This is a genomic window from Shewanella sp. DAU305 (assembly GCF_026802235.1).
Lineage (GTDB): Bacteria > Pseudomonadota > Gammaproteobacteria > Enterobacterales > Shewanellaceae > Shewanella > Shewanella baltica.
This window is the reverse complement of record NZ_CP113808.1, coordinates 980,415-1,038,085: the sequence shown is the minus strand read 5'-3', so window position 1 is coordinate 1,038,085 and position 57,671 is coordinate 980,415. Positions and strand designations below refer to the sequence as shown.

Annotated in this window: 51 protein-coding genes, 1 tRNA gene and 3 rRNA genes (2 of these 55 cut by a window edge); 34 read left to right on the top strand and 21 right to left on the bottom strand. The window is 47.4% G+C overall.

Annotated elements, in window-relative coordinates; all coding sequences use genetic code 11:
- From OX890_RS04600 to OX890_RS04590, 3 genes are all read left to right on the top strand, one after another.
- Positions 1–1,281 carry the 3' portion of a DUF3373 domain-containing protein gene (locus OX890_RS04600; protein WP_259522112.1) on the top strand. 444 nt of this gene lie to the left of the window's left edge, so 1,281 of the gene's 1,725 nt are visible here — the last part of the coding sequence; its start codon lies beyond the left edge, outside the window; it ends in the stop codon at positions 1,279–1,281.
- 55 nt (positions 1,282–1,336) lie between these two features.
- The gene (locus OX890_RS04595; protein ID WP_107946426.1) at positions 1,337–2,725 is read left to right on the top strand and encodes a tetrathionate reductase family octaheme c-type cytochrome; all 1,389 of its coding nucleotides are present in this window, start codon (positions 1,337–1,339) and stop codon (positions 2,723–2,725) included.
- A gap of 239 nt (positions 2,726–2,964) precedes the next feature.
- Entirely contained in the window at positions 2,965–4,125 is a 1,161-nt protein-coding gene (locus OX890_RS04590) for a putative sulfate/molybdate transporter (protein WP_268650154.1), read from the top strand.
- A gap of 119 nt (positions 4,126–4,244) precedes the next feature.
- Here the strand turns inward: OX890_RS04590 and OX890_RS04585 are convergent, their stop codons facing one another.
- The 3 genes from OX890_RS04585 to OX890_RS04575 are packed head-to-tail and all read right to left on the bottom strand — an operon-like array spanning position 4,245 to position 7,008.
- Positions 4,245–5,237 carry a polysaccharide deacetylase family protein gene (locus OX890_RS04585; protein WP_006087074.1) on the bottom strand — a complete coding sequence of 331 codons (993 nt, stop codon included), beginning with the start codon at positions 5,235–5,237 and terminating at the stop codon, positions 4,245–4,247.
- Positions 5,234–5,872 carry an ester cyclase gene (locus tag OX890_RS04580; protein WP_268650153.1) on the bottom strand — a complete coding sequence of 213 codons (639 nt, stop codon included), beginning with the start codon at positions 5,870–5,872 and terminating at the stop codon, positions 5,234–5,236. The genes OX890_RS04585 and OX890_RS04580 overlap by 4 nt, the downstream gene beginning before the upstream one ends.
- Positions 5,872–7,008 (bottom strand): alkene reductase, encoded by a 1,137-nt coding sequence (locus OX890_RS04575; RefSeq protein WP_268650152.1) that lies wholly within the window; start codon positions 7,006–7,008, stop codon positions 5,872–5,874. The genes OX890_RS04580 and OX890_RS04575 overlap by 1 nt, the downstream gene beginning before the upstream one ends.
- Positions 7,009–7,119: 111 nt before the next feature.
- On the opposite strand from OX890_RS04575, the gene OX890_RS04570 reads away from it, so the two are divergent.
- From OX890_RS04570 to OX890_RS04560, 3 genes are all read left to right on the top strand, one after another.
- Complete coding sequence (locus OX890_RS04570) at positions 7,120–8,031, top strand: LysR family transcriptional regulator (protein ID WP_006087077.1); 912 nt, start codon at positions 7,120–7,122, stop codon at positions 8,029–8,031.
- Between the two features lie 408 nt (positions 8,032–8,439).
- Positions 8,440–9,267, top strand: a complete 828-nt coding sequence (locus OX890_RS04565) for a hypothetical protein (RefSeq protein ID WP_006087078.1) — start codon at positions 8,440–8,442, stop codon at positions 9,265–9,267.
- 96 nt (positions 9,268–9,363) lie between these two features.
- Positions 9,364–9,690 carry a DUF7716 domain-containing protein gene (locus tag OX890_RS04560; protein ID WP_006087079.1) on the top strand — a complete coding sequence of 109 codons (327 nt, stop codon included), beginning with the start codon at positions 9,364–9,366 and terminating at the stop codon, positions 9,688–9,690.
- Between the two features lie 64 nt (positions 9,691–9,754).
- Here OX890_RS04560 and OX890_RS04555 read toward each other — a convergent pair whose 3' ends face one another.
- Complete coding sequence (locus OX890_RS04555; RefSeq protein ID WP_268650591.1) at positions 9,755–11,566, bottom strand: sensor histidine kinase; 1,812 nt, start codon at positions 11,564–11,566, stop codon at positions 9,755–9,757.
- Positions 11,567–11,772: 206 nt separating this feature from the next.
- On the opposite strand from OX890_RS04555, the gene OX890_RS04550 reads away from it, so the two are divergent.
- The 7 genes from OX890_RS04550 to OX890_RS04520 all read left to right on the top strand — a co-directional run bounded on the left by OX890_RS04550 (position 11,773) and on the right by OX890_RS04520 (position 17,010).
- On the top strand, positions 11,773–12,375 hold the full coding sequence (locus OX890_RS04550) for a response regulator transcription factor (protein ID WP_268650151.1): 603 nt from the start codon (positions 11,773–11,775) through the stop codon (positions 12,373–12,375).
- A 414-nt stretch (positions 12,376–12,789) separates the two neighbouring features.
- Positions 12,790–13,065, top strand: coding sequence for a hypothetical protein (locus tag OX890_RS04545; RefSeq protein WP_259541889.1), 276 nt, complete (start codon positions 12,790–12,792; stop codon positions 13,063–13,065).
- Between the two features lie 15 nt (positions 13,066–13,080).
- The gene (locus OX890_RS04540) at positions 13,081–13,632 is read left to right on the top strand and encodes a dihydrofolate reductase family protein (RefSeq protein WP_268650150.1); all 552 of its coding nucleotides are present in this window, start codon (positions 13,081–13,083) and stop codon (positions 13,630–13,632) included.
- A 192-nt stretch (positions 13,633–13,824) separates the two neighbouring features.
- Positions 13,825–14,400, top strand: a complete 576-nt coding sequence (locus OX890_RS04535; protein WP_126491051.1) for a type II secretion system protein — start codon at positions 13,825–13,827, stop codon at positions 14,398–14,400.
- A gap of 144 nt (positions 14,401–14,544) precedes the next feature.
- Entirely contained in the window at positions 14,545–15,069 is a 525-nt protein-coding gene (gene hslV, locus OX890_RS04530) for an ATP-dependent protease subunit HslV (RefSeq protein WP_006083300.1), read from the top strand.
- 19 nt (positions 15,070–15,088) lie between these two features.
- On the top strand, positions 15,089–16,417 hold the full coding sequence (hslU, locus tag OX890_RS04525) for an ATP-dependent protease ATPase subunit HslU (protein WP_006083301.1): 1,329 nt from the start codon (positions 15,089–15,091) through the stop codon (positions 16,415–16,417).
- Between the two features lie 206 nt (positions 16,418–16,623).
- Entirely contained in the window at positions 16,624–17,010 is a 387-nt protein-coding gene (locus OX890_RS04520) for a gamma-butyrobetaine hydroxylase-like domain-containing protein (RefSeq protein ID WP_006087085.1), read from the top strand.
- A gap of 365 nt (positions 17,011–17,375) precedes the next feature.
- Here the strand turns inward: OX890_RS04520 and OX890_RS04515 are convergent, their stop codons facing one another.
- Positions 17,376–18,161 carry a hypothetical protein gene (locus OX890_RS04515; RefSeq protein ID WP_126491050.1) on the bottom strand — a complete coding sequence of 262 codons (786 nt, stop codon included), beginning with the start codon at positions 18,159–18,161 and terminating at the stop codon, positions 17,376–17,378.
- A 555-nt stretch (positions 18,162–18,716) separates the two neighbouring features.
- On the opposite strand from OX890_RS04515, the gene OX890_RS04510 reads away from it, so the two are divergent.
- The 3 genes from OX890_RS04510 to OX890_RS04500 all read left to right on the top strand — a co-directional run bounded on the left by OX890_RS04510 (position 18,717) and on the right by OX890_RS04500 (position 24,085).
- Positions 18,717–20,294 (top strand): cryptochrome/photolyase family protein, encoded by a 1,578-nt coding sequence (locus OX890_RS04510; RefSeq protein WP_268650149.1) that lies wholly within the window; start codon positions 18,717–18,719, stop codon positions 20,292–20,294.
- Positions 20,295–20,427: 133 nt separating this feature from the next.
- Positions 20,428–21,135 carry an SDR family oxidoreductase gene (locus OX890_RS04505; RefSeq protein ID WP_259483818.1) on the top strand — a complete coding sequence of 236 codons (708 nt, stop codon included), beginning with the start codon at positions 20,428–20,430 and terminating at the stop codon, positions 21,133–21,135.
- A 613-nt stretch (positions 21,136–21,748) separates the two neighbouring features.
- Positions 21,749–24,085 (top strand): M4 family metallopeptidase, encoded by a 2,337-nt coding sequence (locus OX890_RS04500; RefSeq protein ID WP_063883303.1) that lies wholly within the window; start codon positions 21,749–21,751, stop codon positions 24,083–24,085.
- Positions 24,086–24,295: 210 nt separating this feature from the next.
- On the opposite strand, the gene OX890_RS04495 is transcribed toward OX890_RS04500, so the two are convergent.
- The 3 genes from OX890_RS04495 to OX890_RS04485 are packed head-to-tail and all read right to left on the bottom strand — an operon-like array spanning position 24,296 to position 27,077.
- Complete coding sequence (locus tag OX890_RS04495) at positions 24,296–24,847, bottom strand: response regulator transcription factor (RefSeq protein ID WP_006087091.1); 552 nt, start codon at positions 24,845–24,847, stop codon at positions 24,296–24,298.
- Complete coding sequence (locus tag OX890_RS04490) at positions 24,844–26,154, bottom strand: sensor histidine kinase (protein ID WP_259586678.1); 1,311 nt, start codon at positions 26,152–26,154, stop codon at positions 24,844–24,846. Before OX890_RS04490 ends, OX890_RS04495 begins: the two co-directional genes overlap by 4 nt.
- Before the next feature lie 8 nt (positions 26,155–26,162).
- On the bottom strand, positions 26,163–27,077 hold the full coding sequence (locus OX890_RS04485; protein WP_126491045.1) for a dTDP-4-dehydrorhamnose reductase family protein: 915 nt from the start codon (positions 27,075–27,077) through the stop codon (positions 26,163–26,165).
- 178 nt (positions 27,078–27,255) lie between these two features.
- Here OX890_RS04485 and OX890_RS04480 point away from each other — a divergent pair, with 178 nt between their 5' ends.
- Positions 27,256–29,106, top strand: coding sequence for an alkaline phosphatase D family protein (locus tag OX890_RS04480; RefSeq protein ID WP_107946409.1), 1,851 nt, complete (start codon positions 27,256–27,258; stop codon positions 29,104–29,106).
- A 4-nt stretch (positions 29,107–29,110) separates the two neighbouring features.
- Here the strand turns inward: OX890_RS04480 and OX890_RS04475 are convergent, their stop codons facing one another.
- The 4 genes from OX890_RS04475 to OX890_RS04460 form a co-directional block, all read right to left on the bottom strand.
- Complete coding sequence (locus OX890_RS04475) at positions 29,111–29,500, bottom strand: hypothetical protein (RefSeq protein WP_107946408.1); 390 nt, start codon at positions 29,498–29,500, stop codon at positions 29,111–29,113.
- Between the two features lie 147 nt (positions 29,501–29,647).
- Complete coding sequence (locus OX890_RS04470) at positions 29,648–30,565, bottom strand: pseudouridine synthase (protein ID WP_107946407.1); 918 nt, start codon at positions 30,563–30,565, stop codon at positions 29,648–29,650.
- Between the two features lie 53 nt (positions 30,566–30,618).
- Positions 30,619–31,194 (bottom strand): LON peptidase substrate-binding domain-containing protein, encoded by a 576-nt coding sequence (locus OX890_RS04465; protein ID WP_006083313.1) that lies wholly within the window; start codon positions 31,192–31,194, stop codon positions 30,619–30,621.
- A gap of 201 nt (positions 31,195–31,395) precedes the next feature.
- The gene (locus OX890_RS04460; protein WP_107946406.1) at positions 31,396–32,451 is read right to left on the bottom strand and encodes an alpha/beta hydrolase; all 1,056 of its coding nucleotides are present in this window, start codon (positions 32,449–32,451) and stop codon (positions 31,396–31,398) included.
- A gap of 351 nt (positions 32,452–32,802) precedes the next feature.
- Here OX890_RS04460 and OX890_RS04455 point away from each other — a divergent pair, with 351 nt between their 5' ends.
- The 4 genes from OX890_RS04455 to OX890_RS04440 all read left to right on the top strand — a co-directional run bounded on the left by OX890_RS04455 (position 32,803) and on the right by OX890_RS04440 (position 37,697).
- Entirely contained in the window at positions 32,803–35,196 is a 2,394-nt protein-coding gene (locus OX890_RS04455; RefSeq protein ID WP_107946405.1) for a TonB-dependent receptor plug domain-containing protein, read from the top strand.
- A gap of 148 nt (positions 35,197–35,344) precedes the next feature.
- Complete coding sequence (locus tag OX890_RS04450; protein WP_107946404.1) at positions 35,345–35,806, top strand: YhcH/YjgK/YiaL family protein; 462 nt, start codon at positions 35,345–35,347, stop codon at positions 35,804–35,806.
- A 143-nt stretch (positions 35,807–35,949) separates the two neighbouring features.
- Entirely contained in the window at positions 35,950–36,870 is a 921-nt protein-coding gene (locus OX890_RS04445) for a manganese-dependent inorganic pyrophosphatase (RefSeq protein ID WP_006087103.1), read from the top strand.
- Positions 36,871–37,082: 212 nt separating this feature from the next.
- Positions 37,083–37,697, top strand: a complete 615-nt coding sequence (locus OX890_RS04440) for a DedA family protein (protein WP_107946403.1) — start codon at positions 37,083–37,085, stop codon at positions 37,695–37,697.
- A 12-nt stretch (positions 37,698–37,709) separates the two neighbouring features.
- Here OX890_RS04440 and OX890_RS04435 read toward each other — a convergent pair whose 3' ends face one another.
- The 5 genes from OX890_RS04435 to OX890_RS04415 all read right to left on the bottom strand — a co-directional run bounded on the left by OX890_RS04435 (position 37,710) and on the right by OX890_RS04415 (position 42,009).
- Complete coding sequence (locus OX890_RS04435) at positions 37,710–37,934, bottom strand: DUF6500 family protein (protein ID WP_063884284.1); 225 nt, start codon at positions 37,932–37,934, stop codon at positions 37,710–37,712.
- Between the two features lie 175 nt (positions 37,935–38,109).
- Positions 38,110–39,576, bottom strand: coding sequence for a thioesterase (locus OX890_RS04430; protein WP_126491040.1), 1,467 nt, complete (start codon positions 39,574–39,576; stop codon positions 38,110–38,112).
- Positions 39,577–39,718: 142 nt separating this feature from the next.
- Complete coding sequence (locus OX890_RS04425; RefSeq protein ID WP_006083321.1) at positions 39,719–40,759, bottom strand: MJ1255/VC2487 family glycosyltransferase; 1,041 nt, start codon at positions 40,757–40,759, stop codon at positions 39,719–39,721.
- Between the two features lie 75 nt (positions 40,760–40,834).
- Entirely contained in the window at positions 40,835–41,347 is a 513-nt protein-coding gene (locus OX890_RS04420; RefSeq protein ID WP_107946400.1) for a phosphatase PAP2 family protein, read from the bottom strand.
- 413 nt (positions 41,348–41,760) lie between these two features.
- Entirely contained in the window at positions 41,761–42,009 is a 249-nt protein-coding gene (locus tag OX890_RS04415; protein ID WP_006083323.1) for a YgjV family protein, read from the bottom strand.
- Between the two features lie 324 nt (positions 42,010–42,333).
- Here OX890_RS04415 and rraA point away from each other — a divergent pair, with 324 nt between their 5' ends.
- From rraA to OX890_RS04350, 13 genes are all read left to right on the top strand, one after another.
- Positions 42,334–42,819, top strand: a complete 486-nt coding sequence (gene rraA, locus OX890_RS04410) for a ribonuclease E activity regulator RraA (RefSeq protein WP_006083324.1) — start codon at positions 42,334–42,336, stop codon at positions 42,817–42,819.
- Between the two features lie 129 nt (positions 42,820–42,948).
- On the top strand, positions 42,949–44,013 hold the full coding sequence (locus tag OX890_RS04405; RefSeq protein ID WP_126491039.1) for a formimidoylglutamase: 1,065 nt from the start codon (positions 42,949–42,951) through the stop codon (positions 44,011–44,013).
- Between the two features lie 245 nt (positions 44,014–44,258).
- Positions 44,259–45,014 (top strand): bifunctional demethylmenaquinone methyltransferase/2-methoxy-6-polyprenyl-1,4-benzoquinol methylase UbiE, encoded by a 756-nt coding sequence (ubiE, locus tag OX890_RS04400; protein ID WP_126491038.1) that lies wholly within the window; start codon positions 44,259–44,261, stop codon positions 45,012–45,014.
- Positions 45,014–45,634, top strand: coding sequence for a ubiquinone biosynthesis accessory factor UbiJ (locus OX890_RS04395; protein ID WP_126491037.1), 621 nt, complete (start codon positions 45,014–45,016; stop codon positions 45,632–45,634). Before ubiE ends, OX890_RS04395 begins: the two co-directional genes overlap by 1 nt.
- Positions 45,631–47,280, top strand: a complete 1,650-nt coding sequence (ubiB, locus tag OX890_RS04390) for a ubiquinone biosynthesis regulatory protein kinase UbiB (protein WP_107946399.1) — start codon at positions 45,631–45,633, stop codon at positions 47,278–47,280. Before OX890_RS04395 ends, ubiB begins: the two co-directional genes overlap by 4 nt.
- A gap of 59 nt (positions 47,281–47,339) precedes the next feature.
- Entirely contained in the window at positions 47,340–47,579 is a 240-nt protein-coding gene (tatA, locus tag OX890_RS04385; protein WP_006083329.1) for a Sec-independent protein translocase subunit TatA, read from the top strand.
- A 6-nt stretch (positions 47,580–47,585) separates the two neighbouring features.
- Complete coding sequence (gene tatB / locus OX890_RS04380; RefSeq protein WP_268650148.1) at positions 47,586–48,086, top strand: Sec-independent protein translocase protein TatB; 501 nt, start codon at positions 47,586–47,588, stop codon at positions 48,084–48,086.
- Positions 48,087–48,089: 3 nt separating this feature from the next.
- On the top strand, positions 48,090–48,845 hold the full coding sequence (gene tatC / locus OX890_RS04375) for a twin-arginine translocase subunit TatC (RefSeq protein ID WP_006083331.1): 756 nt from the start codon (positions 48,090–48,092) through the stop codon (positions 48,843–48,845).
- A gap of 45 nt (positions 48,846–48,890) precedes the next feature.
- On the top strand, positions 48,891–49,418 hold the full coding sequence (locus OX890_RS04370; protein ID WP_259590218.1) for a hypothetical protein: 528 nt from the start codon (positions 48,891–48,893) through the stop codon (positions 49,416–49,418).
- Entirely contained in the window at positions 49,418–50,221 is an 804-nt protein-coding gene (locus OX890_RS04365) for a TatD family hydrolase (RefSeq protein ID WP_268650147.1), read from the top strand. Before OX890_RS04370 ends, OX890_RS04365 begins: the two co-directional genes overlap by 1 nt.
- A complete protein-coding gene (locus OX890_RS04360) occupies positions 50,214–52,100 on the top strand; it encodes a sensor domain-containing diguanylate cyclase (RefSeq protein WP_268650146.1) in 1,887 nt (628 codons plus the stop codon). The genes OX890_RS04365 and OX890_RS04360 overlap by 8 nt, the downstream gene beginning before the upstream one ends.
- A gap of 9 nt (positions 52,101–52,109) precedes the next feature.
- Positions 52,110–53,117 (top strand): porphobilinogen synthase, encoded by a 1,008-nt coding sequence (hemB, locus tag OX890_RS04355; protein WP_006087116.1) that lies wholly within the window; start codon positions 52,110–52,112, stop codon positions 53,115–53,117.
- A gap of 131 nt (positions 53,118–53,248) precedes the next feature.
- Positions 53,249–54,571, top strand: coding sequence for an IS4-like element ISSba6 family transposase (locus tag OX890_RS04350; protein ID WP_126491032.1), 1,323 nt, complete (start codon positions 53,249–53,251; stop codon positions 54,569–54,571).
- A gap of 209 nt (positions 54,572–54,780) precedes the next feature.
- On the opposite strand, the gene rrf (OX890_RS04345) is transcribed toward OX890_RS04350, so the two are convergent.
- The 4 genes from rrf (OX890_RS04345) to OX890_RS04330 form a co-directional block, all read right to left on the bottom strand.
- Positions 54,781–54,896 (bottom strand): 5S ribosomal RNA (rrf, locus tag OX890_RS04345).
- 37 nt (positions 54,897–54,933) lie between these two features.
- Positions 54,934–55,009: transfer RNA gene (locus OX890_RS04340), tRNA-Thr, on the bottom strand.
- 38 nt (positions 55,010–55,047) lie between these two features.
- Positions 55,048–55,163: ribosomal RNA gene (gene rrf, locus OX890_RS04335) — 5S ribosomal RNA — on the bottom strand.
- Between the two features lie 136 nt (positions 55,164–55,299).
- A 23S ribosomal RNA gene (locus OX890_RS04330) occupies positions 55,300–57,671 on the bottom strand; it runs 533 nt beyond the window's last position.

Sequence of the window (57,671 nt, the reverse complement as noted above, 5' to 3'; positions counted from 1 at the left end):
CAGGACATAGATAACGACATCTACTACACCACTCGTTTGCGCCTCAACCTCAAGGCAAAAGTATGGGATAACGTCAGCTTTGCTGGCCGTCTCAGTATGTTCAAAAACTGGGGCGACTCAACAGGAGTGCAAGTATTTGACTCTTGGCGGTCTTTCACTATGGATGGCACCAGCAGCGGCAATACCAGTGGCGACTGGCTGCGGGTCGAACGCGCCTATTTTGACTGGAAAAAAATCAACGGCTCCGAGTTTTATCTCTCCATTGGCCGTCGCCCTTCAACCTATGGCCCACCAAGCCACTACCGTGAAAACGAGCTACGCGGCGGCACGCCTTCAGGCCATTTAGTTAACTTCAACTTCGATGGCGCGACCTTAGGTTATAACCTAGGGGAAATCACCGGAATAGAAGGCCAAGTCGTCCGCTTCTGCTACGGCCAAGGCTTTGAATCACAATGGGGCAATGGCGAAATGTTCGGTGACATAGTCACTAAAGATACTCACCTCGGCGGTTTTAATATCGATGCCATCAACGATGGAACTAACTTCCTGCAATTCACCCTGTTTGGCGCGAAAAACGTAAATGACGGCTTTAAAGGCACTATGGCCTTTCCAACCCAACTGGCGGGAATTTTTGCTCCGACCATGTACCAAGATATGCAAAAGTTCGACAACTTTAACTTTGTTACCCGAGTACAACCCAGCGGTGTGATTGGTGACATGTACTTAGGCGGGATTGGCTTTGCACGGGAAGAAGCAAACGATATCAAATGGTTTGCCTCACTCGGCTGGACTCGCGCCGAGCCCAATGGCAACGCAGGTATGTTTGGTGGCATGTTATCCGATGCTATCTTCGAGGCTGAGTTAAATAGCACTGGTACTGAGATCATTATGGTGCCTAAAACCAGTGACGATAGTGATACCAAAGACGGTTACGGCATCTATGTCGGCGTACAAATTCCTGCACCCTACGGTAAGTTTGGTCTGGAATATAACTATGGTTCTAAATATTGGACACCCTTCACCCAAGCCCAAGACGACCCTATCGGTAGCAAACTTGCCACCCGTGGTCATGTGGCCGAAGCCTATTACATCTTTGATATCAATCCCAAAATGTTTATCAAACTGGCCGGGCTTTACTACGACTATGAATACACAGGTAGCGGCACACCTGTGGGTGCTCCGCAAAAAATTGATGATGTATTAGCCGGTACGGCTTATTCCATGTTGCCTGTGGTTGATACCGCCTTCGACGTGAACGCCTCACTCACAATTAACTTCTAATCCGTCATAGATAACAGCCATTAGCCCTCGGTCAAGCCGAGGGCGGGAGTACAAAATGAAAAGACTCTTACTCATTGCCTTGGCGGGTATGACATTAAATACCTATGCCGCCAATCCACATAAAGAAGTGCTCGAGGGCCCCTTTGCGACGGGTACGCAAGTCACGGCACAATGTTTAGTGTGCCATGAAGACCAAGCCACAGACGTAATGAAAACCTCCCACTGGACTTGGGAGTTAGAACAAAAGCTGCCAGACAGAACCGTACTTAGGGGCAAAAAGAACAGTATCAATAACTTCTGCACCTCAATTTCAGGCAACGAACCTCGCTGTACCAGCTGCCATGCGGGCTACGGCTGGAAAGATAACGATTTTGATTTTAAAGATAAAACTAAAGTCGATTGCCTTGTCTGCCACGATACGACTGGAACTTATGTAAAAGATCCTGCAGGCGCGGGCGAGCCAATGGCAAAACTCGACTTAGCTAAAATCGCCCAAAATGTCGGTAAGCCCGTTCGCGACAACTGCGGCAGTTGCCACTTCTATGGCGGAGGTGGCGATGCGGTGAAACATGGCGATCTTGACTCTTCCATGTCTTACCCAGACAAAGCGACCGATGTGCACATGGATAGCGACGGTAATGACTTTCAATGTCAGAACTGCCACACCACTGAAAAACATCAGATATCGGGCAATGCGATGGGCGTATCTCCCGGTGGTATAGACCATATTGGTTGTGAAAACTGCCACGACAGCGCACCGCACAGCAATAAGAAGCTCAACACTCATACGGCAACGGTTGCCTGTCAAACCTGCCATATCCCTTACTTTGCTAAGAATGAACCCACCAAAATGCGTTGGGATTGGTCAACCGCAGGCGAGGATAAACCAGAAGCCGTTGACCAATACGGCAAACACACCTACCAGAAGAAAAAAGGCAATTTTGTCTGGGAGAAAATGGTTAAACCCCAATACGCTTGGTATAACGGTACAGCCAATGCGTACATGACAGGCGATAAAATGGACCCGAATGCCATCACAAAACTCACCTACCCCATAGGCGATATCAATGATGCAAAAGCGAAAATTTATCCCTTTAAAGTTCACACTGGTAAGCAGATTTACGACAAAAAACTCAATATCTTTGTGACCGCTAAAGTCTATGGCAAAGGCGGTTACTGGAGCGATTTCGATTGGAGCTTAGCTGCCAAACTCGGAATGGAAGCCAACCCGACTATGGTAGAAAAAGGCCTGAAATACAGTGGCGAATATGGCTTTGCTGAAACAGAAATGTGGTGGCGTATCAACCATATGGTGTCACCTAAAGCACAGGCCTTAAATTGCAACGACTGCCATAACAAAGGCTCAAGACTCGATTGGCAAGCCCTAGGTTATCAAGGTGACCCAATGAAGAATAAACAAGGACCAAAACATAAACAGCCTTAATTAAGCCATTCCCTGCAATACCCTTTGAGATCTTAGTGCTTCACTAAGATCTCTTTTTTATGATGTTGCCACTCTGGCACAAACGCAGACATTTAGACTCAGCCAGTCTTCTACCTTGCCCCAGTTTGTCTCACTGGGTGACGATTCACGGTAGTTTGACTCTGTCTATCCGCCAAATCATCTGATTTTTATGGCATTTATTTTGCGTAGTCATAGCGTGTTCAATTACGGCAATCAGTATGACCTCGGGCAAAATATCCCAAACAGTATCCCATCTTTCATTCAACCGTTTACTCGGTGAAACCAGTGGTGCCTTTGCCGACTTAGGCACTTTTTTGCCTTTGGTGTTGGGGCTGATTGCCCTCAATCAATTTTCACCCCAAGGAATTTTCCTAGGCTTTGGGCTATTCGCTATCTTAAGCGCGCTGTTTTACCGTCACCCGATTCCCGTGCAACCGATGAAGGTCATCGCTGCACTAGTCATAGCCCAAGGCTTAACGCCAGGAATGCTCCAAGCCAGTGCCATGTTGATGGGCGTAATCCTGCTAATATTGGCCTTTAGCGGCGCCATTACTTGGTTAGCAAAACAGTTATCCCAAGCAGTAAGTGTTGGCATTCAACTCGCCATAGGTCTGCAACTGATGTGGATGGGCACTAAGATGATGAGTGAGTTTTGGCTGCTTGGCGTGGGAGCTTTTGTCCTGTTATTTATCAGTAAATTTTTGCCGCTGCGCTACCTTGCCATGCCCTTAGTCATAGCGGCGGGGATGATTTGGCAAGCCAGTACACAAACTAGTTTAGCCACTAACCTTGATATTCAAGCAATGACAGCGCCATTTCAATTAGCGTGGCCGACATCTATTGAGTGGACCTCTGCCGCCCTTTTGTTGGTTTTGCCACAACTGGCTCTCACCTTAACCAATGCAGTGATTGCTACATCTGTAATGGCACAGGAGAAATACCCTGAAGATGCCGCCAAACTCACACCCAAAAACTTCGCCATTAGCTCAGGTCTTGCCAACTTATTGCTCGCGCCCTTTGGTGCCTCGGCCATGTGCCACGGTGCGGGCGGACTTGCGGTGCAATACCATTTTGGTGCTCGCACTTATCTGGCGCCGTTAATTTTTGGCAGTACGTGCTTAATGATAGCCCTGTGTTGGGGTACTAATATCGCTTGGCTATTAAGCCTTATTCCTATGGCAATCCTCGGCAGTTTACTGACCACTGCGGGGCTACAATTAGCATGGTCGAAACGCTTAATCGATGGTAAGCCCTTCTGTATCTTTGTGATTTTATCAACCGCTGTGACTTGCCTCGCTATCAACGCCGCTGCGGGACTTGCCGTGGGGATCATTCTGGAGCAAGGTCGCCGCACTTGGGCCATGTTCGCCACGCGTTAATCGCTTCCGACCCGCAGTAATAAGGTTCCCAAAATCAAACAGCGCGTTAAACAACGCGCTTTTTGTTAACCATTACACCTCTTCCAACTGCCATCAACGAGAACGAGAGTTATAGCAGGCTAAAAGGTTCTTGCAGGATTGGTCGGCGTGTCCTTTTGCGCCAGCGCCCATTTAGCAATGGCATCTTTACGCATAAAGCCTACGTTAGTGTGACCTTTAGCGTACTGAATAAACTTATCTAAAGCGGTCACCAATCCAGGAGCGCCACCAATACGGTCATGCACACTGATCGACATCATCCGTCGCTGCGTCGAACCTTCTTGATAGAGCATATCGAACTCATCCTTTAGTTCCTGCAAAAAGGCCGCGGCAGTCATAGCAGTATTGCCACCAAAACGGCCGATATCATTGTTACGTAAAGTGTAAGGCACAACTGCAAAGGGCTTATTTCCTACAGGGATAATTGAAGGTTCGTCCCGCGATAGATCATCGATATGATAAATAAAACCTAAGTCCTGCAAAATATTGAGGGTTTGAGTGCTATGGCGCATCCAAAAGGCATTAAAACCTAAGGGGCGCTGACCTGTGATCCTTTGCAGCGTCTCAATACTCGCCACATAGGAGGCGCGTTCCTCTGCTGGCGACATGCTGTATTGTGGCGTCCACGTTTGTCCGTGACCCGAAATCTCATGCCCCTCATCTGCAACTTGTTTGGCAAGTTGAGGATGTAGCTCGGCGGCGCGCCCAACCATGTGAGAAGTCACCTTGATATTGTGCTTACGCCACAAGCGCAGCAGCCTTGGAATGCCTTCGTTCATACCGTAATCGTACCAAGTCGGGGTGATGGTATCTGGGTAGCCCTTTTCCATCGGCGGAAACGGCCCTTCGGCATTTTTATCTTGAGCACCTGCTTCAAACTGCATTGAGATTGAAATCACTAACTGCTCACCACTTGGCCAAAATATTTTGTTCATACCACTGCCACCTGAACTTTTGGAGTCATTTTCTAAGGTATCTAATGAGGGTAAACCAATAGCAAGCGCCGTTTGGCTTAGGCCGAACCCAGCAGCGATGGCACCACCTGCCATTAAAAATCGTCGACGTTGATTCATGATTGAGTCCCTGTAGCTAATTGAGAAAATAGCGTTTGATAATCTTCGAGGTGCCAGTTATCTGTGATGAAACCATCCCGTACTCGATACATGTCAACAGCACGAAAATCGATTTTCTGCCCTTGGCCTTTTTGCTCACCAAAGACACCAGTGAAGCGGCCATTAAAACGCAGTCGTACCACTGCACGATCGCCAACTATTAGCAAATGCTCAACTGAAACAGAGAGATCGGGGACCGCTGCCCTAAATGCCTTTGAGGCTTCGAGTGAACCCGTGATTCCCTGTGCGCGGCCAGCGGGCAGAGTACGGTCGATAAAACCAGTCGCCAATGCGCCGTGGGCAAAACTTGCATCGCCCGTGTGCCAAAAACTGGCATATAACAAAGCGGCGCGGGCGATAGCCAGTGCCTGCGGTGATTCATCAGAAATCGTTTCCATTGCCGCCACTTTTGGCACTAATGTCGCTCGCACTTTAGCACTATCCTGTGTTGTTGCCCCTTGAGCGGCTAACGCATCCATGCTCAGACTTGCTAAGCTAAAACCCACAATAGCGATACCTATAAAGCCTGAAAACCATAGACTTAAACTAAGCCAAGCGGGTAAGCGCTGAACATACAAAGTGTTAACCCGATCCATTATGCCACCTCATCGTCAGCGGATCGGATGACGGCTCTCAATGCTTCGTTGTGTGTAGGATAATCTGTATAACCCGCCGCACTACCGCCAAACAAGGGCCCTTTGTCGAATGCAGATAAAGGCAATTGATGCATTAAACGGTAAGGCAAATCAGGATTCGCAATAAAAGGTCGACCGAAGGCAACTAAGTCCGCATAACCGTTATCAATCACTTCATTGGCACGCGCCACATCATAGCGACCCGCAACAATAATGCTGCCCTTAAAGACTTTGCGCAGCTCGACTCTAAAGGATTCTGGCACCTGCGGCGCATCATCCCAATCCGCCTCTGAAAGATGTAAATATGCCACGCCCAATGCCGATAAATGCTTAGCCGCTAACAGAATAGTGTCTACAATTTCAGGACACGCCATATCTTTAAACGTCACGTAAGGGGCGAGGCGAACCCCGACTTTATCGGCACCAATTTTCGCACTCACGGCTTGGACAATTTCGAGTAAAAAACGAATGCGATTTTCCTGAGAACCGCCGTAGGCATCAGTTCTGTGGTTTGAATTGGTGCGTAAAAACTGGTCAATCAGATAACCATTGCCGCCGTGAATTTCGATGCCATCAAAACCCGCCGCAACCGCATTCACTCCCGCCTGTGCAAAATCGGCCACAACGCGGTCGATATCGGCTTGCACCATAGCCCTAGGTTCTGGGCAATCCACCATTTGCCCTTCAGGATGCGCTTCATCCACAATCCATACTTTAGTGCCAACGGGCGCAATAGCTGATGGCGCAATCGGGGCATTACCCTGCTGAAAAATCGGGTGCGATACACGGCCAACATGCCAAATTTGATTGAAGATTTTACCACCAGCCTGATGCACTGCCGCTGTGACTTTTTTCCAGCCCTCAATTTGCTCAGCGGTATACACGCCCGGCGTAAATGAATAACCTTGGCTGTCATCGGAGATTTGTGTCGCTTCTGTGATGATTAACCCCGCCGAGGCGCGCTGGGCATAATATTGCGCCATCAGATCATTCGGAATATTGCCTGGCTGCGTAGTACGCGCCCGAGTCATAGGGGCCATCACAATGCGATTGTTTAATGCCAGTGACGCTAATTTATAAGACATGAAAAGACTCATACACACTCCGAACCAGAAATTAAGATGAAACATCAGTGGTGCAATTGTGCATTAGTTAATCTATATTGATAATCAGGCTATTATTAAAATCATTTTCAAAAATAATTTGATATGTATCATTTAAACGATCTGCAATTAGCGCTGCGTATCGCAGCCTTAGAGAGTCTCTCGGCAGCCAGTAAAGAAATAGGCATGACGCCGGCAGCGGCAAGTGCCGCGCTGCAAAGATTAGAGAAAAAGCTAGGATGTCAGCTATTTGCTCGCTCGACGCGGCGCTTACAGCTCACAGAAGAAGGGCGGATCTTTCTCGATTCGGCGAAACCCGCACTGGCGATTCTCGAAACCGCCAGCGCCAATTTAGCCGAACACAGGGGTGAGCTTAAGGGCGAAGTACGCCTCGCCTTACCTTCGGATATTGGCCGCAGCCAGATCCGTGCTTGGCTCGATGAATTGATGGACAGCGCCCCAGAACTGACAGTGCAGCTGTATTTTGGCGATCATATGACAGACTTAATCGACCAAAATATCCATTTGGCTTTGCGCTATGGCCAACTTGACGACTCAAACCTTAAAAGGCGTCAGCTCGCCATGACCCCAAGGGTACTGGTCGCCTCACCCGCTTATCTGGCACAACACGGCACACCAAGCACGCTAAATGAACTGAGCCAACACGCAGTACTGATCTTAAATCGCGGCGGTGAGCCGTGGCAGAAATGGAAGTTAAGTCATAACGGCGCCCCCGTTGAAATCGAAGTCAGGGGCCAACGTTTCTGTAACGATGGCGCAGTGATCCGCGACTGGGCACTCTCAGGTCGTGGGATTGCCTATAAGAGTTGGCTCGATGTGGCGCAAGATGTGACCGAAGGCAGACTCCACTTAGTGCTAGCCGATAAAATAGCCCCGCCGATCCCACTGCAATTGGTATACCTACAAACCGATTATCCCAGCCATAAGATCCGTCGCACCATAGAGTTTTTAGTAGAAAAGCTTGGTCAGTTCGCCCAAAACTATCCACTGCCCTAAATTGCAAACGTCCAAAGTATCCGAATAGAAAACCACGATAAACAAGTGGTCATGTGAAGAAAATAACCACCATCAAGTCGTTGCTAGATGATAGAAAACTAAAAGTAAATATGCCTTATAGGTTTAATGTCGTTGAGATGATGTAGTACCTGTGTCAACCAAAATGTAAGGCCAGAATACTCGAAATCAACGTCACTAATAATGCAAATGTAATGATAAAGCTAAAACGATATCAAGCAATTACCACCAAAGTTGTATAAAAACCACTACCCTGTCAAAACAAATTCCTATAGCATCATTCACACCAATTAACATCGTCGTAGCAGCCAAGTCGAACAACTGATTTATGTCTCGCAAACAACGCTACACATTAATACTCAGACGTTAAGTGAAAGCATTAATTCGAATATGGATAAGAAAGCGAAGAAAATATTATTCTCCACCTACTGGAAAAATGGATGGATAGACTCAAAAGATAGACTTTTATCTGATGGAGATTTTGAGTACGCAAAGTCACAAGGATTGATGTTTGATCCGATTTCGATTTCTCATGATGACTGCATAGATACCATTGCAAAAGTAGTAAAAACAATATCCAGAGCACAAATTGCTAAAGGTTTTTTAAGTAGCCTGACAACTCGCCGCTTAGACTTAAGATCTTCTTTATCATCCTATTCAATTGCCAAAAATATCCCAGAGCATAAATATACACCCGTTATATCCGGCACTTCATATTCCGACGGAAAACCAACTTCACACTCCTACACCTGCGGTGTATGCCGAGACAGCAAATACGGGATAAGGGGCAGTCACAACTATAACAACACAGATATAAACGTATTGAATTTCGAGCGTATCAAATGGGGTGGTGTCCGTCATGGCGATATTTTATATACATATTTTGACTTAAACCAATTTATAAATACGGATATCCCTGACCCAACTGATGAAGACTTAAATTGTTTCAAAGAAATATTAAGCACTATCGAAAGTTCGGAACCTACTGATTATCCCAGTGCCCTTGAAAAAAGATTGGCTAAGGTCGTAAAGTCCAGTAAAGCAGAAAGGCAGGTATTAATAGAGATTTTAGCCAGTATTGGAGTGTTACGATCAAGGAGCTACGATCGCCCTTCTAAAGGCAAAAATGACTGGGTGTTTGCTGAGTATTGGCGAGGTGAAGATAAATACTGCCATAAAACTGTCGATGAATATTTTGGTAAATATCTACAGTTATGAATGAAGTGGATCAGAGATCAAGCGAAGGCTTTTCCATCCCAAAACTAACCGCAAATAAGGCGCGGGAATGACTAGCTGTATCACAAAAGGTGCGTAATGCGTTTAGAATTAACTCTCAAGAACATGTTGGATAAAATTGAATCTTTAGATTGGAAGTGGGATGTATATATACCTTTTAATAAAGAAATTAATGACTCAATATTATGTCTTGTACTTGACGATGACACAGAAGAAGATCGTGGTAGTGATGATGAACCAATTTACCCAACATCTATTGGTTATAAAAGCTTCTTAAGTGTGTCAGATTTGCAAAGTATTAAGAGTAATTTGCTGCAACAAAATTCTGAAGCTGGGCTAAATGAATTAATTAGTGCAGCAAAATATTATTATGAAAATGATGCTTTTATTAATATTAACCGCTAACCAATAAAGGCTGTCGGATGCTCCGCTAATGCGCACATTAAGGGTTACTCATAAGTGTATAACCCTATCCCTTGGGAAGTACGACTGTCACCACACAGCCCTGTTGCCAAGGCAGTAAAGCTTGCGTGGATTGCTGACAGTTTTCGATTTGAATGCTGCCGTGATGGCGGGTGACCACATCCTTACAGATGGCTAAACCTAGGCCTAATCCCGCATCTTTGGTTGAGGCAAAAGATGCCATCAACTCACTCGCCTGCCCCTGTAGCCCTTCGCCATTATCAATAACTAAAACTTTGATTTCATTCGGATGATAATAGATATCGATCCATAATTGACGCACACGATTATCGCCGCAGGTCTCTAGCGCATCTAAACTATTTTTCACGAGATTGACCCACATTTGACTTAAGCCAACGCTATCCCCCATCAGCTCAAAGGGCTCGCCCTGTACCCGCACATTCACTTGCACATTGGCCCGATCTAACTCGCGCCGCAGTAAAGCTAACGCCTCCTTCACCACCAGCACGATATCTAAAGGTTCGGTCTTGGCCTGACGCCGCTTGAGTAAACCGCGAATACGGTGCACAACCGCACCCGCGCGAATCGACTGCGCATTAATTTTCCCAAGCACATCATAAAGTTCAGGATTATCTTGCCCCAGCCTTTCCAGTTGCAGCATGGCACCTTCGCTGTATTGAGTAATGGCGGCTATGGGTTGATTGAGTTCATGGGCAAGGCCAGCGCCAATTTCCCCCAGAATTGCTGCGCTTTGCAATCGCTCAAGCTGCAATGCCTTATCCTTTAATTGCCGCTCAGTATTGAGTAAGAACTCGCTTTTCTGGCGAAACTTATATTCAAGCCACAAGTGATAAATAGTCGAAATAATGAAGATTAATAGCAGCACACCGCCCCATTCTTTATTTTTCGCCATCCATTTGTATACGGTTTGATAGAGTGGCGGCGACGCACCTTGCAGTTGTAATTCCTTAAATAACTCAATCACTTTCAACTGGCTGACTGGCGCCGTCCAGCCCAAAGTATCGGCGGTAATAGCAGCGACATGGTCGGCGGGTAAATCAAATAAGGCGCGGGTGATCGCCATCGTCAGCTTAGGGGCAACCGTATCCGCCGCCGCGAATGACCAGTTGGGGTATAACTGAGTGCTCACCTCACAATCATATCCTGCCGGTTTAGTCGGGTGGATCACCCGATAATCGGCCTGATTAACAAGACCCGTTGCGATCATTTCCTCTAAGGTGCAAAAAGGCGCGATGGCGGCATCGGCGCTGCCGTCACGGACTTGATAGACAAGCGGCTCCAATGGAAAACCGAGAAAGCGCACTTGCCCAAAAAACTGTTCGGGTAAAAAGCCCATTTTATGAAGTAACCCCATGGCCGCCTGATACCCGCCTAATGCCTGCGGATCACTGGCGACCACATTGCGCCCGCGCAAATCCTGCAGGGTCCGGATAGGGCTATCGGCGCGGACAATAATAGTTGCGCCTATGGTAAAAGTGCTGCCCTGATGCTTGCGGCTCTTCATCGTCGCGAGCCAAGACAGCGGGAAGTTATTGCTTAGATGCAGATATTGCCCGGGGTTGGTGACGATAAACTGCAAATCATGGCCGAGTAACTGGCTACGCATACCATTAAAGTCGACGGGCACCACTTCAAAATGGCTATTGGGCACTTGTTCAGTCAGGTAATCCATCATAGGTTGCCAACGCTGCTTGGCCTGTAACACACCATGGTTTGCCAGCACTCCGACTCTAAAGTGATTCACCTGCGGCACGTCATCGGCATAGGACTGATTGAGCCCAATGACACTTAGGCATAATCCCATCACTACCGCTTTACACCAAGAGCCCGTCGTCATCACCGCTATTACCCTGTCTTGTATGCTATTAAACGACTTTAGCGTGCAGATAAAAATCAAGCTGTGAAATGCCGCCAAACTCTGGTTTCTGCCCTAAGATAATCGGCTAATTTAGTGATGAACCTCCCAAGACCTAGGCTTAAAATTGAGCCTGACACAGACGCGGCTTAAGCTGATATAGCTCTCCCGCCTCCATAAGGAAATCCATGTCTACAAAATTGCCGCTGTATTTAGTTGATGACGATGAAGCGATTTTGGATTCGCTGGGTTTTATGCTTGGGCAATTTGGCTACCAAGTGCAAACCTTCAACAGCGGCCGCGACTTCCTTGCGCAATGTGCATTATCACAGGCGGGCTGCGTGATTTTAGATAGTCGAATGCCAGAAATCACCGGCCAAGAAGTGCAGCAAAAACTGATCGAAACCCACAGCCCGCTAGGCGTGATATTTCTCACTGGCCACGGCGATTTACCTATGGCACTCAGCGCATTTCGTAAGGGAGCCTGCGACTTTTTTCAAAAACCCGTATCGGGTAAGGCATTAGTACAAGCGATAGAAAAAGCACAGCGTGAAAGCCAAGCGGCCTTCGAGCAGCAAAGTCTGCAGCATAAGTTTGACCAACTGACCGAGCGCGAACAGCAAGTGTTAGCCCATGTGATCCAAGGAATGACTAACAAGCAAATCTCGGAGGCGATGTTTTTATCCTTGCGCACGATTGAAGTGCACCGCGCAAAAATCATGAAGAAACTCGAAGTGAATAATATGGCAGAGTTAGTGCAGCACTTAGGGAATCTACATTCAGCCTTATAAGTCAGTGACCCATAGTCGCTAAACAACCGCGACGCCTTCTCGCCACGCATAAGGATTTAACCGTTAAACCCTTTTTACCCAGACCATTCAAGATACCGTAACTACACAGTTTTCATCCTACCTGCGACAAGCTGTCGCAGTTTGTGCATTTGGCTTTGTTAAATATCGTATCAGCCCGCACAATCACGCCATAGGTTCCTTCCTTTGTGCCCCGCAGGCGCTCAAGAAATCCACTGCTTTTTGAACCTCCACCCGAGGGTAACTATGCCCTCGGGGATTTTTTCTCCCATCCGCGAATGCCTTACTCCGAGATAACAACCAAAGTGGAAATTGAACGATCCAGTTCTAGCTCCGTCTGTAAAGCAGTTATATACTTTCCAACCGTCTCAAATAATAAGAATCATGGAAGAGCGAATGTTCAAACCTTTAATATTACTCAGTTTTAGCGCCTTAGCCTTGACCTGTATGAGTGGCTGCGTTGGGCCGCTTAATTCAAAATGTGATACAAATTCCCCCTACAGCAAACAAGAATGCAATGCAGCCGATGCCGCTGTTTATGTTGCAGCCGCCATATTGGAAGGCCCAGATAAAGGTCAAACGTGTAACGATATGTCGGGCAAAGCAAAACAAGACTGCTTCGCTCAGCAACAAGCCCTGAAAGAATCATTAGAAAAACACGCGCGAAAATAGCATTAAGGAAGATGAATGAAAGCCTCCGTTTTTATTGCCGCGACCCTCGACGGCTATATCGCCACTCCCGATGGGGATATCGATTTTTTAAACCAGCATCCCAGTACTAATCCCGATGAAGACTTTGGTTATCATGCCTTTATCGACACTGTCGATGCGATAGTGATGGGACGTAAAAGCTTTGAAAAAGTCCTCTCCTTCGATTGTGATTGGCCCTATGTAAATATTCCAGTGTTTGTATTAAGCGGCAGCGGTGTAACTGTGCCATCGGCGTTAACTGAGCACGTACAAGTGCTCAATGGCGATGCAGCAAGCATTAGCGAACAACTTAAAACCCGTGGCTTTAAGCATCTCTATATCGATGGTGGCCAAACGATCCAAGGCTTTTTAGCGGCGGGGCTAATTCAGGAGCTCACGCTCACTCGTATCCCCACTTTACTGGGTAAAGGTATTCCGCTCTTTGGCGACTTAGCTCAAGCGCTTCAATTAATGCCAATCCACACGCAGCAATATGACAATGGCTACGTACAAACCCGCTACCAAGTGATAGACGAAACCGCTTTATAAGTCGTTTACCTGCGGGCGATGACATTAATGACGAAGCTAACCCCTGCCATTTTGCGGCTTGCCCTCTTCTATTTGAGTTAATGTAACCAAAACGTTAAACAGAATGTTAAACAAATAAATACTATCAATGACTTACTGATTGCGAATCGAAGTTCCGTTAGAATATCCCCCTCTAACAGATAGGTGAGCAATATGAGTCGTTTGCAGTCATCGAAGGGTTTTACATTAATAGAACTGGTTGTGGTCATTATCATCCTTGGGATCTTGGCCGTCGTTGCGGCACCTAAGTTTTTAAACCTAGGCCAAGATGCCCACGATGCTAGAGCCAAAACCGCATTTGCGGCCTTTACCTCTGGCGTTAAGCTTTACCACAGCTGCTGGCTTGCAGGCGGTCACTCAGGTTATACCCAAGATCTCGCCTGCTATGGCGATGGTAAACTCGACTCGAGCACGACAGGATTTCCACTGGGAACAGAGACTGCAACCGCTGATGCCGGTGTTAAATTGCAGGGCGATTATTGCGGTCAGTTATGGCAAGGTCTTTTGGCTAATAATGAATTTATCATCGCCGATCAATACACTTGGCGCACAGTTCCCAATGTCGACATTGTTTACTGGTATGGTGCCGTCGACATTACCGATCCCAATGCTTACTGTATTTTCAACTATGTCTCGGACGATCGCAGCTTCGGCAGTGAAAACTGGGATTTTAAATACTATCCCTATAGTGGAAACACTGAAGTCAGTCGCTCAACCCTTCCCCAGTAAGCGCTTATTTTTGCAGCCAAAGGTGCGCGAAAGATCGCAAACTCCTTTGGCTTTTCTCGCTATAACTTGAATTATTGTCATCTATCCCCATATCTACTCCATCATCCACCGCAACTTTTGCTGCGGGCCAGAAGAGGATTCATTGTGACCACTATCGTATCAGTACGCCGTAATAATCAAGTTGTCATCGCCGGCGATGGCCAAGTCTCCCTAGGCAATACCGTAATGAAAGGTAACGCCAAAAAAGTGCGTCGCTTATATCACAACAAGGTACTGGCAGGTTTTGCAGGCGGCACCGCCGATGCTTTCACCCTATTCGAGCGTTTTGAAGCCAAACTCGAAATGCACCAAGGCCATTTATTGCGCTCGGCCGTTGAGCTCGCCAAAGATTGGCGTACCGACCGTATGCTGCGTAAACTCGAAGCCCTACTCGTCGTGGCCGATGCCGAAACCTCACTGATCATCACAGGTAATGGTGATGTCGTTCAGCCAGAACACGACTTAGTCGCCATTGGTTCAGGCGGCAACTATGCCCAAGCGGCAGCCCTTGCGCTATTGCAAAATACCGAGCTGTCGGCCTTAGAAATCGCTGAAAAATCCCTGACCATTGCCGCGGATATCTGCGTATTCACCAATCAATTCAAAACGATTGAAGAACTCAATTACTAAACAGCCCGTGAGGAATATGATGTCTGAAATGACCCCCCGTGAGATTGTCCACGAGCTGGATGCACACATTATTGGCCAACAAAAGGCCAAACGTTCTGTTGCTGTAGCCCTGCGTAACCGCTGGCGCCGGATGCAACTGGACGTGGATTTTCGTCAAGAAGTCACCCCAAAAAACATCCTGATGATTGGCCCTACTGGCGTAGGTAAAACTGAAATTGCTCGCCGTTTAGCCAAGCTAGCCAACGCGCCTTTTATCAAGGTCGAAGCCACTAAATACACAGAAGTGGGTTATGTCGGTAAAGAAGTCGAGCAAATCATTCGCGATTTGACCGATATCGCCATCAAGCTGACCCGTGAACAGCAAATGGGTAAGTGCCGCCAACGCGCCGAAGAAAATGCCGAAGAGCGCATTCTCGATGCGCTGTTGCCTAAACCGAAAAACGACTGGGAAAGCACAGAAACCGATTCCAGCTCAAACACCCGCCAAGTGTTCCGCAAGAAGCTGCGCGAAGGCCAATTAGACGATAAAGAAATCGATATCGATGTGGCACAACCACAGGTCGGCGTCGAAATTATGTCGCCTCCTGGCATGGAAGAAATGACCAATCAGCTGCAAAGCCTGTTTAAAAACATGGGCCAAGCACCGGCAAAACGTCGCAAGATGAAGATCAAAGAAGCCTTTAAGCTGTTGATCGAAGAAGAAGCCGCCAAACTGGTCAATCAAGAAGATTTAAAAGAGCAAGCCATTGAAATGGTTGAGCAACACGGCATAGTGTTCCTCGACGAAATCGACAAAATCTGTAAGCGTGGCGAAACCTCAGGCCCAGACGTTTCCCGTGAAGGCGTGCAACGTGACTTACTGCCGCTGATCGAAGGCTGCACAGTCACCACAAAACACGGCATGGTTAAAACCGACCACATTCTGTTTATCGCTTCGGGCGCATTCCAGATGTCGAAACCATCGGATTTAATTCCTGAGCTACAGGGTCGTTTGCCGATTCGTGTTGAGTTAGATGCGCTGTCAGCCAATGATTTTAAACGCATTCTGACCGAGCCACACGCCTCGCTTACCGAGCAATATATCGCGCTGATGAACACAGAAGGCGTGAAAGTTGAATTCAGCGAATCGGGTATCGACAGCATTGCAAAAGCCGCATGGCAAGTGAACGAGCGCACCGAAAACATCGGCGCCCGTCGTTTACACACTGTGATGGAAAAGCTGATGGAAGATATCTCCTACGAGGCATCGGAAAAATCGGGCTCCGCCTTTGTTATCGACGCCGACTATGTCAGCGCCCACTTAGATAACTTAGTCCAAGACGAAGATCTCAGCCGCTTTATCCTCTAGTGAAAACCCGTTCACCGCCAAGCCCAAACGACTTGGCGGTGAACGGCGACTCAAATGCAAAAATGTGACTCAACCGAAAAGTCGGCTCCAAACGCTAGGCGACCCTAGCTTACCCTTTGTATCCTTGGCCGCCAGCGGTTACATTAGTCAGGTGTTATTTTAATGAGTCGTTATCCTATCCTTAGCATTTTCTTGGTAGCCAACCTATGACCACAACAACGCCGAATGTCACCGACCTTAAACTGAAACGTAAATCACGCATTCTAGAAGTCAGTTTCGACAATGGTGAGCAATATCAGCTCAGCTGCGAGATGCTCAGAGTCTACTCGCCCTCAGCCGAAGTGCATGGTCACGGTAATCCAAAGCTGGTCACCCACAAGAAAAACGTCAACATCAGCGCCATTGAACCCGTCGGCAACTACGCAGTGAAAATCGTCTTCGATGACGGCCACGACACAGGCCTATTCTCGTGGAAAGTACTCTACGATCTCGCCACCCACCAAGTGGATCTATGGGAAAAATACCTCGCCCGCTTACGCGCAGAAAAAGCCTCACGCGAGCCACTGATCGCGATGAATATAAAGTACAACTAATACGTTAGGTAACGCGGGCACTTAATTGTAGGATTTAAACAATTGGTGGCGAGTAAAATTGAGTGGCATTACAGCTAACAGCAATTTTCAATTTATTAATCTAGCCATTAAGCACTGCTACTCCAGTGACTCGCCGTAAATATATCCCTATAGGCTCGACGGCGGCATCTGCTGCATATGGAAGTGCGAATGCCGCAATCACATGGATGTGAAAGAGCGGCCATTCCGCCAACGTCCATACCAATGCTTAATTCAGCTAATCTCTGCGTATCCATTAACTCTAAAGATAGATAATTTAACCATAACCAAAAAAGTTATAACTTTGGATTGATAGATAAATCAAAATAATACAAATAGTAAGAACATCAGCTCTCTATAATTTCAAATTCAACCTTATGTTTTCCCATTAATGCTTTAACCAATGAATTAATTGCCACTTGAAAATTAAGCCCACTGCCTTCCTTAGAAAAAACAAAGTCTATTTTAAACGTATTATGCTTGAGTGTTATTCTCTCAAATCTATAACGTGGAACTTCTCTATTCACCTTAAAACGCCTATCCCTTGTTCCATCAATCCGTTGATGTTGCCACCCATAACCTACAACCTCAGAGTCTTTTGGGTGACAACTGTAACTGAGCATATCTACTTTCGAAGTAGATATTTTAACATCTTGATAATTCACATAGCGATATTCATTTTTTTCAAAAATAACAATGCAGTTTGGAAGAAAATGAAAGACTATTGACTGACAATTAATAGAAGGGATGCTGATATCAGACTCAAACAAATAATTCTTGACCTTTATATCTCTGACTCTTTCAAAGTCTGACACTTTACCAAGATCATTTTTACGAAAAAGCTGTTTATCAGACAACATTAAGCATGATATTGAACTGACAAAATCATTATGCACCATAATAAAACTAGCATCTAAATCAAAGCTTAAAATTGTAACTTTCCGTCTTTTATCATAAAGGAATGTCACAATTAAAAAAGCAGTTAAAACAACCTCTATTACAGGCCAAAAACCATATACATCATAAAACAAAATGTGAGCACCATTTATAAAAAATATAATTATCCAAAACGGATATAACTCATATTTTTCATTTAACTCTTTCGTTAAATTATTTTTTATCAAGTCATTCATTACTGTTGAGTCACTGATGAGTTTGAAACCGAATATAAATAATCTAAGCTACCATATAGTAAAAAAACTAGATATGTATACATCTTTATTTTCCCATTACTAACGAATACCACAAAGACGAAGGAAATAAACCTTCCCCTGCAAAGTTGCTGAAGGGCGTTGAAGAAAATAGCGTGACGCAGACAGGACGTCTGCGTAGCTTTCGGGGGGAAGGGACGCCCCATCGGAAGCGTTAGCGATTTTCGAATAAGCACGAAACCAGTAACTAATGCATGTAACTCCGTTAGGGACGTCTTGGCTGATGTGAAAACAATAGGCAAGGAGGATAGGACGAGCAGTCCTCCTTGGTCGGGTGTGGGGTGAAGCCCCACGACTTTGACTTTGCTTTTAAAAGCCTTTTAAACGCAATTAAACGAAGTTTACAGATAAACCTCCTTGTCGAAATCACGACAAATACCCAGCCTTGTGATCCTCACTGCAACCCAATTCGTAATGTCCAACAATATCCCATCGCGAAATGTTTAACCGCGAAAGTCATTCACCAGAGTCCACTTAATGCAACCACAGCAGCAATTACAGCAATTCCATACCGTCAGGTTAATTTTAGGCGATCAACTCAATGCCCAGCATTCTTGGTTTAACCGAGTTGATGAGCAAGTGCTGTATGTGATTGCAGAACTGCACCAAGAAAACACTTATGTGACGCATCATGTGCAAAAAATATGTGCCTTCTTTGCGGCAATGGCGCAATTTGCCCAAGAGCTGCGGGCGCAAGGGCACCAAGTGCTCTATCTCACCCTTGATGACACCTTCAATAACACTCAGGGCTATAGCGATCTACTGGGGCTCATTCAACATCAAGTGACGCTGGTTGGCGCAATAAAGTTTGAATACCAAAGGCCAGATGAATACCGCCTGCTTGAGCAATTGAGTCAGCTTAAGCTCAACACCGCCGTGGTGAACTGTGTCGATACAGAGCATTTTATCTTGCCGTTTGACGAAATCGATGCGCAGTTCCCCGTCGGAAAACACATTATGATGGAGCACTTTTATCGCCGTATGCGTAAACGCTTCAACATCTTGATGCAAGACGGAAAGCCACTCGGTGGGCAATGGAACTTTGATGCCAGCAACCGTCAAAAGCTTAAAACTCAGGATATAAAAGTCTTGCCTGAGCCATTAATGTTTAGCCTCGATGTAACTGAAATTCTCGCTAGGCTTGAGCGTCACCAAATCCCGACCATGGGTCGCATTGATGCGTTATTGCTGTGGCCGATAAACCGTGCGCAAAGCCTCGAGCTATTAACGTATTTTTGTCAGGTTTGCTTGCCTTCCTTTGGCCGCTTTCAAGATGCCATGACAGCGCAACATCCCGCCAAGTGGAGCTTGTACCATAGTCGGCTATCATTCAGCCTTAACAGTAAATTAATCAGCCCGTTAGAAGTCATCAATGCGGCTATCGACAGTTATCAAACAAATGCTGAAATTGATATCGCCCAAGTCGAAGGATTTGTGCGACAGATATTAGGTTGGCGAGAATACGTTCGCGGCATTTACTGGGCCAATATGCCGCAGTACGCCAGCACTAACGCGCTCGATGCCCATGGGACGCTGCCCGATTATTTTTGGCATGGCGACACTAAGATGAACTGCATGCGACAAGCGTTATCCCAATCATTAGATTTTGCCTACGCCCATCATATTCAGCGTTTAATGGTGATCGGCAATTTCTGTTTATTAACCGAAATCGAGCCAAATCAAGTCGATGAGTGGTATTTAGGCGTATATGTTGACGCCATCGAATGGGTTGAAATGCCCAACACTCGCGGCATGGCCTTGTTTGCCGACGGCGGTATTGTCGGTACTAAACCCTACGCCGCTAGCGGTTCCTACATCAATAAAATGAGTGATTACTGCAGCGGCTGTCATTACAAGATAAAAGAGCGCAGCGGCGTACTCGCCTGCCCGTTCAATAGCTTTTATTGGCGCTTTATGGACAAACACCGCGCAAAATTGTCGCAAAACCCAAGGATCGGCATGTTGTACCAGACTTGGGACAAGATGGACGAGTCCGTAAGGCACGCCATATTAGCCACGGCCGAACACAATCTTGTTCATCTAAACCGTTTATAGCTGAACCATTAGCACTGAGTGTTAGTGCTTAGCATTTGTACTGATTGTTAGTACTTAGCATTAGTACTGGGCCTAAGCGTGACTCTTGGATATAGAGAGTTTGATATAGAGATTTGGATAGGGAGAGTTTGCTATGAAAGTACTTATCGTCGGCGGGAGTGGGGGTATTGGCCAAGCCATGGTTAAGCAAGTCCAAGAGGCATATCCCGAGGCAACTGTGCACGCCACCTATAGGCATCATCTTCCCCAAGACAGGCAGAATAATATCCAATGGCATGCGCTAGATGTGACCAATGAGGCCGAGATTAAACAGCTGAGTGAACAACTTATTGAATTAGATTGGCTTATTAACTGTGTCGGGATTTTACACACCCAAGATAAAGGACCAGAAAAAAGCTTACAATCACTGGATATCGACTTTTTCCAGCACAATTTAACGCTCAATACCCTGCCCAGCGTCATGCTGGCTAAGCACTTCTGCCATGCCTTAAAACAAAGTGACTCGGCAAGATTTGCCGTGATATCGGCAAAAGTCGGCAGCATTACCGATAACAGATTAGGTGGCTGGTACAGCTATCGAGCCTCAAAAGCTGCGCTGAATATGTTTCTCAAAACACTGTCGATTGAGTGGCAGCGGAACATGAAACACTGCGTGGTGTTATCCCTGCATCCGGGCACCACAGACACGCCATTGTCTCAACCCTTTCAACAGAGTGTGCCTAAAGGCAAACTGTTTACACCTGAGTATGTCGCCAACTGTTTGCTACCGATCATTGCCAATGCCACTCCGGCACAAACAGGGTGCTTTTTCGCCTACGATGGCACTGAGTTACCTTGGTGAAATAAGCTGAACAGTGAGCCAAGTCGCGCGACGCGGGCGGGCTCTTGCAACGTACATATTTCAAAGACCATCTTTCAAATGGCTCTTGCAAAGTGCATTTTTCAAAATGAATCCGGCAAAGCGATGGATCTTTGCCCTTAAAAAAGGGTTATGCCCAAAAGTACCGCTAATCCTTAAATCCACCCACTTAAAAATCACCCACCTAGAAATCACCCGCTTAACCTCGCCAACAGTTCCAGCCTAAACCAATGAAAATTCATCAATAAAGCACTTTTTACAACTCACAAAGCCCGCCATTTGACTAGGCTAAATCGCTATTACCCAAAAGTCCTAATTCAAATTTAAAAGCACCTAAATGAATGATGAAGATAGTTCCTTTGTACGATTGTTAACACTTTTACATTTAAATAACATCTAGAGTCATGCGGTTATTCACGCTTTGCACAGAATAAAAATCTGAGAATTTCCGCCTGAGCAACAGCTCATTCTATTCGGCCATGGCAGAGGGATGCCGACGACCCTGTAGAAATTACAATAAAAAAAACGCTCGCCCGAGCCAGTTAAGCAGTATGGCATTCCAACGTTAATGACAAACGGAAAAAGGATTTTAAGCATGATGCTAAACAAAAAACTGTCGCTACTCTTCATTGCTGTGTCGGCCACGTTAGGCACATCAGCATTTGCTGCTGATGTTGTCGATGTCGGCACACTCAGAAGCGCGTCTTCAAGCAATAACTTAGTGTCTCAGTTCAACTTAGACGCAGGTAGCCAACTCAAAGTCGAGAAAAAACTCGACCTAGGTCAAGGCAAGCAAAAGCAACGTTTACAACAATATTTCCATGACGTGCCTGTTTATGGTTTCTCTGTTGCAACGTCACAATCGAGCATGGGCTTCTACAGTGACATGTCTGGCCGCGTATTAAAAAATATTGAAAAGTCGGCTGATTTTGTCAAACCCACTTTAACGGCTAACAAAGCGTTAGACATTGCCATTCGTGGCAAGTCAGAGAAAGCTGTTGCCGGCCTAAAAGCTGAAAACAAACAAGCAAAATTATGGCTTTACCTTGATGATGCGGCTAAAACTCGCCTCGTTTATGTGACGTCTTTTGTGGTATATGGCGATGAGCCAAGCCGTCCATTCACTATGATTGACGCGCACTCAGGTGAAGTGCTCAAGCGTTGGGAAGGGATTAACCACGCCGCGAGCGGTACAGGTCCTGGCGGTAACATCAAGACTGGCCAATACGAATACGGTACGGATTTTTCTTACTTAGACGTTGAAGTGAGCGGTGATACCTGCACCATGAACTCACCTAACGTGAAAACCGTTAACTTAAACGGTGCCACATCAGGCGCAACAGCCTTCTCTTATACTTGCCCACGCAATACAGTTAAAGAGATCAACGGTGCTTACTCGCCATTAAACGATGCGCACTATTTTGGTAACGTGATCTACAACATGTATAGCGAGTGGTACAACACTGCGCCGTTAACTTTCCAATTAACCATGCGGGTTCACTACAGCAGCAACTATGAAAACGCCTTCTGGGACGGCAGTGCTATGACCTTCGGTGATGGCGCAACGACCTTCTATCCATTAGTGAGCTTAGATGTCTCGGCACACGAAGTGAGCCATGGTTTCACTGAGCAAAACTCAGGTCTGATTTACGATGCTCAATCTGGTGGCATGAACGAAGCCTTCTCAGATATGGCGGGTGAAGCTGCTGAATTTTACATGCACGGCACGAACGACTGGTTAGTCGGCGCAGATATCTTTAAAGGCAATGGCGCACTGCGTTACATGGCAGATCCAACCTTAGACGGTATCTCAATCGGCCATATCGACGATTACTATGATGGCATCGACGTACACCACAGTTCAGGTGTATTCAATAAAGCCTTCTACACACTCGCAAACTTACCGGGCTGGGATACACGCACTGCATTCCAAACATTTGTGGTCGCTAACCAATTATATTGGACAGCTGACAGCTTGTTCTGGCAAGGCGCTTGTGGCGTTAAATCTGCGGCGACTGACTTAGGCTTAAGTGCTGATGATGTGGTTACTGCGTTTGCCGCTGTGGGTATCACACCTTGTGAAACGCCACCACCACCGCCACCACCAGAAGCTACTGAACTCGCGAACGGTGTCGCTGTGACGGGTTTAGCGGGCGCATCTGGTAGCAAACAATACTACAAACTCGACGTAGCAAGCGGTGCAACCAACCTGAGCTTTAATATGTCAGGCGGCACGGGTGATGCGGACATGTATGTTAAATTCGGCCAAGCTCCTACCTCTAGTAGCTATGATTGCCGTCCATACAAAGCCGGTAATGCCGAAAGCTGCCCTATCGATCCAGCCCAAACGGGGACTTATTGGGTCATGGTCAGTGGCTATAGCAGCTACACAGGTGTGAGCCTAGTGGGTGCTTATGACGGTGGCGATGAGATACCAAACCAAGATCCAACAGCGGGCTTTACGGCAAGCTTTGCCAACGGTAACGGTAGCTTCACTAGCACCAGTACTGACAGCGATGGTGATGTCGTTGCATGGAGCTGGAGCTTCGGTGATGGCACAACTGCTTCAGGCGCAAGTGTAAATCATCAGTATGCTCAGTCAGGCAACTACACAGTGACACTGACAGTGACTGACAACGATGGCGCAACAGCAAGCACTTCTGAAGAATTTGCAGTTGAAGTGCCAGAAGTGGCGTTAGAAATGACAGTGAAAAACGCTAATAAATCTCGTCGCGGCAGCATTCGTGTTGCACTCGCATGGGAAGGCCATAACGCTGATGAGTACACTATCTTCCGTAACGGCGTTGCGGTAGGTACTTCAAGCAATTCATCGTTTATTGACCGTTTCACCGACCTAGCTGGCACTAGCTTCAGCTATAAAGTGTGTGAAACTAACGGCCCTTGCTCAAACGAAGAAACCGTTAACTTTTAATCGCATAAGATAATCGTATCGTGGCGCTAGCGTAAAATCCTAGCGCCGACTCATCGATAAACTTCTCGTTTCTTGTTAATGCCACTCAGTCTTTTTTGAGTGGCATTTTTTATGCGCAAATTCGGTGCACTAAGCCAGCCTCAATCCCGTCAGCATCCTTATTTCATGTGCTTGAGTCGGCGTCACTTGCCAACTTATGAAAATAAAGCGTTACTTCAAATGTCCACTTTCACCCACAGGTTTCTTGAGTAACTTACGTTGTAAGGTGCGACGATGCATCCCCAATTGGCGGGCGGTGGCGGACACATTACCTTGGTTGGCATTAAGTACTTGCTGAATGTGTTCCCACTCCAAACGCTTAGGATTAAGGGGCGAGTCATCGACTTCATCCTCTTGAAGGGTATGAGAATGCCCTGCCATTTCCAGCGCGGCGAGTAAGGTTTGAGTATCGACAGGTTTAGCTAAATAATTATCGGCGCCGAGGCGAATCGCTTCCACCGCAGTGGCGATACTGGCATAACCGGTGAGCAACACCATGGTCACCTTGGGCAGCAGGTTACGCAGTGGCACAATTAACCCTAAGCCATTAGCTTCGGCCAGCTTCATGTCCAACAAAATGTGGCTAGGGCGAAACTCCCGCGCCACCAGCAGCGCATCGCTGGCATCATGGGTTAGGCGGCACTCAAAGCCGTGGCGCGTGAGACGTCGGCCTAAAATACTCGCCAGAGAAAGGTCATCCTCGACGATTAACAAACGTTTCATGATCTGACTCCGCCAGCAGCCTGAGTGTTGGGCGATAACGATGCCGCTTTGTCCTTGAGAATCGTAAAGCGAATTTGTGCCACAGTACCGCCTTGGGGATGATTGGCCAGGATCAATTCTGCGCCCAAACGCTCTAGACTGGCGTGACTGAGTAGCAGCGCAACACCTAAGCCCTTGGGACTCTCAATTAATAAGGTGCCCAATTGCGGCAATAAAGAGGGCGCGATACCAGGGCCATAATCGCGGATCTGCAAGTAGATCTGAGCCTCACTTGGCGCGATATCTAAGCTGATATCCACCTGCGGGGCACCTAAGGTTTCGACACTGGCGCGGGCGGCATTCTCAATCAAAGCCATGATGGCAGGTGTGAGACTCATATCGGTCAGAATGCTTTGCTCTGCCAGTTGCTCAGGCGCACAGGTAAACAGCCAGTTCAGTTCGGTCTGCGGCATGAGCAGTAAGGTTTTTTGCTTTAAACCGTCCACCAGCTCAGCGATCTTTTGTGGCCGCTGGCGGCGATCGCGGATCGACTCAGTCGCCAATCGCAGCTCGGTGAGCGTATGTTCACATCGGCCTAACGCAGTCTCCATCTCGACAACCGTTATCGAAGTGCCGCTCATATCTTCTTTGACTTCATCGAGTAACAACCTCAGGCTTGAGAGTGGGGTGGCCAGTTGATGCGCCATCTGCGCCGATGCCGTACCTAGGGCCAAGAGTTGTTCCTGACGTAATTGCCCCTCGCGCATATAGGCTAGCTGCGCATCTTGGCGGCGCATACGTTTAGTGATTAACGCCACGCTGGTTGTCATCACCAAAGCTGAAATCACAAAGTTAAACCACATGCCTAAATAGTGGGAACTCATATCCATACCGTGGTGCTGCATGGGGGATTCGGGCACAGTAAAAATCATCAAGCTGTAGGCTAAGGTTGAAATAGCCGTCAGTGCCCAAGGCGCCCAGATTGGCAAAGTCACAGCCGCAAGTGCAATCGGCAGCAGTAATAACGAGATAAACGCATTGGTCGCGCCGCCGGAAAAGTGCAGCCAAGAAATCCAAAATAGTGTGTCTAAGCTAAGCGCGATAAAAAGACCACGCTCCTTGGCAAACAAAGGCTTACGCAGTGCCAATGTGAGTGACAGGTATAACACCTCCAGCACTAACACATGCACTAACGGCTCCATTTGCAGGCTAAGACCAAAAGTATCGGCGGCAAACATGGTTAAGCCAATTTGCAGCAGCAATCCTAAGGTTCGCAGTAATGCGACTTGGTCGGCGGCCTGTAGACTGGTCCCTAAGATCTTAGCCATAGCCATTCCTACAGTGTGAGTCCGAGTGCGGCCAGTGCACCACTCGATTGCGTTAATGCTTGGCGAGCGCCAGTGGCGAAATCAATGTCAGTGCGAATACCGAGCGCAGCTAAACGCGCACAACTCAAGCTACAGTCCCTTGGCCGTTTGGCATTATCCGTCGGTGTCGACTCAGGCGTTAAGTGCGCCGTACTGAGTTGGAGAATATCCCCAAGGGTCAGCAGCATCTGATACTTAGTCATGGTCTCTGCGGCGCTAAAGTGATAAATCCCCTGCACGATAGGCGCTTCAATATGTTGTGCAATCATCTTATCTATGGCTTTGGCAATATCGGCGGTCGAGGTTGGACTACGGACCGCCCAATGATCGACACCCTGAGCCCGACTTTCAATCAATTGGTTAACCAACACTAACACTGCCGACTCACTCAGCTTCTCTACTTGGCCGTAAAGGATTGGCAAGCGTAGCACGGCAAAATCAGCGCTCGTGTTGAGCACGATTTCTTCGCCCTTTAGCTTAGATTCACCATAAAAATTAACCGGATGAGTGGCGGCATCTTCGGCGTATTTAGGCTGAGTACCATCGAACACATAGTCGGTGGAGATATAGATAAGCCAAGCGTTATTGGCCTTGGCTGCCATAGCGAGGGCTTGGCTAGCAGTTAAGTTAAGTGCCAATGCCGCCTGCGGATTTTGCTCCGACACATCGGGGCGACGCTCGGCGGCGCAGTGCACTATGACTTGCGGTTGCTCGCTGGCGATAAATGCCTCGACAGCCAAAGGGGCAGTCAGATCGAGTTTATGCACTCGCTCACTTGCGCGGCTAAAACCTGTGGCCACAACCTCATGTCCCGTTAATTCAAGCTGTTTTACAACAGCTCGGCCGAGTAGCCCAGTCGCGCCAGTTACCATGATCTTAGCCATATTGCCCCATTCAGTTTCAACTCATGTGTATGGCTGACAATTCTAAAAGCTTTTCATATTCAACGCACTTGTTTACTCTTTTAAACCAAACTTACTTAGGGTTAACTCACTTGAGATTAACCTAAGCACCAATAGGCTGAATTTGAGTCCGACACTTCCTCTGATATTGGCAGGCCCTATGCTGCGCCACTGCGATGCCACCAATTTTACCTTGTGGTTTGTGAGTCGTAAGCCATTAACTGAGCTTACGTTGCGTCTAGGGGAACATGAGTTTCCGTTGCAGGATGCCGATGTGCACTATGTGCCGCTCGGGCAGCACGCCCATCAATATCTAATCATACTGTCGCGACCAGAGTTACTCACGCCTAATCGAGTCATGAGCTACCAAGTGTCCGCCGCCCAACATGGGGATATTTTTGCCGCTATCAGTCAGCTGAACTATGGCGATGCCTCATCGCCAAGTGTGCGTTTTACCCCAGAATTAACCCAAGTATTCCATGGTTCTTGCCGCAATCCGCATCACCACAGTGACGATGCGCTCGTCGCCGCCGATACCCATTTAGCCAAGAGAATCGACACGGGTGTAGCGGACGATCGCCCCGCACTTATCGTGATGAGTGGCGATCAAGTGTATATCGATGATGTTGCGGGACCTATGTTAAACGCCATAGGACAAGTCATTGACTTGCTTGGCCTTCAGCATGAGCAATTTGAAGGGGCGAACATAGCCAGTAGTGAAGCACTGCATTATCAGCCCGCCGATTTATATCAGCGCCATAAAAATCTGCTGCCGCACACTCAATATCCAGCAAAAACCGCGCTATGGCGTTGGTATCGCAATCATCCGATTTTCACTTCCTCCATCGCCGAGAATCATCTCGTCAGTCTGAATGAAATCATCGCCTTGTATTTACTCACTTGGTCGCCCGAGCTGTGGGAATTGGTCAATATACCCAAGGATGTCGATGGCTTAACACCCGCCAATAGCGCCCGCTGGCAAAATGAGTGGCAACACTTGCTCGGCTTTAAAGCTGGGCTGACGCAGGTGAGGCGCTTTATGGCGCACATTCCCGTTTATATGATGTTTGATGATCACGATGTTACCGACGACTGGAACCTGACCGCTAAATGGGAACTCGCAGCCTACGAGCATGCATTTTCAAAACGCATTATTGGTAATGCACTAATTGGCTATACCTTGTTCCAAGGACTTGGCAATGCACCCGATAAATTTGTTGATGAAATCCGCCCGCTGCTCGATGCTTTTTTTGCACAGCCACAGAGTGAAAGTCAGGATCTGCTCATCGACGAATTACTTAAATTTGAGCAATGGCATTACACCTTAGCGACCTCGCCCAAACTTGTGGTGCTCGATACCCGCACCCGCCGCTGGCGCAGTGAATCCAATCTCGCAAAACCTTCCGGCTTAATGGATTGGGAGGCGTTAATGGATTTGCAGCAAGAATTGCTCGGCCAGTCGAAGGTCATTATCGTCTCGCCTGCCCCTATGTTTGGGGTCAAACTGATTGAGGCTGTGCAGCGTACAGCCACGCTGATGGGCGCTTCTTTGTTGGTGGACGCCGAAAACTGGATGGCCCACCCCGGTGCCGCCAATGCACTACTGAGTATTTTTATGCACCGTAAAACCCCTGAGGAATTTGTGATCCTCTCCGGCGATGTGCATTACTCCTTTAGTTACGACATTAGTATTCGCTTTAGGCGCAGCAGTCCTAACATCTACCAAATCACCTGCAGCGGCATTAAAAATCACTTCCCCGAGAAGTTGTTACCGATTTTCGATAAACTCAACGGTTGGTTTTACGGCCACTTTTCGCCACTGAATTTACTGACAAAACGAAAACGTATGTCGCTGCGCGGTAGACGACCGAATGGTGCACCAAGCAAACGTTTAGTGAATAAAAGCGGTATTGGGATTTTGGAACTTGCGGATGATGGTGCGCCAACAAAAATTGCTGTTTTACATGGTGATATGAGCGAAACCTTGTTCGAACCTCCCAAACAGGAATAACAAATTAAACGGGTTTATTATGTTTAACCGTCTCAGGCTGAGTGGCGCCCGAACCCGAATCCAGCGGTGGAATATTTTTAGATAATACCTCATCGGTTTCGACTTTCTTCGGCTGTACTTGATTGAAAATCAACGCCTCTGACTGCGGCTTACCTGCTGATATCTCATGTACCATTTGATCCCAAATCACCTTCGAGTCTTGGTCCACATCATCAGCCTCAACGGCCGATGCAGCAGACGAGCTCGGTTTCTTCGGTTCAATCACCGCAGCCCCCTTACGGATTTCAGCGGCAATATCCTTCAAATAAGGTTGTTTCGTCCAGTCGCCAACAAACATGGCTGCCACTAATACCGCAGCGCAAAGTAAGATAGAGATCATCGCAGATTTGGTCATAATGGACTTCCTTCAAACAATCGTAATATGGCTCCCTATGGCAGAGACTCAGATACTGCAGCTTGTATTCATACCATCACAGGGCCAAGCGCACAATTGCACCCGATCATTTCCTTCAAGCAGACTGGAAATAATGCTTTCCGCTGACTAAAACGCAAAACCCTCACATTGCACGTCGTGATGGATCCCGCTCACAGGATCGATAAAACGTAAACGCTGTGCCATCAATTTTAGGGGGGCCTCAAATTTATCCGCTCCTTTGGGTAATAAGCTTGGATAAAATCTGTCGTTTAACAGTGGCATACCTAAGCTTTGCATATGCACCCGCAACTGGTGAGTTTTGCCGGTAATTGGGCTCAGGTGGAACAAACCAAGATCGTCTTTTATGGCCACTAGGCTGATTTCGGAATGGGTATTCGCCTCACCTTCAACGATTTTCATGGTAAAACTCGGATCGCTCGGCTGCATGCGGTTTTTTACCGTCCAATGCAGGGGCAAAGTTAAGTTTCCCTGTTGATATTGTTCAATAATATCAGGTGTCAGCTTGGCAATCGCTTGATAGTCTTTACGAATAGCATCGTCGATAAATAATTGATGATAAAGGGCGCGGGTTTCGGGCGCGACTGTCATCAAGATCACCCCTGCGGTTTCACGGTCAAGCCTATGAGCAGGCGCGATAGTGTCTATGCCGGTGCGTAATCTCAGTCTATGTACCAGACATTCGTTCACATAATTACCGCTTGGGGTCACAGGTAAAAAGTGTGGCTTATAGGCCAAAATGACATTGTCATCTTGGAATAGGATCTGTTCTTCAAAGGGGATTTTCGCTTCGACCGGCACTTCACGGTAGTAATACACCCGTGCCGCAGGACGATATTCGGTGTCCATGGCGATCAAACTGCCATCGCGCCAATGCACTTTTCCATCGAGGATCCGCTGACGCCACACATCTTCACCTATGCGGGCAAAATGCTGCGCGAGAAAGGCAAACACTGTGGGTATATCTGTGACATTCACAGGGAGCACTATGTAAGAAGGTTGGGCGGCGCGGGCAGATGCTGTCATATCACAAAAAAAGCGGCTATAGAAAGCCGCTATTCTAGCCTTTTTGTGGTTTTTCAGTCCACATGGGACTTGATAAGTTGCAGCACGAAGTCCAAGGTTTTGTGGCAATCTGGCTGATTCACTAACACGAGTTTGTCTTTATTATACATGGGCAAAACCTCGAGCCAGCGCTGGCTTACCCATGCAGCATCTTCTAAATGCACTTGGGAATAGAGCTCAAACAGATCGGGATTCACCTCATAAAATTGCTCTAATGCAGCGCTTATCAGCTCAAATTCACCTTTAATCGGCTCTTCTTGCCAGTTACGGCAGGGTAAAGTGCGCGCCATCCACAGCTTATCTTTGGCCTGCGCCGCCGAGAGGATGCTGACGCGCTGGCGCCCTTCGAGCACTATGCTGAGTGAATCGTCTTCTAGCTGATTAAAATCGATAATGTCGCACTGGGTAGCGGTGGGATAACAGGGCGGGCTGCCGCGGGGTCTGATAGTGGCAAAGGCGAGCGCATATTTTCCTTTAAAGACATCGGCCACCATGCGCAGATGACCGGGGTCGACCACACGAACCTCTACCCGTCCCTGTGGCAACAACAAGGCATCGCGCATGAGTAACGCCATTTCTCGTGTTTGCATAGCAACCTCCAGCCCCTCAAAAAGAAGGAAACGAATATCAATGCATTCGTATTCCCTATTACCTTAGAGTGTAGCAGGTGGAATAATTTCCTTCCTGAAGCCGTTGAGTGCAAAAAATAAATTGGCGACCCAACTAGGCTAAATCAGGGCATTTCAAACCAGCCATTTTAAAGCCCGTTTTCTGGACCACCTCACTTAAAACTAAAAGCGCTCTAGTCGCTCCAGCACATTTCCCTTAGCAACAACCTCGGCAAACTCCTCCGCCAGACGTTCACTCAAGGCCACCGATGTTCGCCAGTATTGCATCCGCTGCGCCGTATCCAGTTGTTTAAAATCTTCGCGGTCGGGGATTTTGCCAAAGGGCAATGAAGCCACAAATTCGGCCGTTGGCGCCAACACGAGTGCATTGTGATAATTGGCTCGACCTTGGCGCCACTTCAAGGATTTATCGAACCATCCTGGGCTGATTGTCGGATAGAAATGCGGATACAGCGTCAAGCCAGTTGCGTGGGATAAAGGTAAGTCGAAGTGATAGTCGGTAATGCCGCCATCGTAATATTGCCCATCGGCAACGCCCTCAATTTGCGGCACTGGGGCTAGCAACAACGGAATCGACCCCGTTGCTAACATCACAGCATCGACATTGGCCTCGGTTAATTCGGCCTGCCGACTGGGTAAATCATTGAGTTGCAAAAAGGGGGATGCTACAGCTTGTTGACTAAAGACCACACGTTCAAAATGCCAGCCTAAACTTCGGCGGCTCAATAAGTTAGTCGCCGCCGTCATCGCCAATCCGGCAGCGAGAGGTAACTTAGCCGTTAAACGATTTAAATGTTTGCCGCGGCACACTACTAAATGACTGTGGATATGAGCGTTATTGACGATCTCACTACCACCACTGGCGCCTAAAATCCCCTGCACTACGCCTTTAACTTGCGCACTGACTTCCTGCGGGGTTGGCATGCTGTCGTAACGCTGACCAATATAAAAATCCTCTAAGCGACCATAGGCTGCGAGGGGATCTTGCTGCGCCAAACACGCTAAACGCCACGCCCCAGAAGACGCGCCGAGTGTATAAAGCGGTGTTTGTCTGGCTTTGAAAAACTCAGAAAACAGATACTTATCTAACCCAGCGATACCAAGCCATTTGGGTCCACCAGAGGCGGCAAGTAGCTGGGTAAAATGTTCAGATTTAAGACCTTGTTCTGCCAAGGTATTAAATGCCGTTGCTCCCGCGAGAAATCGTAACGCTGACAAATCTGTGTTCCTTCAAATCAATGCCATTAAAGCGAAATAACGCATTAAACCACGATGGCGCACGTCAATAAACAATTCATATCATTGACTTAACTCGCTCGCCATAAATATATAGCGAGCGAGTTAAGTCTTCAAAACACCCAAAGCACATCTGCCGATAACAAGGTTTCATCCATATATTCAACTGCATTTTAAACATTAACTAGAACACTCGGCTCTGAGTTAGCACATTTATGTCTAGATGTAACAATTGTTACAGTGATAACCTTCTCCACATTGAATTGTTACGTTATCTTTAATCTGCACTCTTAAGTTCGAGTATCGGGTTACAAACATCATTGAGAGGTTTTTATGCGTCTAGGGATTATCGCATTGGCAGTGTCATCCACACTGGCCATTCCAGCTGTTCAAGCCGAAGAACTACAGCCTGGCTTCGAGAAAATCGAGATCATAGGTTCACGCATAGCACTGCGCACGGCAACTGACAGTGTTGCCCCTGTAGACATTATCACTGCCGAGCAGCTCGAATCGACCGGCATGACTGAAACCGCTAAAGCACTGCAATTTGCCGCTCCAAGCTACAGCTTCCCATTCTCCTCAGTGACTGACGGTTCAGATGCGGTGCGCCCCGCGAGTTTGCGCGGCCTGTCACCCGACCACACCTTAGTACTCGTTAACGGCAAACGTCGTCACGGCTCAGCGCTAGTGCATTTAAGTGGCACTGTGGGTAAAGGTTCATCTAACGTCGACTTAAACGCTATCCCTATGACAGCTATTAAGCGTATCGAAATTCTGCGTGATGGTGCCTCGGCACAATACGGATCGGATGCAATTGCCGGCGTCATCAACGTGGTACTAAAGGACAGCGATCAAGGTGGTAGCCTCTCGGCTCAAGCAGGACAAACCTACATAGGTGATGGTGAGCAATGGCGTGTGGGTGTAAACCACGGCATCAGCTTAAGTGACGATGGCTTTGTGAATGTCTCACTAGAAGCCCATCATAAAGACAGCACTAACCGCGCCGGATTAGATGAGCGTAAACAATATAATGATTTACCCGATGGATCAGCCGATCCCCGCGAAGCCACATTCAACCGTAAGAGCCACCAGGTCGGCGATGCCGAATATGACAACTTAGGTCTATTTATCAACGCTGCCCAGCCCATCACAAAAGATGGCAAACTCTATGCGTTTGGTGGCATCAGCCAACGTGAGACTAAGTCAGGCGCCTTTTACCGCCGCGCACTCGACGCCCGTAACTTAACTGAAATCTATCCAGACGGTTTCTTACCACAAATCAATCCTAAAATTATCGATGCTTCCTTAGTGCTGGGGTATGAATTCAGCCTAGGCGAGTGGAATATCGATACTTCGGCTGGCCATGGCGAAAACTCGTTTAACTACAATATTGTTAATACCTTAAACGCCTCTTTAGGCCCAGATAGCCCAACCGAGTTTGACGCGGGCACACTCACGACCCGTGAAACCAATCTTAATATTGATGCTTCGCGCTACTTTGCCTTTGCCAATGACTCTGAAATCCTGTTTGCGACGGGTGTGTCGTGGCGCCAAAACGGCTATCAAATTGAAGCCGGCGAAACGGGTTCATACATCAATGGCGGTTACGACAACCGCGCTGCAGGCAGCCAAGGTTTCACTGGTTTTACCCCTGAGTCGCAAGTGGATGAAACCCGTGACAATACTGGCGTTTATATGGAACTCGAAAACCAGTTAACCAATGAGTTTTACTGGGCGGCGGCGCTGCGTTATGAAAACTATTCTGACTTTGGTGGCAACACCAGTTGGAAGTTAGCGGGCCGTTACGACTTCACCGAAAACTTAGCCCTGCGCGGTACGATCAACACAGGCTTTAGAGCGCCGAGCGTACAACAACTGTACTTCAGCAATATCTCGACGCTGTTTAATCCCGACCCTGTAACTGGTCAGCTGGTGCCTATTGAGTCAGGCACTTTTAACACCCTATCGCCAGTGACCAAAGCACTGGGTATTAATGAGTTAGATCCCGAATTATCCCAATCATTTAGCTTAGGCTTGGTGTACACCAATGACACAGGCTTAGCACTGACATTAGATGCATATCAAATCTCCATCGATGATCGCATTATTCTGTCGAGCTCAGTGACGCCAGATGATTCGCCCGCCGTAGCGGCAGCGCTGGCGGGCACCAATGCAGAATCGGCGCGCTTCTTTATCAACGCCGTCGATACCCGTACCCGTGGCGTTGACCTTGTAGTGAGCCAAGATTTTGATATCGGCTCATGGGGTGATTTACGGGCTAACTTAGCCTATGCCTACAATAAGACTGAAATCCAAGATATTAATTTCCCAGAGATTTTAGACGGACTCGGCCCTAAACTATTCGATAGCATTGAACAAACTCGCATGACCTCGGCGACACCGCATAACACAGGTAACTTGGGCTTGACCCATGAGCTAGGCGACTTTAAGACCAATATTCGCCTCAGCTATTTTGGTGATTACACTGTCGGCTATTCAACGGGCGATGTGAATTACAGCGATCAATGGGTGATGGATCTGTCGGTGAGATACGCGGCAACCGATGCGCTAAGTTTCACCGCTGGGGTACAAAACCTGTTTGATGTGTATCCAGAAAAACGCCCTGATGACAATAACTTCGGAGGCATCTTCGTCTACCCATTAACCAACACCCCGTTTGGTTTTAATGGTGGCTACTACTTCTTAGAAGCTAAATACACTTACTAAGCGAGTCTTAGCGGACAAAGTGACACTTGATATAAAAACAGGCCATGCAATGGCCTGTTTTTTATGTCTAAAGCTTATGTCCTAACGGCGACTATCTGATTATAATCTTTACAATTCACTCATTCACATCCGCCATGTCGAGTAACCGATGATCGTCGATACCTTAGCAAACCGCCATATTTATCAATCCCTAAGCCCTCGGCTTGCCACAGCACTAGAACATCTTGCCACCACAGACTTTAGTCAGCTGCCCGTGGGCAATTATCCCCTCGATGGCGACAACATTTTTGTGATAGTCAACGACTACCACACTAAGCATAAATCGACAGAACCCTTTGAAGTACATCAAAAATATATCGATGTGCAATATGTGTTCAGCGGTGAAGAAGAATTTGGTTACTTGCCACTAGCGGGCCAAACACCCTCAAAACCCTATTTTGACAAACACGATTACGCCGAGTTTGATTACGAGGTAAACAAAGCCAATGCCTCTTTTGTGCAACTCAAAGCGGGTATGTTTGCGCTATTTTTCCCCGGTGACATGCATATGCCTGGCACGGGCGATATCGCCACTGCAGTGCGTAAAGTCGTGATAAAAGTAAAGATCTAACCCTTAAGCAATCTTTGTCGAACCTCAGCTCGGGATTTTTAGCGTTATAGCGTCTTAAGCGCGCAGTGATATGCGCTTTGGCTATTTCCGATCCGAGCCAAATATTGCTAAAATTGCCACAAATTTAAAGGAGAGTCCCTGAAATGCCTATTTACGTTGTCGGTCACAAGATCCCCGATTCTGATTCAATCTGCGGTGCTATCGCGTTAGCCTATTTAAAAAACCAAATCGGTGAAGAAGCCATTGCCGCACGTTTAGGTGAATTGTCACCCGAAACCGCTTTTATTCTGGAACGTTTCGGCTTCGATGCACCGGAATACAAAACCAGCTACGCTGGCGAGCAAGTGTATATCGTTGACCATTCAGAACTGACTCAAGCACCGGATGATATCGCCCAAGCGACCATCGTCGGGATTGTCGATCACCACAAGCTTGGCGATCTGACCACAGATACCCCGTTAGAATGCTGGATCCGCCCAGTGGGGTGCAGCAACACAGTGATCAAGATGATGTTCGACTTTTACCAAGTCGCTATCCCTAAAAATATCGCTGGCATCATGATGTGCGCCATTCTGAGCGATACCGTGATTTTCAAATCACCGACTTGTACCACTGCCGATATTCGTTGCGTTGAAGCCTTAGCTGAAATCGCTGGCGTTGAAGATTTCAAAGAACTGGGCATGGAAATGTTCAAAGTGAAATCAGCCGTACAAGGCACGCCAGCACGCGACCTCGTTATGCGTGACTTTAAAGACTTCAACATGAACGGTAACTTAGTCGGTATCGGCCAGTTAGAAGTCATAGACCTGTCAGTATTTGACGATATCAAGGCCGAATTAGAAGCCGATATCAAAGCACTGAAAGTGGAAGGCAATCGCCACAGCGTATTGTTACTGCTGACTGACATCATGAAAGAAGGCTCAGAGCTGTTAATCGTGTCTGATGATAGCGACCTGACCCAACGCGCCTACGGAAAAGATACCGTCGATGGCAAAGTCTGGTTAGACGGTGTATTAAGCCGTAAGAAACAAGTCGTTCCACAGCTACAAGCGGCATTCGCATAGTCGTTTATCGTCGCGACGGTAGTACTAATATTAAGGCCGAACTGAGTTCGGCCTTTTTTATATTTCAGGTAAAAGCTAATAACCCCTGCGTTACACTTATTTCACCGCCGCTAACTAAAACTGGCATGAAACTTTGCTCATAAATCTATCCAGCCAGAGAAGTTGGCTAGTATGATGGGCTAATTGTCCCACTGATTCGATCACTTTCATCCATGCCAGAAGCGCTACAACATATCATCACCGAACTCACCCCTTGGCTGCAGCAATACGGCTATGTGCTGCTATTTATCGCGATTGCTGTCGAGGGTTTTGGCATTCCAGCGCCGGGGCAATCCTTATTGATTGTCGCCAGTTTATTAGCTGCTGCAGGGCAAATGTCACTGCCATTGGTGTTGATCGTCGCAGCTTGCGCTGCACTCTGCGGTAACAGCTTGGGATATTTTATCGGTTGGCGCTTTGGTGATGTGTTGCTTAAGAAGGGCTGGATAAAACCGCAATTGGAAGACAAAATCCATGGCGTTATTGGCCAATATGGCATTGCCGCTTTAGTGCTGAGTCGTTTTGTTGAGGGATTAAAACAATTTATGTTTATCGGCTGTGGCTTGGCTAAAATGCCGCTAAAGCAATTTGTAATAGGTAATGCCCTAGCCACCAGCATTTGGGTGGCACTTTTTGGGTTAGGCCCAGTGTTAATCCGCGATGAAATTGCTCCTATGCTGGCATTTTACCACCAGCACAAATACCCCACATGGGCCATTGTCAGCCTAATACTCGCCGCGCTAATCACCTACACTTGGCGCAGGTGGCAAACAAAAAATCCGCAGTAAGCGATTTAGGATCTATTCTTCCGATTCCTTTTGGATTATTTCTATCACCTTATGAGCATTAACAAAATGATCTAAGCGATGAGTTTGAATCCACCAAGTCGCCGCTTCCATAAGCAACTCTGGATTATCATTCTTGTTCGCAAAGAAGGCGTAAAATGAGACACCGACATTATCGCCTTTAGTCTCAATTTTTTTATGACAAACCGTGATGATTTTTGCTCTTAACTCAGCTCTCATATTGACTCACAAAGTATATTGGCCAGCTTATTATTTCCAATGACATACAACACTTGATGTATATGCCTATTGCTTTCTAAGCTCAGCCAATTTTGGTTTCAAGAAAATGCCCTGAGGGCTGTGCATAGCAAGTAACATCACTAGCTGAATTCGACATGCTTCTCAGCACTACCGATCACTTTATGCCTTCAGTCTCAACCTTAGGTTGAGGCTCTGCGCCGTCATTTGGCTTGGACTCTGGTTTTAATTCTAGTTCTGGCGCTTTGATTGGCGCGTGCGGTACCTCAGTAACGGCAGACTTATCTTGTTCCTGTGATACGTTTGGTTCCTGCAATGGTGCGTTGACCTCAGGCGTCGGTGAACCTTGTTCTTCAGGCAAAGGCTCGACAATCATCACCGGCTCTTGTGGCACAGGCGCTTCACCTTGTGTGGATGTTGCCGCTTCTGACTCTGGCGCTAAGGTGCCGAGATCTTGGTTGGCGGGACTTTCCACCGCATGTTTAGGTAATTGATTTCGATACAAATCAATCATACTCATCACTTCAGACAAGGCTTTGGCATGATCCGGCGTCAGAATACCATTGTGTCCTGAGACGATTTCATCCGACACCGCCAGCACCCACACGGCCTGCATATTGGCATCGGGACAGGTTTGCACGGTACGACGGGCCTGCAGACGAGCACGAATTTTCCAGCCAGAATGGGGCAAGGTCATCATACAGCCAGGGATTTGATCGTGCGCCATCAAAGCCGATGGCATCTTCATCGGCGTAGTGCAATTGCCACCTGAGCATTTGTCGATATCGTGGGTAATAGCCCAAGAGTTACCGACGGCGCGCTCGCCATCCTTGATGTAATTGAAGGCTTCTTTCACCGCAAAATCGCCCTTCGACTGCAATACCACCATACTCGGCTTTTGCCTATCTAAGCTCACCAAGGTATCGAGTGGCTGGTACTCCTTCGCGGGCACGGCAGGATTTAACAGTAAGAATAAATTGGGATTATCCTGCTGATGATCGATAGCAGCCTTGATGCGATCTTTACTGGCATGCAAAACAACCGCACCGCCAAGACTATGACCAATTACGGTATAACGCAGCAGTTTATGCTCTGTCACTAAGCCATCGAGCTTATCCAACAATTGGGATAAACCTAATTGACCTATGCGTTTAGCAACCCGTTTACGCTGTAAAATGGTAGGAAAATCTAAAGGTTCAATCCAGCTTTTCGCATCATCTGAGCCATCGAGCCAGAAGGGATCGTATTTATCGCCGCGCCAGCCAATATACAAACCCAATAAGTTGCGCTGCGTATCGGACGCCGCCATCTGCTGATAAAACTGCTCGAAGGCGATAAAGTTTTCATCTTTAGGCTCTGCACTGTGGTGCCAGCCGTGGACAAAAATCAATAGTTCAGGGATTTGAGCAGGCTCTGGCTGGGATATGCGCGCCTCTAGACCTTGCCATTGCCTTTCGTCATGGGGCTGGCCTTGATCGTTAAACTCAATCACATGGAAGTTTTGCTTCGCGATATCTGGGCCGGGAATGTGGTAAGCCTGATCTGGAATAAAAGGGAGTAAGACACAAAGCGACAACAACATTAAAAACAGTAACTTGTACTGGGTAAACTTTTTCAGGCTCATTTATAACAACATAATTAACGGCCAAGCTAGGCCAAAATAGACGTGCTGAAAGGGGCTAACAGCAAAAGTGCAGAAATTATACGCTAACCCCATTGACCCAGCTAGTGCCTAAATCGCTTTTCACCACAGCTTATGAGCTGATTTAACGCCAGGTATCAGGCAGCGTAACTTGGCTCCACAGCTCTTTACATAGCGGCTGACTATCGTGCCAATCGCCGCCATCAATCCATTTAACCAGTGCATCCCCAACCTGAGGATAGGCAATCGGATTAGGTGATGCGGTTTTCAGCCAGCGCTTCACGACGTTCACATCGAGACTCATCATGCTGTCTGCAGCCGCCAAAAGTTGCAGCGCTGCCACATTCGATAATTGCTCAAACTGGCCAATCAGTGGTTTCACTAACAACTTTTTACCTAAGGTTAATGCTTCGCTGGCAAGCTCAAAGCCCGCATTGCCTATCACACCGCCGCAGCTGGCAAGATGTTGCTTAAAGCCATCACGATTAAAGCCGTGCCACTTAATGTGTTCCGCAACTTGTCCCTTAGGCTGTTGGCTGTGGTACACCAAAAACTGATAGTCACTGAAATGCGACAGGAAACGAGCAATCACATCCGCATCCTCAAATGGCAAATACACTAAGATTTGATGCGTGTGTTCGAATGGGCTGGCATCCACTTCGACAAAAGGCGGCAAGATAGGAAAACCAAAGTGGTGCCAATGACAACCCAGCGCCACATCCACAGGGGCAAAGTTATTGAGCAGCATTTCATTAAACCAAGTGCTACCGAGTTTTGGCACAGGATGAGTCAACGCCGCCTGATGGCTAATGCCAATGGATGGCACGCCTTGGCGCCGCGCCGCCCAAGCCGATACTGGTTCAAAGTCGTTGAGCACGAGATCGTAGCAACTGAGATCTAAGGCTTTAATATCTTTAAATAACGACAATGACAGATTCTGCCGAACCGTTTGTGGCACATTCACACGCCCAGAGTGAGTCGCAAACGTCATGCCCGCTTGTACGCGATAATCGCCAAAACATTCCATATCGAAAAACTGATCAGGCTTACGCCCCGAAAATAAAAAGTCCACTTCAATATCTTGTTTCATCAGTGCTTTAGCCATGACGCGTGCACGACTTAAGTGGCCATTCCCTGTGCCTTGAACTCCGTAGAGTATTCGCATTACGTATCCTTAAACTGATGAGTGAAGGAGAATTCCAACTAATGAGATGAAATGATTAACGTGCGCTTACTTGAATTAAATCACCGGATGAACCAGTAATACCGCTCCGCTCCCCAATGAGGCTCCCGCCAAAATATCTAAGGGATAATGCACGCCGAGTGCGATACGTGAGCCCCCTATGCTAAAAGCCCATAAAAACGCGATAGGAGCCGCTGCGGGGTAAACTTGCGCCACACTCATTGCCATCACAAAGGCGGCGGCCGTATGACCCGACGGTAAACTGAAGCGATCAGATGGCTCAAAGCCACTCTCAAATCCCACAAGCGCATGGCAGGGTCGTGTACGGCGAATGCTATTTTTCAACAGTAAATACAGCGGTAACTCCACCAAAAAACTCGCTAACATCAAGTTGAATAAGGCCTGCCCTTGAGCGTGTGTCAACATCAAGCCCACTGACAAATATAAATACACATGCCCATCACCACTCGCCGATACCCGCTTTGCATGGGCATATAAACCATGGCGTTGGGTGAAACTCACGATATGGCAAAACATTCGCTTATCTAAGTCTGCAACGTAACTCAACATAAAACAGGCTCCTTGCTGGCATGCCAGCGAGTTTTACTGCGATGTTAATCTGTGCATTCTCTCGACGACGCTTAGAGTACTTGGTATCAAGCTACCGACTCACCAAGGCCCTACTCACGATTGAATTTGTTATTTACTGTTTGCTGGCTAATTTACGGTTTGCTAATGGTCAAGCCCGAATCGAATTAGCTAAAGCACTATTAGATAACTTGAGACTAAGAAAGACCTGTGACGGCTAAGTGACATCTGCTCGAAGGTTTTATGACAAGAAGCATGGCTGGGGCTTTGATCTAGAAGGATTCTAGGGACGTTATGCTGGAGCTAAGGGATTTTTTCAGGAATAGCGATAGGGCTGAGACAGGATATTGTGTTGCTCTAAATGTGAATCCCAAGAGCAACACAATCAAATAAACTTAGGCTGCGGCGGGAGTATTCGCCTTAGCGCGGTAAATTTTAGTCAAATGGTAAATATTAATACAAGCAACAAACGCATTCATGCCAGCCACAGGCCAAGCAGAAATAAACACCCCATAAACAACAAATAGGGTACATCCCACAAAATTCAACCATCGCAACCAAATGATATTCTTCATCATTAGAGAGATCGCCACCATTACAGAGGCAAAATAACCAATAATTTCAATCGTATTTACAGCTTCCATAGGCACCTCTCGAAGGCCCTCTACCGTCCATAAGCGTAACGGGGGGTCCATGCCCCTAAAGCAAATTAAGTTAAGTAAGTTAATTTAAACTTGGGATATAATACCAAAGCATGCAACAGAGTTGTAATAAAAAACCGTCATTTAATGACTAACATCAAGTTTTACCGCATAAGCTCTAAAGTACGACGAAACTTTACTACAGATGTGTTAACGGCCCAGTGGCAACAATACCGTGATTGATAACACTTTTCTTTTCAATAATCCCTTTTATACTGGCGTAAACTCGCTAAACTGTACGCAACGCGGATCAATAGGAGTGTAAATATGGAATACAACACCTCAGAATTATGTGACATGTACTTAGATGTCGTAGATGTAGTCGAGCCCATGTTCAGTAACTACGGTGGTTGTAGCTCTTTTGGCGGTTCTATTAGCACCATCAAGTGCTTTGAAGACAACGGCCTAATCACCGAAGTCCTACAAGAGGATGGTCAAGGTAAAGTCTTACTCGTTGATGGCGGTGGCTCATTACGCCGTGCGCTGATCGATGGTGCTATCGCTGAACTTGCGGTTAGCAACAACTGGGAAGGCATTATCGTTTACGGTTCTGTACGCGATGTGGATGCATTGGAAGAGTTAGACATTGGTATTCAAGCCCTTGCCTCAATTCCAGTGGGTGCTGATGGCAATTCAGTGGGCGAAGTGGAAATTCCGGTCAATTTTGGCGGTGTGACTTTCTTACCCGGCGATCACATTTATGCTGATAACACAGGTGTGATTTTATCACCTGAACCACTCGACATTGAGTAATCTCACTGTTCAGCCAAGAAAGCCAGCTAAGCTGGCTTTTTTATTCACTATTTTCAGCGTTTCCCCATTGAATCCTCGCGCCACACTGGCCACAATAGCTCGACTCCGGCCGAATAAGAATATCAATCTATGCCTGAATTTATTCCCTTTACCCATACAGATATTGCCTCATTAGTCAGCCCAAGAACCGGCGAAACTAAATTAGGCCAATGCGTCCATCTGGCTAATCACGAACATACGTTAGAGACCATACTCGCCACTGCCAAAGCCCACGGGGCAAGCTTCGCCATTTTCGGCGTCGGTGAAGATATCGGCCCACGCGCCAACTTAGGCCGCGGCGGCGCGACCGATGCGTTCACTACCAGTATGCGCCAATGGCTTAATCTGCAATCTAATCGCTTTCTTTGCGGTGCCGAATGCCTAGTGTTAGGCCAAGTGAACACCGCCGATCTGCAGCAACAAACCGCGAGCAATACAACAGATAATACCGACGTCACCTTAGATAAATTACGCGATGCGGTGGAGCAGTTAGATGAGCGCGTGATCCGCATCGTCAGTGCGATTTTAAAGGCGGGCTTAGAACCCATACTCATCGGTGGCGGCCACAACAATGCCTATGGTCTATTGATGGCAACCTACAGCCATTATCAGCGCCAAGTTGCGGCGGTGAATCTTGACCCTCATTCGGATTTTCGCCTACTCGAAGGCCGCCACAGCGGCAATGGTTTTAGCTATGCGGCCGATCGAGGTGCCTTAGGTTATTACCATGTATTGGGTTTACACGAGTTAAAAAACAGCGAAGTAAACTTAAGCCAACTTACTGAATTTGGCGGCACTTGGCATAGTTTTCAACAAATTTGGATTCGCCGCGAAATCCGCCTCAGCCAAGCCTTGCTTGAGATCGCCGCCAAACTGAATGACTCAGGTTTGCCCGTAGGGCTGGAGCTCGACGTCGACGCTATCGCTAAGATGCCCAGTAGCGCCTCAACGGCAGCGGGGGTGCCATTGCTAGATGCGGCGCATTATGTCAGTTATATCGCCCGCCACTGCCCTTGTACTTATTTGCATTTAGCCGAGGCTGCACCAAGTTGCCACGAAGCGGGGATTGAAGCCGGATTTAGGGATGTTGGCCAAAGCCTCAGCGAGCTTATCTACGCTTATGTGCAGGCTCGGATGCAGTTTTTGGCACAATGAGCGCCACCAGTTACCGCCAACTGGACGCTAAGCTATTCACCAAATCCTGATATTGTGGTCTAATGCCAGTCCATTTTACGTGGTCGACAAGCACTTAATCCTACGACTGTTAAGGAGTGCCTCAAGCTAAGGCATTGCAGTTAGTTTACTAGCTCGATCACAGAGTGATAGATCAAAGATTCAGCAAATGCAGGCGATGGCTTACACTCGCAACTAATACATTGCAAAACAATAGGAACACATTGATGTCTGAGGGCGAATCTAAAAGTACCCACTTTGGTTACAAAACCGTAGAGGCCGATAAAAAGGCCGAACTCGTTGCCGGCGTGTTTCATTCTGTTGCCGCTAAGTACGACATAATGAACGATGTGATGTCCTTCGGCATTCACCGTTTTTGGAAGCGTTACACCATTGAAATATCTGGCGCACGCCCTGGCATGAAAGTGCTCGATTTGGCTGGTGGCACCGGTGACTTAACCGCAAAATTCTCTCACTTAGTGGGCGATAAAGGTGAAGTGGTTTTAGCTGACATTAACGATTCCATGTTGAAAGTCGGTCGCACTAAGTTGCGCGACAAGGGCATAGTCAACAATGTCAGTTATGTGCAAGCCAACGCCGAAGCACTGCCGTTTCCCGATAACCACTTCGACATCATTACCATCGCTTTTGGTCTGCGTAACGTGACCGATAAGGATGCAGCGCTGCGTTCGATGAACCGCGTGCTTAAGCCAGGTGGCAAGTTATTAGTGCTTGAGTTTTCTAAGCCTCAGCATGAAATCATGCGCAAAGTGTATGATTTATATAGCTTCAAAGTCTTACCTAAGATGGGCGAACTCATCACTAAAGATGCCGACAGCTACGAGTATCTGGCTGAATCGATTCGTATGCATCCAGATCAAGACACATTAAAGCAAATGATGGTAGATGCAGGCTTTGAACAAGTCGACTACACCAACATGACCGACGGCATTGTCGCATTGCACCGCGGTTATAAATTCTAATGATGCCGCCAGAAGTTGTGCTGCTTGTCTGCGCCGCAATTGAAACGGGCCTGAAAAAACTTCAGGCTCAAGCGGGTGACGACTATTCGCGCCAGCGCCAGTTGCATGGCAAAGTGTTCCGCATCCAATTGTCGCAGCTCAGCTGGCCACTCTATTTGGTGTTTGCCAAAGAGATCCAAGTACTGAGCCGCTATGAAGGCGATGTCGATGTCAGTCTGCATGCCGATGCGACCACACTTTACCGTGTGTCCGAAGGCGCAAACCTGACTGAACTTATCAAGCAAGATAAGCTCAAGCTTGAGGGTGATCTCAATCTATTACAAAGCTTTAGCCAATATCTACGCGGTATCGAGTTTGACTTTGCCGAGCCAATTTCGCGTTATTTAGGCGATGGTCCCACTCACAAGCTCATCAGCACTGGCCATCAGGCAAAGGGTTTTGCACTCGAAGTGTTGCGTAAAACGCGCTCCCACTTAGGGCAACTCGCCGTTGAAGAGTATCGCCTCGCACCGCACCCAATTGAGTTACTTCATTTTCGCGATCAAATGGATGATTTAGTTGCCGATACCCGCGCGATTGAACAACGAATTGCCCAATTAAGAGACCAAATTAAGCCATGACCCTTGCCAGTATCCGCCGTGGTTACCATGTCATCAAGACCTTGCTTCAGTACGGGTTAGATGACGTATTGCCGCCAAAGATGACACCTTGGTACTTTAAACTCGCCCGTAATAGTCTGTTCTGGATCCGCAATAAGCATAAGAATAAGCCCGGTGGCGAACGCTTAAAATTGGCGATGCAGGAACTCGGCCCCGTTTATATCAAGCTTGGGCAAATGCTCTCGACCCGCCGCGATTTACTCAGCGATGAATGGGCCAGTGAATTAGCCATGCTGCAAGACAAGGTGCCGCCCTTTGATGGTGCGCTGGCCCGCCAAGCAATTGAAGCTGAGCTAAAAGCGCCGATTGAATCCCTATTCGATGACTTTAATGAAATCCCGCTGGCCTCAGCCTCTATTTCGCAGGTGCATACCGCGACCTTAAAATCTAACGGTAAAGACGTCGTGCTCAAGGTGCTACGGCCGAATGTAGAAACCAAGATTCAGGCCGATCTGCAGTTGATGTCGCAAACCGCCAAGTTGATTGAATACCTCCTCGGTGAAGGCAACCGCCTACGCCCTGCTGAAGTGATTGAAGATTACCGCGTGACCATTTTAGGTGAGTTAAACCTTAAGCTCGAAGCCTTAAACGCAGTCAAGCTACGCAACAACTTCCTCGACTCAGATGCGCTTTATGTGCCTTATGTGTATGAGGAATTTTGCTATCCGCGCTTAATGGTAATGGAACGAATTTACGGTATTTCGGTCTCGGATATTGCCGCCCTTAAAGCGCAAGGCACCAACTTTAAGTTATTGGCTGAGCGCGGAGTAGAGCTGTTTTTCACCCAAGTGTTCCGCGATAACTTTTTCCATGCCGACATGCATCCGGGCAATATCTTTATTTCCCGCGATCACCCAGAGAACCCTTATTACATAGGGCTCGATTGCGGCATCATGGGCACACTCAGCGAAGTCGATAAACGCTATCTCGCCGAAAATTTCCTCGCCTTCTTTAATCGCGATTATCACCGAATTGCCCAGCTCTACATTGAATCAGGCTGGGTGTCTGAAAAAACCGATCTACAAGCCTTTGAACAGGCGATTAAAGTGGTGTGTGAACCTATGTTCAACAAGCCGCTCGATGAGATCTCCTTTGGCCATGTGTTGCTGGAACTATTCCGCACCGCACGCCACTTCGATATCGTGGTACAGCCGCAATTAGTATTGCTAGAAAAAACCTTACTCTATATCGAAGGCTTAGGTCGTCAGCTGTATCCGCAGTTGGATTTATGGCAAACCGCTAAACCGTTTTTAGAGCAGTGGATGGCCGACCAAGTGGGTCCTAAGGCTATGTTTAAAAAGGTATCCACAAAACTGCCATATTGGGCTGATAAACTACCAGAATTCCCTGAACTGATTTACGATAACCTTAAATTAGGCAGGAAATTGCTGAGTTCTCAGCAACAAATGCTAGATAAGTATTTGAAATACCAGCAGCAGGCACACAAGAGTAACTACTTGCTTATCACTTCTGCAGTTTTATTGATCTGTGGCACGTTATTGATCAATAAAGACGCTACACTATGGACCCCTTATGTTTGTCTAATTTCAGGCATTATATTGTGGTTTGTCGGATGGCGATCTAGGCCAAAGAATCGCAAATTTTAGCTAGCACTAATTAATCATAGGTTCATAATAGAACCGATATCAATTAAGAGGATACCTTCATGGGTGGTATTAGTATTTGGCAACTTCTTATCGTTGCGTTAATCGTTGTTTTGTTGTTTGGAACTAAGAAATTACGCTCTTTGGGCGGCGATTTAGGTGGTGCGGTGAAAGGCTTCAAAAACGCCATGTCTTCAGAAGAAGATAAAAAGGCATTAGAAGACACCGAAGCGGCTAAAACAGCACAAACGACTCAACAGGCGACTGAAAAGAAACCTGAGTCTAACAAAGAACAGGCGTAACTCTTTATGTTTGACGGTATCGGCTTTATGGAGCTGCTGCTGATCGGTGTTTTGGGGCTAGTGGTTCTTGGCCCCGAACGTCTACCGGTTGCGGTACGTTCGGTAACGAGTTGGATCCGTGCGATGAAACGCATGGCAAACTCGGTAAAAGAAGAACTTGAGCAGGAGTTGAAGATCGAGCAGTTGCATGCCGATCTAAAAAAAGCTGAGAGCAAAGGTTTATCTAACCTCTCGCCGGAACTCAAAGAGTCTATTGAACAACTGAAGCAAGCGGCACAGTCAGTGAACCGTCCTTATCAAGTTCAGGACCCGGTCAAAGACACGCCTGCGTCAGAGAATCAAATACATTCTCCAGTTGCGGGCACAGTTCAAACTAGTTCAGCTCAAGCGAGCCCAGCTAATCCGACTGCCACAGTAGAGGCGAGTCCAACATCGGCATCTACCACTACGCCAAATGAGCCAACTCAGGGCGCGGATACCCGTTCTAACCCGAAAGCCAACGGATAATTCATGTCGCAACAGCAGCCACTTATCAGCCATTTGCTTGAACTTAGGTCCAAGCTGCTAAAATCCATTGCCAGCGTGTTATTAGTGTTCATTTGCAGCGTGTACTGGGCAAATGACATTTACCATTACATGGCAATACCTTTAATGCAGTCTTTACCTCTTGGTGGCAGCATGATTGCGACCGATGTCGCTGCACCTTTCTTCGCGCCTTTTAAACTGACCCTAGTACTATCGTTTTTTGTAGCAGTCCCTTATGTGTTGTTCCAAATCTGGTCCTTTGTCGCACCGGGTTTATACAAGCATGAAAAACGTTTAGTGATGCCACTGCTATTTAGCAGTACCTTATTGTTTTATCTCGGTATCGCCTTCGCTTATTACATAGTATTCCCCGTCGTTTTTGGCTTCTTTGCTAACAATGCCCCAGAGGGCGTTCAAGTTGCGACCGACATTACCAGTTACCTTAACTTCATTCTGAAGCTGTTCTTTGCCTTTGGTCTATCCTTTGAAATCCCTATAGCCGTTGTTTTACTTTGCTGGGCGGGTGTGACAACACCTGAAGAACTTAAGCAAAAACGTCCTTATATCGTCGTAGGCGCCTTCGTTGTGGGCATGCTGTTAACCCCACCCGATGTAATTTCCCAGACTATGCTTGCCGTACCAATGCTGTTATTGTTCGAAGGCGGTTTATTAGCGGCTCGTTTCTACAGCAAGCAAGGTGACGACGAGTCAGACGAAGATAGCGAACAAACAAACGACTAACGTCCTCGATGGCGTTAGGGGAATAATATAATAAGGAACATTCTCATGCGCTTAACTCTTATGGCAGCAGCAATTATGCTGGTATCAGTCCAAGCAAATGCCAGCATTGAACAACAGTTAACCCAATGTGCAGCAACAGCCGATAAACTCGACCGCTTGATTTGCTATGACAAGCTAGCAGAAAGCGTCAAAGGCGTAACACCAGCTTTGGCGAGCACTCAAGTTGCGCCTGCGACTGTAGCAACCGTTGCAGCCCCGACTGCTGTAGCAGTAGCGGCCACCGCGCCCCAAGCACCAGCCGCTAATATTGTCGATGACTTTGGGATGGAAGCTAAGCGCGTTCAAGAAAATACGGTCGATAAGATTTATCTTGAAGTACAGTCTATTACTGAAGATCCCTACGGTGCTATCAAAGTAACATTCACTAATGGTCAGGTATGGAAACAAACCGACGGCCGTAAGTTCAACTTAAAGCAAGGCGAAAAAGTCTACATTGAAAAAGCAGCCCTAGGCTCTTTCTTAATGGGCACTGATGAGCGCAATGCCAAGGCACGGGTAAAACGCCTAAACTAATGCCCTCATACATAGATATCGCTGTCAATTTACTTGGCAGCGCACTCGAGCCAGACACAGCATCGATAATACAAGCGGCGGCGGACCAAGGGGTTTCGCCGTTAATTGTTATTGGCAGCGATTTAACTGAAAGTGCAGCTGCCATCGTGATTTGCCAACAATATCCCAATCAACTTTATTGCACTGCTGGCGTACACCCTCACCATGCCAGTGGCTGGCAAGCTGACTCAAGCAAGCAACAAGCCGAACTCTGCCAAGCACCGCAAGTGGTTGCCGTTGGCGAATGCGGCTTAGACTACAATCGTGATTTCTCTCCTCGTCCCATCCAGCGCCAAGCATTTATTGCCCAACTCGCCTTAGCCGTTGAACTACAAATGCCCGTGCTGATGCACGAACGCGATGCCCACCAAGACTTTATTGCTATCCTGCGGGAATATCGCCCACAGCTTAGTGGCGCGCTTTTACATTGCTTCACTGGCACTCACGCCCAAATGGAAGCCTATATCGACCTCGATTTGCATTTAGGCATTACAGGCTGGGTTTGCGATGAAAGACGTGGCCAAGAGTTAGCGCAACTCGTGCCATTTATTCCGCAGAACCGCATTTTAATCGAAACCGATAGCCCGTACTTATTGCCTCGCAGCATGCGGCCTAAGCCTAAATCGAGTAAGAACAAGCCCGAATATCTCCCCTATATCGCGAGTTATATTGCAAACTTGCGCGGTGAAAATGCTGATGAGTTTGCAGTGCGTTGCTACCAGAATAGCGTAGCTTTTTTTAATTTGGACCAAGTCCATGCTTAAACGAAACTCGTCACTCATACTCTTGCTGTGGCTATGGATGTGTTCAACACCTTCATTCGCAACCCTATTAAGCATTGATGAATCAACGGCGACACCGTTAAACCTTACGCCTTGGTTGATGGTGAGCCACCCCACTTCGGCGAAGGAATTTACCGATATCCAAGCCTTGCCAAAAACGGATTGGCATAACTTCACCAATAAAGACATTCAAAAACTCAGCGGCCATGATTTTTGGCTGAGTTTCAGCTTAACCAGCCCAGACGATGCACTTTCACGTATTTTAGCGTTAGATAACCCCTTGTTAGACAAAGTGACTATCTACCATTTAGTCAATAATAAGCTCGCTAATACTGTGCTTATGGGCGACACCTTTCCCTATAACGAACGGCCATTTTTGAGCAATATCTTCCTGTATCCTTTTAAGCTCAACATGGATGATACCCATACTTTTTATTTGCATATTCAGACCGAAGGCAGCGCTGCAATACCGTTAAATCTCTGGTCATCTAACGACTTAGCCCAGATTGCCGAATCCACCGCCGTCGAACATGGTTTCCAACTCGGCGTACTGGCCGCGATTGGTATCTTTAGCCTCTTTATTGCTATTGCATCGGGCTCATTCAGTTACAGCTATTATTCCGGCTACGTGCTGAGCATGACCTTGCTCGTCGCTACCATCAACGGTTTTGCCTTTCGATTCCTCTGGCCAAATTGGCCAATATTACAGCAAGTTATGGTGCCGTTTTTACTGCCAATCGTTATGGCGTTTGCGCTGATGTTTACTGAAAAAATATTACAGCTCAAATATTTAAACCGCCGCATGCTGCTGACTTGTCGCTATAGCGCTGTGTATATCCTATGTATTGGACTCGCCACGCCTTTTATCCAATATGGAACGGCGCTCTATATCGAGATCATTTCCGTTGCAGTGCTCAGCCTGGTACTGATGGTCTTTGCTATTACTCAGGCCATCAATGGCCATAAACTGGCACGTATGTACACTATTGGCTGGGTGAGTATGCTTACAGGCGCTTGCATCAGTAGCTTGTTGTATCTCAGCGTGATTGACCTCAATTTAAAACCGCAAACGCCTGTCATGCTCGGCCTGACATTTGAAATCATCTTTATGTCTTTGGTGCTAGCCATCCGCTATAACGATGAACGCAAAGCTAAGCTACGTATTCAGCAAGAGGCCTTGAAGCAAGCACAGAAAATTCGCAGTGCGCGGGAAGAAGCCCTAAAAGCGGAAGCCGAGAGCAATGAGAAACTCGAGCAAATGGTGCAAGAGCGCACCTTAGAACTTGAAATCACTCTCAGAGAATTACATGAGGTAAACCAAAAGCTCACCGAACAAAGCACTATCGATAGTTTAACTGGGGTCAAAAACCGCAGTGCTTTCGATAAACGTTTGATTGCAGAAAGCAGGATCAGTCGCAGGCAAGAAACACCAATAGCCCTGTTGATGCTCGATATCGATCGCTTCAAGTTGATCAACGACAGATTTGGCCATCTTGCAGGTGATGAAGCTTTACGCACTATTGCCCAAACATTACAGCAACATTTAAAGCGGCCAACGGATCTCGTATCACGTTATGGAGGCGAGGAGTTTGCTATCATCCTGCCTAATACAGCAGAAGATGGTGCACTCCAAGTCGCTGAAACGATAAGAGACGCAGTTGCCTCTATCAATTTCGAATGGGAAGGTGTAGCGATACCTTTGACTATCAGTATCGGAGTCAGTGCCGATATCGTCACTAACGATCAGCACAGCACCAAATTATTAGAACAAGCGGATAAAGCCCTCTACCAAGCGAAAAATGGTGGACGTAATCAAGTCAGCTTATTTTCATCAGTTCAAGCAGGACCAGTACCTAATTAGGAGTCAAATGTGAATATCATTACCAGTGCCTTCCCTCAGCGTAGAATGCGCCGCATGCGTAAACATGATTTTAGCCGTCGTCTTATGGCCGAAAATCAACTAACGGTCAATGACTTGATTTATCCCATGTTTGTTCTAGAGGGCACCAATCGCAGTGAAAAGATCGCCTCTATGCCAGGTATTGAACGTTACTCAATCGATTTACTACTAAAAGAAGCCGAAGAACTGGTTGAGTTAGGCATCCCATTAATTGCGCTCTTCCCTGTGACGCCTGCAGAGAAAAAGACCTTAATGGCAGAAGAAGCTTATAATGCCGATGCCTTAGTGCAACGTGCTGTACGTGAGCTTAAAAAAGCCTTTCCACAGCTTGGCATCATGACAGACGTAGCATTGGACCCCTTCACCACTCATGGTCAAGACGGCATCATAGATGAGACAGGCTACATTCTTAATGACATCACCACCGAGATCTTAGTGAAGCAAGCATTGTCACACGCCGAAGCCGGTGCAGACATAGTTGCACCGTCAGACATGATGGATGGCCGCATAGGCGCTATTCGCCAAGCCTTAGAAGCAGCAGGCCACGTAAACACCCAAATAATGGCTTACTCAGCAAAATACTCTTCGAGCTACTACGGCCCGTTCCGTGACGCAGTAGGCTCAGCAGGTAATCTCAAAGGTGGTAACAAACACAGCTACCAAATGGATCCTGCAAACAGTGACGAAGCCCTCCACGAAGTTGCACTTGATATTCAAGAAGGTGCCGATATGGTCATGGTTAAGCCAGGCATGCCATATTTAGATATAGTGCACCGCGTAAAAACTGAACTTGCAGTGCCTACATTCGCCTATCAAGTCAGTGGTGAGTACGCCATGCACATGGCCGCTATCCAAAATGGTTGGTTGGCCGAAAAAGCCATCGTTATGGAATCTCTACTTTGCTTTAAACGCGCAGGCGCAGACGGTATTTTAACTTACTTCGCTAAACGTGCCGCCCAGTGGCTTAAAGAAGCTTAGACCTAGCGGGTAGGACAGTGTATCAATAGAAGAAGGCAGCCTTATGGCTAATGCCGATCAGTTAAGACAGATCGCTTGACGATCTCGCTGAAAAGATCAAAATCCGATGACCTCATGTCATCGGATTTTTTATGCAACTCTCAGAAGCACTCGCTCGCACTCATATTACCCGCCTAACCGAATTTACCTGCTTAGCTGATGTGTTGGAGCCAGAGTTAATTCAATCTTGTTTGGACTCTCAGGGCGTTGCGACATTAAGACGGCGTAAATTGCCGATGGATGCGATGATTTGGGCCGTTATCGGAATGGCTTTGTTCCGAGGGGAGTCTATTCGGTCACTCATCAACAAACTCGACATTGTTTTGCCGCAAGAGATTGATTATGTTGCACGCAGCGCCGTGACTCAGGCTCGAAAACGATTGGGCAGCGAGGTTATTCGAGAAGTGTTTAGTCGCAGCGCTAATACCTGGCACGCGAGAGCTGAACATCCTCATTGGTGCGGTCTTAACTTGTATGGTGTTGACGGTGTAGTGTGGCGGACACCCGATAGTGTCCAAAATCAAGCCGCCTTTGCGCGCACCGCAAACGCTTCCGGCGAAGCGGCTTATCCGCAAATTCGCATGGTTTGCTTGATGGAGTTAAGCAGCCATTTGTTGGTCAACAGCGCCTTTGATTCGGTTGCCGAAAATGAAATGAACTTGGCGTCTCAGCTCATTTCTAGCATTCCCAATCACAGTCTAACCCTTTTTGACCGAGGATTTTACTCGCTCGGCCTTCTGCACGCTTGGCAGCAAGCGCAACCTAATAGCCACTGGCTGTTGCCATTGAAGAAAGGCACTCAATATGAGGTAGTGCGAACATTGGGAAAACATGACCAGTGGGTGAAACTCACCACCACGCCTCAGGCCAGAAAGAAATGGCCGCAGCTCCCTGATACCCTTGAAGCGCGTTTACTCACTAAGACAGTTAAAGGTAAGTCAGTCGCCATTTTGACCTCGTTGACTGACCCGATGCGTTACCCCAGCGAAGACATCGTCGACTTATATGCCCATCGATGGGAAATCGAACTGGGCTACAGAGAGATGAAACAACATCTGTTGGAGAGTCGTTTTACGCTACGCAGTCAACTACCGGAGCTGGTGATTCAAGAGTTGTGGGGCGTGCTACTGGCCTATAATCTCATTAGATACAAGATGTTGCTGATGGCTAAAAGCTTGCCATCGGTCCATCCTAATCAACTGAGTTTTAGGGATGCGGCGAGTTATATCATCTTCAAGTTGACACAACTGCCATCACAAACACCGGGGAATGTCCCGAGAGACGTATTGGATATAGAACGAAATGCACGGCAATTTAAGTTGGATGGTAAACGGGAAAGGGCTTATCCAAGAGTCCTTAAAATGAGCAAAAACAAGTATCCGGTGAGACCAAAGAAAAATGCCGTTCACTCTTAAGTGAACGGGATTAAGCCTTATGGCTGCTTTTTTGTATCTGGTCATTGATAGCTATGGGAACTAAATCAGCACATTTGGTGTTATGGAGAGAATGACGGGAGAAAAACTTACTAATGAAATTGAGATTAGGCAGAATTTCTGCAAATTGCAGACGCAAAAAAGCCAGCTTATTCAGCTGGCTTCGTTACATCTCAATGAGATAATTAGGCGCTTGGCGATGACCTACTCTCACATGGGGAGACCCCACACTACCATCGGCGCGTTTGCGTTTCACTTCTGAGTTCGGGATGGGATCAGGTGGTTCCACAAGGCTATTGTCACCAAGCAAATTTTGTATTCTAGGAAATGACACTAGATTGTAATGGTGCTGATACCCAGAATCGAACTGGGGACCTCATCCTTACCAAGGATGCGCTCTACCGACTGAGCCATATCAGCAATTCTATACTAATCAATTAAGATTATTTAAATTAGGCGCTTGGCGATGACCTACTCTCACATGAGGAGACCCCACACTACCATCGGCGCGTTTGCGTTTCACTTCTGAGTTCGGGATGGGATCAGGTGGTTCCACAAGGCTATTGTCACCAAGCAAATTCTGTTTATTACCGTGTCCATCTCTGGACCACGTTAATAATAATTCGGAAAGCTGATTTGCTTTGAGTCTTTAACTTTATCAAGTGTCGATATTCTGTCTAAGGCTTCTTTGTAAAACCCATCTGGGTTGTATGGTTAAGCCTCTCGAGTCATTAGTACATGTTAGCTCAACGCCTCACAACGCTTACACACCATGCCTATCAACGTCCTAGTCTCGAACGGCTCTTTAGAGGAATTAAATTCCTAGGGATGACTCATCTTAGGGCTCGCTTCCCGCTTAGATGCTTTCAGCGGTTATCGATTCCGAACGTAGCTACCGGGCAATGCCATTGGCATGACAACCCGAACACCAGCGGTTCGTCCACTCCGGTCCTCTCGTACTAGGAGCAGCTCCCTTCAATCATCCAACGCCCACGGCAGATAGGGACCGAACTGTCTCACGACGTTCTGAACCCAGCTCGCGTACCACTTTAAATGGCGAACAGCCATACCCTTGGGACCGACTTCAGCCCCAGGATGTGATGAGCCGACATCGAGGTGCCAAACACCGCCGTCGATATGAACTCTTGGGCGGTATCAGCCTGTTATCCCCGGAGTACCTTTTATCCGTTGAGCGATGGCCCTTCCATTCAGAACCACCGGATCACTATGACCTACTTTCGTACCTGCTCGACGTGTATGTCTCGCAGTTAAGCTGGCTTATGCCATTGCACTAACCGTACGATGTCCGACCGTACTTAGCCAACCTTCGTGCTCCTCCGTTACTCTTTGGGAGGAGACCGCCCCAGTCAAACTACCCACCAGGCACTGTCCCTAATCCCGATAAGGGACCTAGGTTAGAACATCAAAACTACAAGGGTGGTATTTCAAGGACGACTCCATCATGACTAGCGTCACAACTTCAAAGTCTCCCACCTATCCTACACATGTAGGTTCAATGTTCAGTGCCAAGCTATAGTAAAGGTTCACGGGGTCTTTCCGTCTAGCCGCGGGTATACGGCATCTTCACCGCAATTTCAACTTCACTGAGTCTCGGCTGGAGACAGCGTGGCCATCATTACGCCATTCGTGCAGGTCGGAACTTACCCGACAAGGAATTTCGCTACCTTAGGACCGTTATAGTTACGGCCGCCGTTTACCGGGGCTTCGATCATGAGCTTCTCTTGCGATAACCCAATCAATTAACCTTCCGGCACCGGGCAGGCGTCACACCGTATACTTCCTCTTGCGAGTTTGCACAGTGCTGTGTTTTTGATAAACAGTTGCAGCCACCTGGTATCTGCGACTCCCGTCAGCTTAGAGAGCAAGTCTCATCACCAACAGGAGCGTACCTTCTCCCGAAGTTACGGTACCATTTTGCCTAGTTCCTTCAGCCGAGTTCTCTCAAGCGCCTTGGTATTCTCTACCCGACCACCTGTGTCGGTTTGGGGTACGATTCCCACTAACCTGAAGCTTAGAAGATTTTCCTGGAAGCATGGCATCAACTACTTCAGTCCCTTAGGACCTCGTCATCAGCTCTCAGTCTGCACACTAAAGTGCGATTCCCCGGATTTGCCTAAGAAATCAACCTACCACCTTAAACGCGGACTACCAACGCCGCGCTAGCCTAGCCTTCTCCGTCTCTCCATCGCAGTTAGCGGAAGTACAGAAATATTAATCTGTTTCCCATCGATTACGCCTTTCGGCCTCACCTTAGGGGTCGACTCACCCTGCCCCGATTAACGTTGGACAGGAACCCTTGGTCTTTCGGCGAGGGGGTTTTTCACCCCCTTTATCGTTACTCATGTCAGCATTCGCACTTCTGATACCTCCAGCGTGGGTTACCCCTTCACCTTCAACGGCTTACAGAACGCTCCTCTACCGCGCATCTCTAATGAAATGCACCCGTAGCTTCGGTGACTAGCTTAGCCCCGTTACATCTTCCGCGCAGGCCGACTCGACTAGTGAGCTATTACGCTTTCTTTAAATGATGGCTGCTTCTAAGCCAACATCCTAGCTGTCTAAGCCTTCCCACATCGTTTCCCACTTAGCTAGTACTTTGGGACCTTAGCTGACGGTCTGGGTTGTTTCCCTTTTGACGACGGACGTTAGCACCCGCCGTCTGTCTCCCGAGTAGTACTCATTGGTATTCGGAGTTTGCAAAGGGTTGGTAAGTCGGGATGACCCCCTAGCCTTAACAGTGCTCTACCCCCAATGGTATTCGCTCGAGGCGCTACCTAAATAGCTTTCGAGGAGAACCAGATATCTCCCGGTTTGATTGGCCTTTCACCCCCAGCCACAAGTCATCCGCTAATTTTTCAACATTAGTCGGTTCGGTCCTCCAGTTGATGTTACTCAACCTTCAACCTGCCCATGGCTAGATCACCGGGTTTCGGGTCTACACCTTGCAACTAAACGCGCAGTTAACACTCGGTTTCCCTACGGCTCCGCTATTCGCTTAACCTCGCTACAAAATGTAAGTCGCTGACCCATTATACAAAAGGTACGCAGTCACGGTCTCAAG

Bases quoted from the DNA above. Each gene is read 5' to 3' on its own strand.
- OX890_RS04595 (WP_107946426.1), top strand. From the start codon at position 1,337: ATGAAAAGACTCTTACTCATTGCCTTGGCGGGTATGACATTAAATACC.
- OX890_RS04590 (WP_268650154.1), top strand. From the start codon at position 2,965: ATGACCTCGGGCAAAATATCCCAAACAGTATCCCATCTTTCATTCAAC.
- OX890_RS04585 (WP_006087074.1), bottom strand. From the start codon at position 5,237: ATGAATCAACGTCGACGATTTTTAATGGCAGGTGGTGCCATCGCTGCT.
- OX890_RS04580 (WP_268650153.1), bottom strand. From the start codon at position 5,872: ATGGATCGGGTTAACACTTTGTATGTTCAGCGCTTACCCGCTTGGCTT.
- OX890_RS04575 (WP_268650152.1), bottom strand. From the start codon at position 7,008: ATGAGTCTTTTCATGTCTTATAAATTAGCGTCACTGGCATTAAACAAT.
- OX890_RS04570 (WP_006087077.1), top strand. From the start codon at position 7,120: ATGTATCATTTAAACGATCTGCAATTAGCGCTGCGTATCGCAGCCTTA.
- OX890_RS04565 (WP_006087078.1), top strand. From the start codon at position 8,440: ATGGATAAGAAAGCGAAGAAAATATTATTCTCCACCTACTGGAAAAAT.
- OX890_RS04560 (WP_006087079.1), top strand. From the start codon at position 9,364: ATGCGTTTAGAATTAACTCTCAAGAACATGTTGGATAAAATTGAATCT.
- OX890_RS04555 (WP_268650591.1), bottom strand. From the start codon at position 11,566: ATGACGACGGGCTCTTGGTGTAAAGCGGTAGTGATGGGATTATGCCTA.
- OX890_RS04550 (WP_268650151.1), top strand. From the start codon at position 11,773: ATGTCTACAAAATTGCCGCTGTATTTAGTTGATGACGATGAAGCGATT.
- OX890_RS04545 (WP_259541889.1), top strand. From the start codon at position 12,790: ATGTTCAAACCTTTAATATTACTCAGTTTTAGCGCCTTAGCCTTGACC.
- OX890_RS04540 (WP_268650150.1), top strand. From the start codon at position 13,081: ATGAAAGCCTCCGTTTTTATTGCCGCGACCCTCGACGGCTATATCGCC.
- OX890_RS04535 (WP_126491051.1), top strand. From the start codon at position 13,825: ATGAGTCGTTTGCAGTCATCGAAGGGTTTTACATTAATAGAACTGGTT.
- hslU (WP_006083301.1), top strand. From the start codon at position 15,089: ATGTCTGAAATGACCCCCCGTGAGATTGTCCACGAGCTGGATGCACAC.
- OX890_RS04520 (WP_006087085.1), top strand. From the start codon at position 16,624: ATGACCACAACAACGCCGAATGTCACCGACCTTAAACTGAAACGTAAA.
- OX890_RS04515 (WP_126491050.1), bottom strand. From the start codon at position 18,161: ATGAATGACTTGATAAAAAATAATTTAACGAAAGAGTTAAATGAAAAA.
- OX890_RS04510 (WP_268650149.1), top strand. From the start codon at position 18,717: ATGCAACCACAGCAGCAATTACAGCAATTCCATACCGTCAGGTTAATT.
- OX890_RS04505 (WP_259483818.1), top strand. From the start codon at position 20,428: ATGAAAGTACTTATCGTCGGCGGGAGTGGGGGTATTGGCCAAGCCATG.
- OX890_RS04500 (WP_063883303.1), top strand. From the start codon at position 21,749: ATGATGCTAAACAAAAAACTGTCGCTACTCTTCATTGCTGTGTCGGCC.
- OX890_RS04495 (WP_006087091.1), bottom strand. From the start codon at position 24,847: ATGAAACGTTTGTTAATCGTCGAGGATGACCTTTCTCTGGCGAGTATT.
- OX890_RS04490 (WP_259586678.1), bottom strand. From the start codon at position 26,154: ATGGCTAAGATCTTAGGGACCAGTCTACAGGCCGCCGACCAAGTCGCA.
- OX890_RS04485 (WP_126491045.1), bottom strand. From the start codon at position 27,077: ATGGCTAAGATCATGGTAACTGGCGCGACTGGGCTACTCGGCCGAGCT.
- OX890_RS04480 (WP_107946409.1), top strand. From the start codon at position 27,256: ATGCTGCGCCACTGCGATGCCACCAATTTTACCTTGTGGTTTGTGAGT.
- OX890_RS04475 (WP_107946408.1), bottom strand. From the start codon at position 29,500: ATGACCAAATCTGCGATGATCTCTATCTTACTTTGCGCTGCGGTATTA.
- OX890_RS04470 (WP_107946407.1), bottom strand. From the start codon at position 30,565: ATGACAGCATCTGCCCGCGCCGCCCAACCTTCTTACATAGTGCTCCCT.
- OX890_RS04465 (WP_006083313.1), bottom strand. From the start codon at position 31,194: ATGCAAACACGAGAAATGGCGTTACTCATGCGCGATGCCTTGTTGTTG.
- OX890_RS04455 (WP_107946405.1), top strand. From the start codon at position 32,803: ATGCGTCTAGGGATTATCGCATTGGCAGTGTCATCCACACTGGCCATT.
- OX890_RS04450 (WP_107946404.1), top strand. From the start codon at position 35,345: ATGATCGTCGATACCTTAGCAAACCGCCATATTTATCAATCCCTAAGC.
- OX890_RS04445 (WP_006087103.1), top strand. From the start codon at position 35,950: ATGCCTATTTACGTTGTCGGTCACAAGATCCCCGATTCTGATTCAATC.
- OX890_RS04440 (WP_107946403.1), top strand. From the start codon at position 37,083: ATGCCAGAAGCGCTACAACATATCATCACCGAACTCACCCCTTGGCTG.
- OX890_RS04435 (WP_063884284.1), bottom strand. From the start codon at position 37,934: ATGAGAGCTGAGTTAAGAGCAAAAATCATCACGGTTTGTCATAAAAAA.
- OX890_RS04430 (WP_126491040.1), bottom strand. From the start codon at position 39,576: ATGAGCCTGAAAAAGTTTACCCAGTACAAGTTACTGTTTTTAATGTTG.
- OX890_RS04425 (WP_006083321.1), bottom strand. From the start codon at position 40,759: ATGCGAATACTCTACGGAGTTCAAGGCACAGGGAATGGCCACTTAAGT.
- OX890_RS04420 (WP_107946400.1), bottom strand. From the start codon at position 41,347: ATGTTGAGTTACGTTGCAGACTTAGATAAGCGAATGTTTTGCCATATC.
- OX890_RS04415 (WP_006083323.1), bottom strand. From the start codon at position 42,009: ATGGAAGCTGTAAATACGATTGAAATTATTGGTTATTTTGCCTCTGTA.
- rraA (WP_006083324.1), top strand. From the start codon at position 42,334: ATGGAATACAACACCTCAGAATTATGTGACATGTACTTAGATGTCGTA.
- OX890_RS04405 (WP_126491039.1), top strand. From the start codon at position 42,949: ATGCCTGAATTTATTCCCTTTACCCATACAGATATTGCCTCATTAGTC.
- ubiE (WP_126491038.1), top strand. From the start codon at position 44,259: ATGTCTGAGGGCGAATCTAAAAGTACCCACTTTGGTTACAAAACCGTA.
- OX890_RS04395 (WP_126491037.1), top strand. From the start codon at position 45,014: ATGATGCCGCCAGAAGTTGTGCTGCTTGTCTGCGCCGCAATTGAAACG.
- ubiB (WP_107946399.1), top strand. From the start codon at position 45,631: ATGACCCTTGCCAGTATCCGCCGTGGTTACCATGTCATCAAGACCTTG.
- tatA (WP_006083329.1), top strand. From the start codon at position 47,340: ATGGGTGGTATTAGTATTTGGCAACTTCTTATCGTTGCGTTAATCGTT.
- tatB (WP_268650148.1), top strand. From the start codon at position 47,586: ATGTTTGACGGTATCGGCTTTATGGAGCTGCTGCTGATCGGTGTTTTG.
- tatC (WP_006083331.1), top strand. From the start codon at position 48,090: ATGTCGCAACAGCAGCCACTTATCAGCCATTTGCTTGAACTTAGGTCC.
- OX890_RS04370 (WP_259590218.1), top strand. From the start codon at position 48,891: ATGCGCTTAACTCTTATGGCAGCAGCAATTATGCTGGTATCAGTCCAA.
- OX890_RS04365 (WP_268650147.1), top strand. From the start codon at position 49,418: ATGCCCTCATACATAGATATCGCTGTCAATTTACTTGGCAGCGCACTC.
- OX890_RS04360 (WP_268650146.1), top strand. From the start codon at position 50,214: ATGCTTAAACGAAACTCGTCACTCATACTCTTGCTGTGGCTATGGATG.
- OX890_RS04350 (WP_126491032.1), top strand. From the start codon at position 53,249: ATGCAACTCTCAGAAGCACTCGCTCGCACTCATATTACCCGCCTAACC.